Source organism: Rhodococcus sp. ARP2 (assembly GCF_001029585.1).
GTDB classification, from domain to species: domain Bacteria; phylum Actinomycetota; class Actinomycetes; order Mycobacteriales; family Mycobacteriaceae; genus Rhodococcus_F; species Rhodococcus_F erythropolis.
In genome coordinates this window covers 54,258-109,073 of record NZ_LEKE01000032.1, presented here as the reverse complement: position 1 = coordinate 109,073, position 54,816 = coordinate 54,258, and the positions used below count along the sequence as shown (strand labels likewise).

The 54,816-nt window shown below is 62.4% G+C and carries 65 protein-coding genes, 1 tRNA gene and 1 pseudogene (2 of these 67 running past the window's edge); 42 read left to right on the top strand and 25 right to left on the bottom strand.

What is annotated here, in order from left to right; genetic code table 11:
• Positions 1-49 carry the final stretch of an anti-sigma factor domain-containing protein gene (locus tag ABX74_RS08045; RefSeq protein ID WP_019747584.1) on the top strand. 689 nt of this gene lie to the left of the window's left edge, so the window shows 49 of its 738 coding nt (coding positions 690-738); its start codon lies off the left edge, out of view; the stop codon is at positions 47-49.
• Positions 50-125: 76 nt separating this feature from the next.
• On the opposite strand, the gene groL is transcribed toward ABX74_RS08045, so the two are convergent.
• Positions 126-1,736 (bottom strand): chaperonin GroEL, encoded by a 1,611-nt coding sequence (gene groL / locus ABX74_RS08040; protein ID WP_019747583.1) that lies wholly within the window; start codon positions 1,734-1,736, stop codon positions 126-128.
• A gap of 86 nt (positions 1,737-1,822) precedes the next feature.
• Positions 1,823-2,122 carry a co-chaperone GroES gene (gene groES, locus ABX74_RS08035; RefSeq protein ID WP_003940763.1) on the bottom strand — a complete coding sequence of 100 codons (300 nt, stop codon included), beginning with the start codon at positions 2,120-2,122 and terminating at the stop codon, positions 1,823-1,825.
• Between the two features lie 233 nt (positions 2,123-2,355).
• On the opposite strand from groES, the gene ABX74_RS08030 reads away from it, so the two are divergent.
• Positions 2,356-4,071, top strand: coding sequence for a TIGR03767 family metallophosphoesterase (locus ABX74_RS08030; RefSeq protein WP_047888580.1), 1,716 nt, complete (start codon positions 2,356-2,358; stop codon positions 4,069-4,071).
• Between the two features lie 19 nt (positions 4,072-4,090).
• Here the strand turns inward: ABX74_RS08030 and ABX74_RS08025 are convergent, their stop codons facing one another.
• A complete protein-coding gene (locus ABX74_RS08025; RefSeq protein ID WP_020906930.1) occupies positions 4,091-4,651 on the bottom strand; it encodes a potassium channel family protein in 561 nt (186 codons plus the stop codon).
• A 161-nt stretch (positions 4,652-4,812) separates the two neighbouring features.
• On the opposite strand from ABX74_RS08025, the gene ABX74_RS08020 reads away from it, so the two are divergent.
• The gene (locus tag ABX74_RS08020) at positions 4,813-6,399 is read left to right on the top strand and encodes an Hsp70 family protein (RefSeq protein ID WP_047888579.1); all 1,587 of its coding nucleotides are present in this window, start codon (positions 4,813-4,815) and stop codon (positions 6,397-6,399) included.
• An 18-nt stretch (positions 6,400-6,417) separates the two neighbouring features.
• On the opposite strand, the gene tsaD is transcribed toward ABX74_RS08020, so the two are convergent.
• The 7 genes from tsaD to ABX74_RS07985 form a co-directional block, all read right to left on the bottom strand.
• On the bottom strand, positions 6,418-7,455 hold the full coding sequence (gene tsaD, locus ABX74_RS08015; protein ID WP_047888578.1) for a tRNA (adenosine(37)-N6)-threonylcarbamoyltransferase complex transferase subunit TsaD: 1,038 nt from the start codon (positions 7,453-7,455) through the stop codon (positions 6,418-6,420).
• Positions 7,452-7,946 (bottom strand): ribosomal protein S18-alanine N-acetyltransferase, encoded by a 495-nt coding sequence (gene rimI, locus ABX74_RS08010; protein ID WP_047888624.1) that lies wholly within the window; start codon positions 7,944-7,946, stop codon positions 7,452-7,454. The genes tsaD and rimI overlap by 4 nt, the downstream gene beginning before the upstream one ends.
• Positions 7,947-7,956: 10 nt before the next feature.
• Positions 7,957-8,640 (bottom strand): tRNA (adenosine(37)-N6)-threonylcarbamoyltransferase complex dimerization subunit type 1 TsaB, encoded by a 684-nt coding sequence (tsaB, locus tag ABX74_RS08005; RefSeq protein WP_047888577.1) that lies wholly within the window; start codon positions 8,638-8,640, stop codon positions 7,957-7,959.
• A gap of 136 nt (positions 8,641-8,776) precedes the next feature.
• Positions 8,777-9,268 (bottom strand): tRNA (adenosine(37)-N6)-threonylcarbamoyltransferase complex ATPase subunit type 1 TsaE, encoded by a 492-nt coding sequence (gene tsaE, locus ABX74_RS08000; RefSeq protein ID WP_019747576.1) that lies wholly within the window; start codon positions 9,266-9,268, stop codon positions 8,777-8,779.
• Positions 9,258-10,310 (bottom strand): alpha/beta fold hydrolase, encoded by a 1,053-nt coding sequence (locus tag ABX74_RS07995; protein ID WP_047888576.1) that lies wholly within the window; start codon positions 10,308-10,310, stop codon positions 9,258-9,260. Before ABX74_RS07995 ends, tsaE begins: the two co-directional genes overlap by 11 nt.
• Entirely contained in the window at positions 10,307-11,509 is a 1,203-nt protein-coding gene (alr, locus tag ABX74_RS07990; protein WP_019747575.1) for an alanine racemase, read from the bottom strand. The genes ABX74_RS07995 and alr overlap by 4 nt, the downstream gene beginning before the upstream one ends.
• A 55-nt stretch (positions 11,510-11,564) precedes the next feature.
• Positions 11,565-12,998 carry an NAD(P)H-hydrate dehydratase gene (locus tag ABX74_RS07985; RefSeq protein WP_047888575.1) on the bottom strand — a complete coding sequence of 478 codons (1,434 nt, stop codon included), beginning with the start codon at positions 12,996-12,998 and terminating at the stop codon, positions 11,565-11,567.
• 38 nt (positions 12,999-13,036) lie between these two features.
• Here ABX74_RS07985 and ABX74_RS07980 point away from each other — a divergent pair, with 38 nt between their 5' ends.
• Positions 13,037-13,408 carry a cupredoxin family copper-binding protein gene (locus ABX74_RS07980; RefSeq protein WP_019747573.1) on the top strand — a complete coding sequence of 124 codons (372 nt, stop codon included), beginning with the start codon at positions 13,037-13,039 and terminating at the stop codon, positions 13,406-13,408.
• Between the two features lie 54 nt (positions 13,409-13,462).
• Here ABX74_RS07980 and glmS read toward each other — a convergent pair whose 3' ends face one another.
• Entirely contained in the window at positions 13,463-15,325 is a 1,863-nt protein-coding gene (glmS, locus tag ABX74_RS07975; protein ID WP_029254924.1) for a glutamine--fructose-6-phosphate transaminase (isomerizing), read from the bottom strand.
• 122 nt (positions 15,326-15,447) lie between these two features.
• On the opposite strand from glmS, the gene ABX74_RS07970 reads away from it, so the two are divergent.
• Complete coding sequence (locus ABX74_RS07970; protein WP_020969056.1) at positions 15,448-16,287, top strand: chlorophyllase/cutinase-like alpha/beta fold protein; 840 nt, start codon at positions 15,448-15,450, stop codon at positions 16,285-16,287.
• A 6-nt stretch (positions 16,288-16,293) separates the two neighbouring features.
• Positions 16,294-16,482, top strand: a complete 189-nt coding sequence (locus ABX74_RS30350) for a hypothetical protein (protein ID WP_047888574.1) — start codon at positions 16,294-16,296, stop codon at positions 16,480-16,482.
• 46 nt (positions 16,483-16,528) lie between these two features.
• Here ABX74_RS30350 and ABX74_RS07960 read toward each other — a convergent pair whose 3' ends face one another.
• The 9 genes from ABX74_RS07960 to eccCa form a co-directional block, all read right to left on the bottom strand.
• Positions 16,529-17,692: a hypothetical protein gene (locus ABX74_RS07960; protein ID WP_047888573.1), complete on the bottom strand. Its 1,164-nt coding sequence runs from the start codon at positions 17,690-17,692 to the stop codon at positions 16,529-16,531.
• Entirely contained in the window at positions 17,689-17,994 is a 306-nt protein-coding gene (locus ABX74_RS07955; protein ID WP_020906919.1) for a hypothetical protein, read from the bottom strand. Before ABX74_RS07955 ends, ABX74_RS07960 begins: the two co-directional genes overlap by 4 nt.
• Positions 17,995-18,104: 110 nt before the next feature.
• Positions 18,105-19,442 carry a phosphoglucosamine mutase gene (gene glmM, locus ABX74_RS07950; RefSeq protein ID WP_047888572.1) on the bottom strand — a complete coding sequence of 446 codons (1,338 nt, stop codon included), beginning with the start codon at positions 19,440-19,442 and terminating at the stop codon, positions 18,105-18,107.
• Between the two features lie 154 nt (positions 19,443-19,596).
• Complete coding sequence (gene rpsI / locus ABX74_RS07945; RefSeq protein ID WP_019747567.1) at positions 19,597-20,109, bottom strand: 30S ribosomal protein S9; 513 nt, start codon at positions 20,107-20,109, stop codon at positions 19,597-19,599.
• Complete coding sequence (gene rplM, locus ABX74_RS07940) at positions 20,106-20,549, bottom strand: 50S ribosomal protein L13 (RefSeq protein ID WP_019747566.1); 444 nt, start codon at positions 20,547-20,549, stop codon at positions 20,106-20,108. Before rplM ends, rpsI begins: the two co-directional genes overlap by 4 nt.
• 289 nt (positions 20,550-20,838) lie before the next feature.
• Positions 20,839-21,132 (bottom strand): WXG100 family type VII secretion target, encoded by a 294-nt coding sequence (locus tag ABX74_RS07935; protein ID WP_003940975.1) that lies wholly within the window; start codon positions 21,130-21,132, stop codon positions 20,839-20,841.
• Positions 21,133-21,219: 87 nt separating this feature from the next.
• Positions 21,220-21,633: a WXG100 family type VII secretion target gene (locus ABX74_RS07930; protein ID WP_223257856.1), complete on the bottom strand. Its 414-nt coding sequence runs from the start codon at positions 21,631-21,633 to the stop codon at positions 21,220-21,222.
• 70 nt (positions 21,634-21,703) lie between these two features.
• A complete protein-coding gene (locus ABX74_RS07925) occupies positions 21,704-23,215 on the bottom strand; it encodes a type VII secretion-associated protein (protein WP_047888622.1) in 1,512 nt (503 codons plus the stop codon).
• On the bottom strand, positions 23,212-27,231 hold the full coding sequence (eccCa, locus tag ABX74_RS07920) for a type VII secretion protein EccCa (protein WP_223257860.1): 4,020 nt from the start codon (positions 27,229-27,231) through the stop codon (positions 23,212-23,214). Before eccCa ends, ABX74_RS07925 begins: the two co-directional genes overlap by 4 nt.
• Positions 27,232-27,455: 224 nt before the next feature.
• Between eccCa and eccD the strand changes: the two genes are divergently transcribed.
• Together eccD and mycP are read left to right on the top strand one after the other, a co-directional pair.
• Positions 27,456-28,922 carry a type VII secretion integral membrane protein EccD gene (gene eccD, locus ABX74_RS07915; RefSeq protein WP_047888571.1) on the top strand — a complete coding sequence of 489 codons (1,467 nt, stop codon included), beginning with the start codon at positions 27,456-27,458 and terminating at the stop codon, positions 28,920-28,922.
• Between the two features lie 14 nt (positions 28,923-28,936).
• Positions 28,937-30,349 (top strand): type VII secretion-associated serine protease mycosin, encoded by a 1,413-nt coding sequence (mycP, locus tag ABX74_RS07910; RefSeq protein ID WP_189637319.1) that lies wholly within the window; start codon positions 28,937-28,939, stop codon positions 30,347-30,349.
• A 14-nt stretch (positions 30,350-30,363) separates the two neighbouring features.
• Here mycP and eccB read toward each other — a convergent pair whose 3' ends face one another.
• Entirely contained in the window at positions 30,364-31,830 is a 1,467-nt protein-coding gene (gene eccB / locus ABX74_RS07905; protein WP_082148469.1) for a type VII secretion protein EccB, read from the bottom strand.
• Between the two features lie 97 nt (positions 31,831-31,927).
• On the opposite strand from eccB, the gene eccE reads away from it, so the two are divergent.
• Positions 31,928-33,568 (top strand): type VII secretion protein EccE, encoded by a 1,641-nt coding sequence (eccE, locus tag ABX74_RS07900; RefSeq protein WP_047888570.1) that lies wholly within the window; start codon positions 31,928-31,930, stop codon positions 33,566-33,568.
• 16 nt (positions 33,569-33,584) lie between these two features.
• Here eccE and ABX74_RS07895 read toward each other — a convergent pair whose 3' ends face one another.
• Together ABX74_RS07895 and ABX74_RS07890 are read right to left on the bottom strand one after the other, a co-directional pair.
• Positions 33,585-34,142: an NADPH-dependent FMN reductase gene (locus ABX74_RS07895; RefSeq protein WP_020906901.1), complete on the bottom strand. Its 558-nt coding sequence runs from the start codon at positions 34,140-34,142 to the stop codon at positions 33,585-33,587.
• 22 nt (positions 34,143-34,164) lie between these two features.
• Positions 34,165-34,743 (bottom strand): TetR/AcrR family transcriptional regulator, encoded by a 579-nt coding sequence (locus tag ABX74_RS07890; RefSeq protein ID WP_020969046.1) that lies wholly within the window; start codon positions 34,741-34,743, stop codon positions 34,165-34,167.
• Positions 34,744-34,800: 57 nt separating this feature from the next.
• On the opposite strand from ABX74_RS07890, the gene ABX74_RS07885 reads away from it, so the two are divergent.
• Positions 34,801-35,943, top strand: coding sequence for an acyl-CoA dehydrogenase family protein (locus ABX74_RS07885; RefSeq protein WP_020906899.1), 1,143 nt, complete (start codon positions 34,801-34,803; stop codon positions 35,941-35,943).
• Positions 35,944-35,984: 41 nt separating this feature from the next.
• On the opposite strand, the gene ABX74_RS07880 is transcribed toward ABX74_RS07885, so the two are convergent.
• Together ABX74_RS07880 and ABX74_RS07875 are read right to left on the bottom strand one after the other, a co-directional pair.
• Positions 35,985-37,172 carry a tyrosine-type recombinase/integrase gene (locus tag ABX74_RS07880; protein WP_047888569.1) on the bottom strand — a complete coding sequence of 396 codons (1,188 nt, stop codon included), beginning with the start codon at positions 37,170-37,172 and terminating at the stop codon, positions 35,985-35,987.
• On the bottom strand, positions 37,169-37,543 hold the full coding sequence (locus tag ABX74_RS07875) for a transcriptional regulator (protein ID WP_047888568.1): 375 nt from the start codon (positions 37,541-37,543) through the stop codon (positions 37,169-37,171). Before ABX74_RS07875 ends, ABX74_RS07880 begins: the two co-directional genes overlap by 4 nt.
• A gap of 455 nt (positions 37,544-37,998) precedes the next feature.
• Here ABX74_RS07875 and ABX74_RS07865 point away from each other — a divergent pair, with 455 nt between their 5' ends.
• From ABX74_RS07865 to ABX74_RS07735, 32 genes and pseudogenes are all read left to right on the top strand, one after another.
• Entirely contained in the window at positions 37,999-38,184 is a 186-nt protein-coding gene (locus tag ABX74_RS07865) for a helix-turn-helix domain-containing protein (RefSeq protein WP_047888566.1), read from the top strand.
• Between the two features lie 59 nt (positions 38,185-38,243).
• Positions 38,244-39,032, top strand: a complete 789-nt coding sequence (locus ABX74_RS07860; protein ID WP_047888618.1) for a phage antirepressor N-terminal domain-containing protein — start codon at positions 38,244-38,246, stop codon at positions 39,030-39,032.
• 9 nt (positions 39,033-39,041) lie between these two features.
• On the top strand, positions 39,042-39,212 hold the full coding sequence (locus ABX74_RS30345) for a hypothetical protein (RefSeq protein ID WP_189637318.1): 171 nt from the start codon (positions 39,042-39,044) through the stop codon (positions 39,210-39,212).
• Complete coding sequence (locus tag ABX74_RS07855; RefSeq protein ID WP_047888565.1) at positions 39,209-39,433, top strand: hypothetical protein; 225 nt, start codon at positions 39,209-39,211, stop codon at positions 39,431-39,433. The genes ABX74_RS30345 and ABX74_RS07855 overlap by 4 nt, the downstream gene beginning before the upstream one ends.
• Before the next feature lie 119 nt (positions 39,434-39,552).
• Positions 39,553-39,894 carry a hypothetical protein gene (locus tag ABX74_RS07850; RefSeq protein WP_144419565.1) on the top strand — a complete coding sequence of 114 codons (342 nt, stop codon included), beginning with the start codon at positions 39,553-39,555 and terminating at the stop codon, positions 39,892-39,894.
• Positions 39,895-39,972: 78 nt separating this feature from the next.
• The gene (locus tag ABX74_RS07845) at positions 39,973-40,161 is read left to right on the top strand and encodes a hypothetical protein (protein WP_047888563.1); all 189 of its coding nucleotides are present in this window, start codon (positions 39,973-39,975) and stop codon (positions 40,159-40,161) included.
• Positions 40,158-40,439: a hypothetical protein gene (locus ABX74_RS07840; RefSeq protein ID WP_047888562.1), complete on the top strand. Its 282-nt coding sequence runs from the start codon at positions 40,158-40,160 to the stop codon at positions 40,437-40,439. Before ABX74_RS07845 ends, ABX74_RS07840 begins: the two co-directional genes overlap by 4 nt.
• A gap of 1 nt (position 40,440) precedes the next feature.
• Complete coding sequence (locus ABX74_RS07835; protein WP_144419564.1) at positions 40,441-40,749, top strand: hypothetical protein; 309 nt, start codon at positions 40,441-40,443, stop codon at positions 40,747-40,749.
• A complete protein-coding gene (locus tag ABX74_RS07830; protein WP_047888560.1) occupies positions 40,749-42,272 on the top strand; it encodes a DNA cytosine methyltransferase in 1,524 nt (507 codons plus the stop codon). The genes ABX74_RS07835 and ABX74_RS07830 overlap by 1 nt, the downstream gene beginning before the upstream one ends.
• Positions 42,272-42,460, top strand: a complete 189-nt coding sequence (locus ABX74_RS07825; RefSeq protein WP_047888559.1) for a hypothetical protein — start codon at positions 42,272-42,274, stop codon at positions 42,458-42,460. Before ABX74_RS07830 ends, ABX74_RS07825 begins: the two co-directional genes overlap by 1 nt.
• Positions 42,457-42,729 (top strand): hypothetical protein, encoded by a 273-nt coding sequence (locus ABX74_RS07820; RefSeq protein WP_047888558.1) that lies wholly within the window; start codon positions 42,457-42,459, stop codon positions 42,727-42,729. The genes ABX74_RS07825 and ABX74_RS07820 overlap by 4 nt, the downstream gene beginning before the upstream one ends.
• A 103-nt stretch (positions 42,730-42,832) precedes the next feature.
• Positions 42,833-43,006, top strand: a complete 174-nt coding sequence (locus ABX74_RS30340; RefSeq protein ID WP_189637317.1) for a hypothetical protein — start codon at positions 42,833-42,835, stop codon at positions 43,004-43,006.
• Complete coding sequence (locus ABX74_RS07815) at positions 43,003-44,268, top strand: AAA family ATPase (RefSeq protein WP_047888557.1); 1,266 nt, start codon at positions 43,003-43,005, stop codon at positions 44,266-44,268. The genes ABX74_RS30340 and ABX74_RS07815 overlap by 4 nt, the downstream gene beginning before the upstream one ends.
• Positions 44,265-45,116 carry a PD-(D/E)XK nuclease-like domain-containing protein gene (locus ABX74_RS07810; RefSeq protein WP_047888556.1) on the top strand — a complete coding sequence of 284 codons (852 nt, stop codon included), beginning with the start codon at positions 44,265-44,267 and terminating at the stop codon, positions 45,114-45,116. The genes ABX74_RS07815 and ABX74_RS07810 overlap by 4 nt, the downstream gene beginning before the upstream one ends.
• Positions 45,113-45,721 carry a hypothetical protein gene (locus ABX74_RS07805; protein WP_053061997.1) on the top strand — a complete coding sequence of 203 codons (609 nt, stop codon included), beginning with the start codon at positions 45,113-45,115 and terminating at the stop codon, positions 45,719-45,721. Before ABX74_RS07810 ends, ABX74_RS07805 begins: the two co-directional genes overlap by 4 nt.
• Positions 45,718-46,017, top strand: coding sequence for a DUF3850 domain-containing protein (locus ABX74_RS07800; protein WP_047888555.1), 300 nt, complete (start codon positions 45,718-45,720; stop codon positions 46,015-46,017). Before ABX74_RS07805 ends, ABX74_RS07800 begins: the two co-directional genes overlap by 4 nt.
• Positions 46,014-46,361: a hypothetical protein gene (locus tag ABX74_RS07795; protein WP_047888554.1), complete on the top strand. Its 348-nt coding sequence runs from the start codon at positions 46,014-46,016 to the stop codon at positions 46,359-46,361. The genes ABX74_RS07800 and ABX74_RS07795 overlap by 4 nt, the downstream gene beginning before the upstream one ends.
• A 72-nt stretch (positions 46,362-46,433) precedes the next feature.
• Positions 46,434-47,105: a hypothetical protein gene (locus ABX74_RS07790; protein WP_047888553.1), complete on the top strand. Its 672-nt coding sequence runs from the start codon at positions 46,434-46,436 to the stop codon at positions 47,103-47,105.
• Positions 47,106-47,107: 2 nt separating this feature from the next.
• Entirely contained in the window at positions 47,108-47,284 is a 177-nt protein-coding gene (locus ABX74_RS30335) for a hypothetical protein (RefSeq protein ID WP_189637316.1), read from the top strand.
• Positions 47,281-48,264 (top strand): DUF5131 family protein, encoded by a 984-nt coding sequence (locus ABX74_RS07785; protein WP_047888552.1) that lies wholly within the window; start codon positions 47,281-47,283, stop codon positions 48,262-48,264. The genes ABX74_RS30335 and ABX74_RS07785 overlap by 4 nt, the downstream gene beginning before the upstream one ends.
• 168 nt (positions 48,265-48,432) lie before the next feature.
• A complete protein-coding gene (locus tag ABX74_RS29680; RefSeq protein WP_053061996.1) occupies positions 48,433-49,482 on the top strand; it encodes a hypothetical protein in 1,050 nt (349 codons plus the stop codon).
• A complete protein-coding gene (locus ABX74_RS07775) occupies positions 49,469-49,771 on the top strand; it encodes a hypothetical protein (RefSeq protein ID WP_047888551.1) in 303 nt (100 codons plus the stop codon). Before ABX74_RS29680 ends, ABX74_RS07775 begins: the two co-directional genes overlap by 14 nt.
• Positions 49,768-49,938, top strand: a complete 171-nt coding sequence (locus ABX74_RS30330) for a hypothetical protein (RefSeq protein ID WP_189637315.1) — start codon at positions 49,768-49,770, stop codon at positions 49,936-49,938. Before ABX74_RS07775 ends, ABX74_RS30330 begins: the two co-directional genes overlap by 4 nt.
• On the top strand, positions 49,935-50,498 hold the full coding sequence (locus tag ABX74_RS29675; RefSeq protein WP_053061995.1) for a crossover junction endodeoxyribonuclease RuvC: 564 nt from the start codon (positions 49,935-49,937) through the stop codon (positions 50,496-50,498). Before ABX74_RS30330 ends, ABX74_RS29675 begins: the two co-directional genes overlap by 4 nt.
• A 2-nt stretch (positions 50,499-50,500) precedes the next feature.
• Positions 50,501-50,638: pseudogene (locus ABX74_RS30715) on the top strand (DUF4326 domain-containing protein); the annotation flags it as partial.
• 113 nt (positions 50,639-50,751) lie between these two features.
• A complete protein-coding gene (locus ABX74_RS29670; RefSeq protein ID WP_144419562.1) occupies positions 50,752-51,633 on the top strand; it encodes a hypothetical protein in 882 nt (293 codons plus the stop codon).
• Positions 51,620-52,282, top strand: coding sequence for a hypothetical protein (locus ABX74_RS07760; RefSeq protein ID WP_047888550.1), 663 nt, complete (start codon positions 51,620-51,622; stop codon positions 52,280-52,282). The genes ABX74_RS29670 and ABX74_RS07760 overlap by 14 nt, the downstream gene beginning before the upstream one ends.
• Positions 52,283-52,560: 278 nt before the next feature.
• Positions 52,561-52,635: transfer RNA gene (locus ABX74_RS07755), tRNA-OTHER, on the top strand.
• 297 nt (positions 52,636-52,932) lie between these two features.
• Positions 52,933-53,070, top strand: coding sequence for a hypothetical protein (locus ABX74_RS30325; RefSeq protein WP_189637314.1), 138 nt, complete (start codon positions 52,933-52,935; stop codon positions 53,068-53,070).
• Positions 53,070-53,411, top strand: a complete 342-nt coding sequence (locus ABX74_RS07745) for an HNH endonuclease (protein WP_047888548.1) — start codon at positions 53,070-53,072, stop codon at positions 53,409-53,411. Before ABX74_RS30325 ends, ABX74_RS07745 begins: the two co-directional genes overlap by 1 nt.
• 115 nt (positions 53,412-53,526) lie before the next feature.
• Positions 53,527-53,961, top strand: coding sequence for a hypothetical protein (locus ABX74_RS07740; protein ID WP_053061993.1), 435 nt, complete (start codon positions 53,527-53,529; stop codon positions 53,959-53,961).
• On the top strand, positions 53,906-54,816 hold the 5' portion of the coding sequence (locus tag ABX74_RS07735) for a hypothetical protein (protein WP_189637313.1). Its footprint extends 634 nt past the window's final position; the window shows 911 of its 1,545 coding nt (coding positions 1-911); the start codon lies at positions 53,906-53,908; its stop codon lies off the right edge, out of view. The genes ABX74_RS07740 and ABX74_RS07735 overlap by 56 nt, the downstream gene beginning before the upstream one ends.

The window sequence follows — 54,816 nt, the reverse complement described above, 5'->3', positions numbered from 1 at the left end:
ATCGCAGCAGCCCACCAGCGAGCCGTTCGCAACGATACCGCTCATCTGATCCCCAGACGAAAGAAGAGATCCCCCACCGGAATCCGGTGGGGGATCTCTTCTTTGTCGAAACTACGAGCAGCGAGCTAGTGGCTGTGACCGTGTCCGGTGTCGGCAACTGCCTCGGTCGGCTTCTCGACGACAGCGCTCTCGGTCGTGAGGATCATGCGCGCGACGGAAGCGGCGTTGACCACTGCCGAGCGAGTGACCTTGACCGGGTCGACGACGCCGTCGGCAAGCAGGTTGCCGTAGGTGAGGGTGGCAGCGTTGAAGCCTTCGCCCTTGGTCATCTCGGCGACCTTGCTGACAACGACGGATCCGTCGATGCCTGCGTTGCTGGAGATCCAGAACAACGGAGCGTTGAGGGCTTCACGGACCACGGCAACGCCGGTGGCCTCGTCACCCGACAGGCCGAGGTTCCCGATCAGAGCCGTACCGGCCTGAACGAGAGCCGATCCGCCACCGGGGACGATGCCCTCGGCAACTGCTGCCTTGGCTGCGTTGACCGCATCCTCGACGCGGAACTTGCGTTCCTTGAGATCGGTTTCGGTGGCTGCGCCGACCTTGATGACGGCCACGCCGCCGGACAGCTTCGCCAGACGCTCTTCGAGCTTCTCGCGGTCCCAATCCGAATCGGTGTTCTCGATCTCGCGACGCAACTGCGCGACGCGGGTCGCGATGTCGTCAGCGGTGCCGGCACCGTCGACGATGACCGTCTCGTCCTTGGTGACGACAACGCGGCGAGCGCTGCCGAGCAGGTCGAGGCCGGCTTCCTTCAGGGAGAGGCCGACGTCGGTGTTGATGACGGTGCCTGCCGTGACGACTGCGAGGTCGTCGAGGAATGCCTTGCGACGATCACCGAAGAACGGCGCCTTGACGGCGACGGCCTTGATGGTCTTGCGGATGGAGTTGACCACCAGGGTGGAGAGAACTTCACCCTCGACGTCCTCGGCGATGATCAAGAGCGGCTTGCCGGATTCGGCAACCTTCTCGAGCAGCGGCAGGAAGTCGGGAAGTGAGCTGATCTTCTCGCGGAAGAGCAGGATCAACGCGTCTTCGTAGACGGCCTTCTGCGCATCGATGTCGGTGACGAAGTAGGGCGAGAGGTAGCCCTTGTCGAACTGAACGCCTTCGGTGACAACGAGTTCGGTTGCAACGGTGGAGGATTCCTCGACCGTCACGACGCCGTCGGTTCCGACACGGGTGAGTGCCTCGCCGACGAGCTTTCCGATCTCTTCGTCACGCGAGGAGACGGTGGCGACCTGGGCGATCGACTTCTCGCCCTCGACCGGGGTGGCCGCGGCGAGCAGTTCCTCGACGACCTTGTCGGCTGCGGCGTTGATGCCGACGCCGAGCGCCATCGGGTTCGCGCCCGCTGCGATGTTCTTGAGTCCGCCGCGGACGATGGCCTGGGCCAGAACGGTCGCGGTCGTGGTGCCGTCGCCGGCAACATCGTTGGTCTTGGTGGCGACGCTCTTGACGAGCTGCGCGCCGAGGTTCTCGAAGGGATCTTCGAGCTCGATCTCACGGGCGATGCTCACACCGTCGTTGGTGACGGTGGGGCCGCCGAATGCCTTGGCGAGCACGACGTGGCGTCCACGCGGGCCCAAGGTCACCTTGACGGCGTCGGCAAGCTTGTCGACTCCGGCTTCGAGAGCGCGGCGTGCGGTCTCGTTGAACGCAATTTGCTTGGACATCTGTTCTGTCAGCTCCTGAATCTTCGGGGCGTGAACGCATTCCGCCCCGGGATCCTGTGTGGACTCCGGGGCGGATCACGTGTGTCTTACTTGGAGACGACAGCCAGCACGTCGCGTGCCGACAGGATCAGGTATTCCTGGCCGGCGTACTTGATCTCGGTTCCGCCGTACTTGGAGTAGATGACCGTGTCACCCTCCTTGACGTCGACCGGGATGCGGTTGCCCTGCTCGTTGACGCGGCCTTCGCCGACTGCAACGACGGTGCCCTCCTGGGGCTTTTCCTTGGCTGTGTCAGGAATGACCAGGCCGGAAGCCGTCGTCGTTTCAGCCTCGTTGGCCTGGACGAGGATCTTGTCCTCGAGCGGCTTGATGTTGACGCTCGCCACGATGAGCCCTCCACTTTGGGGTATGTGCGTCCGAGGCGATCCTCGGACAGCTGTTTGGGTATGCCGTTTACGGCGCGTCACTGCAGTCCCGTCGTCGCGGGTGCCGGAACTCGATCAGCGCCAATTGGCACTCTATACGTGAGAGTGCCAACCCTCAAGGACTGGGCGCATTTTTCTCTTCGTCCAGAGCGAAACAGGACAGCCGTCCACCACGTTCACCTATTGTTCACTTCGTGACGAACATCAATCGCCGTAGTTTTCTGACCTTCGCCGGACTCGGCGCCGTCGGCGCGGTCAGCCTTGGCAAGCCGTGGGGCCTGCAATACGCAGGCGCGTCGACCATTCCGACGTCAGGTCCCGGCACCACTCTCGAGTCCGTGTCCACGCCCGTCAGCAGCAGCGGCTACACCAGGCTCACTGCCGGTCCCGGTTGGGCGAACATCGTGCGCAGCGAGTTGGCCGAGCCGAAGTCAGGACGCGAGGACCGACGCACCGCGCTCGCCTCACTCGTGCAGTTGACCGACGTCCACATCGTCGACGCCCAGTCCCCCATGCGCTTCGAATACGTCCATCAGATCACCGGCTCGGCGTTCCGCCCCCAGGAGACCTTGACGGCGCACGGGTTGATTTCGCTTGTCCGACGCGTCAATTCGATCGGGAGCGGCCCGCACACCTCGCGCCCCTTCGATGCCGTGGTCACCACCGGCGACAACACGGACAACAAGGAATTCGCCGAACTCGACTGGTTCCTCACCTCACTCAACGGCGGAACCGTCGTCGCCAACACCGGCGCCAAGGGCCGCTACGAGGGTGTGCAGAACTCGGGTGCCGATCTGTACTGGAACCCTGAATCGCCGATGCTCGACATGTACAAGAAGGCCGGCTTCCCGGAGATTCCGGACTTCTTCGGGGCCGCGTTCACTCCCGTGTCGAGCCCCGGCCTGAACACCCCTTGGTACTGCGTGTTCGGCAACCACGACGATTCGGTGTCCGGCACGGTGCCAAGCGGCATCCCACCGCTCGAAGCGATGTACACGGGATCTCTCAAATTCGAGGTGCCCGGTTCACCGGAGCAGGCCAAGCAGATCGACATCGCCACCAAGTTCGATCCCAGTGCGATTCCCGGAATCCTGTCCGCCTTCACGACGCCGCCGCGCCAGGTCACCCCCGACCCGTCGCGCGCACCGTTCACACCCCGGCAGTTCATCGCCGCACACCTTGATCCCGCGCACACCGGCCCCGGCCCTGTCGGGCACGGTTTCGCCCCCGACGCCGGCGAAACCGGTATCGGCTACTACTCGTTCCAGATCGCACCGGGCGTCGTCGGCATCAGCATGGACTCCACCAACCGCGCAGGCCTTGTCGACGGTTCGCTGGGCGCCGCTCAGTTCCAGTGGATCGAGAACACCCTGCGCGCCGGCAGCAGCACCTACTACGACGCCGCGGGCTCTCGCGTCACCGAGTCGCGCAGTGACACCTATTTCGTGCTGTTCAGTCACCACACGAGCGACACGATGGACAATCTCATTCCCGACCCCGAGAACGTCCTCGAGCCGCGCCTGCGCGGTTCACAGCTTCTGGACTTGCTGCATCGTTTCCCGAACGTACTTGCCTGGGTGAACGGACACACCCACGAGAACAAGATCACCCCGTGGCCCGGCGCGACCCCCGAGCAGGGCTTCTGGGAGATCAACACCGCCTCTCACATCGACTACCCACAGCTCGGGCGCATCATCGAGATCGCGGACAATCACGACGGAACGGTGTCGTTGCTTGCGACGCTCTTCGAAGCGGAAAGTCCCAATTCAGTCGAGTACAGCGACAAGTCGGCGGCCGGGCTCGCCTCGCTGTACCGCGAACTGTCGTTCAACGACATCCACCGCGACCCGAAGTTGACGGGTACCGGCGTCGACCAGAACGTCGAATTGTTGGTCCACACCGGACGATGACTCCGATTGCCGCAGTGTCCTAGGTGATTTCAGGTCCGCTCGAAGGCGAGCGGTGCGCTTTCGCCCACGACACTGCGGCAACCACAAATCGAACGCCGAATCCGATCAACACCAGATTGCAGACGATCTGAAGGCTCACGAGTCCCCTGGCAAGGTCCGTCTGTGCAGCGATGTCGCCGAAGCCGACGGTCGAGAACACCGACAGCGAAAAGTACAGGGCCGCCATACGCGACAGCGGTTCGGTGAAACTGCCGGCACTCGCATGCTCGACCGAAAAATAAGTGATGGACACCAACAGCAAGTAGGTCGGCATCACGACCGCCACTGCTTCGACCGCCTGCAGAGAAGGCACATCGGAACGCAGAATTCGACGCACCTGCCAGGTCGTCACGGCAAGCACCGCTGCCCCTCCACCGATCAAGAGGAAAATCGCACCCACTGTGTGGACATCGATCCACGGCAGGAAGAAGTACGCACATCCGAAGGCGATCATCGTCAGCGTGGGTCGAAGCACCGCACCCCGGATCAGCGCGCGTCGTCGATCCCGGTCGATGTGGGGAGAATCGCCTTTTTTCCGCATGAATCAATGATCGACAATTTCGCAGGTAAAACCACCCTTTCGGTCCGAAAAGGGTGTCATGGAGACAAAAAGCACTGAGCAATCCTCACGAACCTTCTGTAACGTTCATATAACGGCGGTCGATTGAACATTGACCGGTATTGACTGTGAGGAGGTGCGCGATGAGTTGTTCACTGGGAATTTCCACTGGATCTTCCGGTGTCTATTCAGCACTCGTCGACACCGATACCAGCACAAACGCGCCAGGAGCGGTACCTGCCGAGACTCGCTTCGTCTCGGCGGATCAGGCCAATTCAAACGTCGGTGACCTCGTCCGGGCGTCCATCAAGCTGATGACGACGCAGGTAACGGACGGATCTGAAGCGCCGCGCTCGATCGGTGTCAGCTATCGCACGGACGACCAGCTCGCGAGCATCAGGTCATCTCTCTCGCGCTCGCCGAAGCAGGTCCGTGCCATCCCCGAACCTGCCGCAGTACACGCGTATCTCGCCGAGACCGGGAAAACCGAGCGGTACGACACGACAGCTCAGGTGGACGTCGGCGATCAGGGTCTGACGGTGTCCGTCGTCGACCACACCGGTGAGGTTCTGCATTCCGACCGTATCGACGCCCTCGCAGGGGCCGGAATCGACCGGGCATTGGTCGACTTCGTGACGGAGAAGGCGCCAGGGCACCTGCGCCGGTACACCGACGCGGAGCTTCTTGCTGCCCGGTGCCACGTCGCGAAAGAGCAACTGTCCACCGCCGCCAAGGTGACCATCGACCTTCCCGTCGACGCAATGGCGATCACGCGCGACGAGTTCGAAGCCATCATCGCCCCGGATATCGAGCGCGCCGTCACCTTCATCCGTGAAGTCGTGAACGGCTCACCGCGGCCGGTCGGTGCCGTTGTGCTCATCGGCGGTGGCGCACACATTCCGGCCGTGCGGTCCGCCGTCGCCGCTGCCGTCGACCTCCCCTTGGTCGAGATCGTCGAGCCCGAGACTGCGGCAACCAAAGGTGCTGCACTCCTGGCAGATTCGATCACCGCAATTCGTTTCCCCTTGCTGGGCTCCGGAAGTGACCAGCGCTCGGGATCCACCGCCAAGGTCTCGGGAGCTTTGATCGGTGCGCTCGTGGTCGGCGGACTGGTACTCGGCTACGGCGCAAAGGAATTGGTGCCGACCGACGACACCGCGGTCTCTCCTGTCGGAACCGGTTCGACCACGACGACGGTGAGCCCCGAAGCGACGCCGAGCACCGGATCGACGATCATCCCCTCGCATGATCCTCTGCCTTCGGTAGTGGGCAGCACTTTCCCGCAGTACGGCTATCCCACAACGCCTTTCGACTCACAGCCGTTCGACACTCACTCGTACACAACGCATCAGTACACGCTTCCGCCGGCGCCGATACCGGACACGTCGACGACAACCACACCGCCGACGACGACAACGACCACCCCGAATTGGCCGACCATCCCCGGAATCACGCTGCCCGATCCACCGGCGTGGTGGCCGACGCTTCCGGACACCGAGGCGACGCCCCCGGTCGATCCGACCGAGGCAAACCCCGGCGGCGGTCTCGGCCCGGGTGAGAGCGGCGGCGAAAACCCGACGACGCCGGAGAATCCTGGATCCGGTTCCACCGAAACCGAACTCACCACGCCCGGTGGTGATCCGACAACAAAACCCGGTGAACCGAATACCTCGACGCCCGAACCCGGCCCCGCGGCCACACCGGATCGGGAACCGGTCCCAGTCGGTTGATTCTCAGTCGGTTGATTCTCAGCGCATCAACTGGCTGACCGAGACCGACAGCCCCGGGTCCGTGGCAACACTCAATTCCGAAGGGCCTGCACCATTTCCGATCAGGTGGGCAGCCAACGAAGCGATCATCACGCCGTTGTCCGTGCACAGTCGAGGTTTCGGAATGCGCAACGTGATGCCGGCTTCGGCGCAGCGCTGCTCGGCGAGTGAACGGATACGTGAATTGGCCGTGGCGCCGCCGCCGAGAACCAACGTGTCGACCCCGACGTCCTTGGCGGCACGCACTGCCTTCATCGTCAGGACGTCGGCAACCGCTTCCTGGAACGAGGCAGCGATTTCCGGGATCGAAAAGGCCTCGCCTGCGCGCTCTTTCGATTCGACATAGCGGGCGACGGACGTCTTGAGTCCCGAGAACGAGAAGTCGTGCCGCGAATCGCGCGGGCCGGTCATGCCGCGGGGGAAGGCGATCGCGTTCCGATCTCCCTCTTGCGCAGCAGCATCGAGTGCCGGTCCGCCGGGAAAGCCGAGCCCGAGCAGTCTGGCCACCTTGTCGAAGGCCTCACCGGCGGCATCGTCGACAGTCGTGCCCAGTTCGACAATGGGCTTGCCCAGATCTTCGACGTGAAGCAGGTGCGTGTGACCACCGGAGACCAGCAATGCGACGCACGAGGGCAGCGGACCGTGCTCGAGAGTGTCAACCGAGACGTGACCACCGAGATGATTGACCGCATAGAACGGGATGTTCCAGGCTGCGGCATAGGCTTTCGCGGCGGCGACACCGACCAGTAGCGCGCCGGCCAGGCCGGGTCCGATGGTGACGGCAAGTGCGTCGGGCTTCTCGATACCGGCGGCAGCAAGGGCACGGCGCATCGTCGGCACTATCGCCTCGAGGTGAGCCCGCGAGGCTACTTCGGGAACAACTCCCCCGTACCTGGCGTGCTGATCCACGCTCGATGCCACCTCGTCGGCCAACAGGTCGCAGGTTCCGTCACCGTTCCAGCGAACGATACCGACACCTGTTTCGTCGCAAGAGCTTTCGACACCCATGACGATCATGCTTGCTGCTCCTCAATTTCGCGGACACCGAGCACGGCGGGCCGTCTCATCGTGTACGCATCTGCCCCACTGGGCTGGTAGTACTTCTTTCGTGTTCCGACGATCTCGAATCCTTCGCGCCGGTACAGCGCGATGGCAGGGTCGTTGTCGGTGCGCACTTCCAGGAACACCGGACACTGCCGTGAATCCGCCAGGGTCAGAAGCGCATCGAGCAACGCGCCGCCGATTCCCAGTCGCTGAGCCGAGGGATCGGTACCGATGGTGTGAACCTCGGCCTCCATGTTCGGCGACGCGCCCAACAACGCGACTCCGGCGTAGCCGAGGACGTGACCGTCGGGTTCCCTGGCAACGAAGTAATGATTATGCGCGCCCGCAAGTTCCGAGACGAACGCTTGCGCGCTCCAGGGTCCGTCGCCCGCGAACAACACGCGCTCCAACTCCCCGCACCGTTCGGCGTCATCGACGTTCATCGGCTCGATGCTGTACTTCATCTGCTCGGTCTCACTTGCCACGTTCTGCGAGGGTCTTCGCGTCCGGGCGTCGGAGGTACAGCGGCTCGAGCGGGGCCGGAACCGATCCGGCCAGAATCTCGCGAGCAGCGACTGTGACCAACCCGGCCGGAGAGGGTGTCTCCGCCGGGTCCACTGGCAGATCGAAGAAGTCCACGTGCGAAGCAGATCCGGCAATCAGCGTCGAAGGCGAAGGATCAACGTCGCCGGCGGAATTCACAGCCGGTCCTTCGACACGCACTCCGCCGGCATAGCGCGCCCAGTAGATCTCGCGACGCCTCGCGTCAGTCACGACGAGCAGGCTCTGTGTGGTCGGTACCGCGGCCGCGATGGCGTCGAGGCTGCACACGCCGTACACGGGAACACCGAGTGCATCACCGAAGGCAGCGCCTGTCGCCATGCCGACACGCAGTCCGGTGTACGGCCCCGGCCCGACACCCACGACGACGGCGTTCAACTCTGCCGGCGTGAGCCCGGCCTCGGCGAGGCATTCGAGGACGTGAGGGGTCAAGACCTCGGCGTGCGCACGAGGATTGACCGTGACACGCACGGCAAGCGTCTCCACTGTGCCCGGTGACTCGGTGCCCGGTGACTCTGTGTCCGGTGACGGAGCAGACAGGGAGACGACTCCGGCAGTGACTGCCGGAGTGGAGGTGTCAATTGCGAGAACAAGCACGATTTCTCAGGGTACCCGCACGTGAAGAACTACTTCCGGCCCGGGAGGGTCACTACGTCCATAACACCAAACGCCGTTTCACGACGTCTGCGACACAAAACGCCGTTTCACGACGTCTGCGACACCAAACGCCGTTTCACGACGTCCAGGACCAACTCGCAGTCCGCACATCCGATTCAGGTTCCCGATGAAGCTGCACGCGCAAGTGTCGTTCGACGAGCCTTTCCACGACGTCACCACCCCATTCGACCACCACCACTGCATCGGTGAGATCGGTGTCGAGGTCGAGGGCATCGAGTTCGTCGAGCGCATGCGGTCCGCTGTCTCCCAGCCGGTATGCGTCGACGTGGATCATGCCGACGGGAACTCCGCCGCCGGGGCGGGTGCCCGGACGATGCTCACGAGCGATGACAAACGTCGGGGACGTCACCCGGCCCTGCACTCCGAGCCCGGCGCCGATTCCGCGCGTCAACGCGGTCTTGCCCGCCCCGAGTGGCCCGTCCAGCACCACCAGGTCGCCGGCAACAAGTCCCGCCGCCAACCGTCGGCCGAAAGCCTCGGTATCCTCGGCCGTTTCCAACGTGATCTGTCCGGATTCGGGAAGTCCCGTGGCGTTCTCAGCCGACATCGGACCGCTCTTCTACCTGTGCACGCTGCACCAGCTTGTCGATTGCGTCCGTCACGATCGCCGGGAACTCGAGCTGCACCAGATGGCCGGCCCCGTGAACTCTCACGAGTTCAGACTCGGGGAGATCGGCAGCGAGACGCTTGGAGCTGATGAACGGAATCATCATGTCTTGATCGCCGCAGATCACGACTGCCGGTGTGTGCGCGAGCACCTCGAGGGACGCGGACTCGTCGTGCAGTTCCAACGTCCGCAAGAAATTGACGATGGTCACGACCGAGGTCCGGTCGAGCATGCCGTCCGACAGCTCATGCAGTCGTGGGCTGACATCGGTGCCGTACGACGCTGCACGCAGGATCGGCGTGATCAGTACTCGCGCAGCGCCCCGGGCGTGCTGAACCACTCCTGGCGAGGTGCGCACTGCCAACCGGAACCCGTCGATGATCGGATTCTGCAGATTGCGGGTCAGACCGGTCTCGGCCAGCCCTGCCGCCGTCGTCGCGACCAGCCCGACGCCGATGACTCGGCCATCGAACCATTCGGGTCGCTGACCGGCAAGCGCGAGCACCGTCATGCCGCCCATCGAGTGGCCGACGAGAACTATCGGTCCCTTGGGCACTTTGGCCTCGACGACAGTCGCGAGGTCGCGGCCCAGCTGCGAGACCGTGCAACTCTTCGAACGCGGCATACCTGAATCTCCGTGTCCGCGCTGGTCGTAGAACACCATGCGAACCTTGTTGCCCCATCGCTCTTCGAGCTGGCGGCGCTGAAAATGCCAGGACAGCGCACTCAGGCAGTACCCGTGCACGAAAACGACTGTCAGCGGAGCGTCATCCGGTCCCACTTCGCGAACTGCCAGCTCGACGCCGTCCTCGGTGCGCACCGTGCTCTTGCGGTCGCGCGTCATGAGGTCGAAGTCCTCGTCCGCGTAGATTTCCCGGCCCGGACGCGTCGCGGTCTTGAATGCATTCACGCCGGCCATCGAGCCGAGCGCCACAGCGCTGAGCAGGCCACCGAGAATGCTCATCTTTCCTGCAGTCTTCATGACGTCTCTCCCCCGATGTACGTACGCACAGTGCGTCCACGTATTCCGGTCACGACCTCGTAGTGAATGGTGTCGAGTACGTCGGCCCAGGCCTGCGCGTTGGGTTCGCCGTGATCGCCGTTGCCGAAGAAGATCGCGGTGTCGCCTTCGCGAACTCCGTCGCCGTCCGGCCCCAGGTCCACCAACACCTGGTCCATGCAGATCCGCCCGACGGCCTGGCGACGCTTGCCGCCCAACTGCACTTCGAACTTGCCGCTCAGTGAACGAGTCAGACCGTCGGCGTAGCCGACGGGAAGCAGCGCAAGAGTGGTGTCGTGCGGTGCGACCCACTGATGCCCGTAGGAGACGCCCTCTCCGGCGGCCACCTTCTTCACCAGAATCACCTTCGCTCGCAGCGTCATCGCCGGTCGTAAACCGAAATCTCCGAGTTCGGGCACCGGAGACAATCCATATATCGCGATTCCGGGTCGAACCATGTCAAATTGCAGGTCAGGACGGGTGACTGTAGCGGCGGAGTTGGAAAGATGAACAACTTCGGGTTCGAATCCGCGAGCGCGGACGTCGGCAACCGCTTCGATCAAACGCTGCTTCTGCATGTCGATGACGTCATGATGCGGTTCGTCCGAGTGCGCAAGATGGGAAAACACTCCGCGCAGCCTGATCGTGCCCTCGTCCCGGGCAGTAGCGAGGTCGTCGAGCATCTGCGGCCACTCGGTTCTCGAGACGCCGTTGCGATTGAGACCGGTGTCCACCTTGAGCGTCACGGTCGCCTGTTGTCCCAGAACCCGTGCCGCGTCGACGACAGCAGCCAGGTGTCGCGGGGAGGACACGCCGATCTCGACGTCGGATCGGATCGCCGAGGAGAAATCGGCGTCGAGGCCGTGCAGCCAGGCCAGGACGGGAGCGGTGATGCCTGCCTCGCGAAGGACCAGTGCCTCCGCGATGGTGGTGACGCCGAGTTCCCGGGCTCCGGCCGACAGTGCCGTCCGCGCAACCGCAACTGCGCCGTGGTTGTATCCGTCCGCCTTGATGACCGCCATCAACGCTGCATCACCGGCAAATTCACGCAGGACACGCACGTTGTGCGCGATCGCGTCCAGATCGACGACTGCCTCCGTCTGCGGCCCTACTGCGTCGTCGAGTCGGCTCGCCTTCCCCTCCGCAGGCTCCTTCGGTGCTCTTCCCTGGGCAAGCGTCATGGCGACAATCCTGCCACCCGCGCAGAATCGGACACGTGTTCGGGTTTGAACACCCTCAATCAAGGGCAAAAGAGCGAAGCACACGCACCGACTCGCGCAGACCTCCCAGCAGCGGCGAAGCCGAAATCGGTGCTCCGGCGACATCGCTCTGACCGCCGGCAGCGGCGATGTTCGCAGCCAACGCGTGAGCCCGCGCCCCGACGGCCCCGGCTTCGAGAGGGCTCAGACCCGCCGCCAGCAACGCGCCGATCACACCGGAGAGGATGTCACCCGAGCCTGCGGTCGACGCCCAGGAGCCGCCGGCGTCGTTGACCAGGACCTCACCGCCGGGATCCGAGATCACCGTCGTATGGCCTTTCAGCAGAATCGTGACTCCGAGGCGTTCGGCGAGAGCACGCGTGGCCGCGATTCTGTCGTCGCCGAGTGGTGTGAATCGTGCGAACTCGCCGGCGTGGGGCGTCAGAAGAGTCGGCGCGGTCCGGGCTGCGACAAGTTCGGGACGTTGAGCGAGGAGGGTAAGTCCGTCCGCATCGACGACAACGGGTACATCGGTAGCCAGTACCGACGCCAGAAGCCGCGCGGCGTCGTCGTCGGTACCCATACCGGGTCCGACCACCCAGGCCTGAACCCGCCCGGCGGCTTGGAACGTCTCACTCGCAATCACCTCCGGGAACCGGGCGAGCACCTCGGCGGCGCCGTGCCCGGCGTAGCGAACCAGTCCGGAGGTCGCGGTCACCGCGGCGCCGGTGCAGAGCACTCCCGCGCCGGGATACTGCTCACTTCCCGCAACGATGCCCACCACACCCTGCGAGTACTTGTCGTCCTCCGCGCCTGGCACCGGCCACAGCGCACCGACCTCGGCCGGATCGAGCGAACCGAACGCCGGTTCGCCGACGCTCAATCCGATATCCACGAGTTCGACACGACCACACAGCGGAGCCGCGAGTACGTGTACCGGCTTGAGCGCACCGAATGTGACCGTCACATCAGCGGTAACCGACGGGCCGTCCACTGCGCCGGTGTTCGCGTCGACGCCGCTCGGAAGATCGACCGCCACGATCGGTGCCTCCGCCTGGCCGACGAGCTCAGCTGCGTCAGGCCTCAGACCGCCGTGCCCGGAAATCCCGACGATGCCGTCGATCACCAGATCCGGCGACCCGACTTCGGCAGCGACTCGGCCACCAGCCTTCAGGAGAGCGTCGAGGCCCGACCGATGAGCGCGCGCCGGATCGAGCAACACGGCCCGAACACTCACACCTCGTTTGCGGAGCAACGCACCCGCCCACAGGGCATCACCGCCGTTGTCGCCGGTACCGACCAGAAGCGTCACCGACCGATGCGCGACCGATCCTGTACGGGAACGTAATTCGTCCGCGACGACTCGCGCGAGACCGTACGCCGCTCGACGCATCAGCACTCCGTCGGGCAGCTTGTCGAGCAGCGGCACCTCCGCTGCTCGCACCTGATCGGCTGTGTAGTACCCACGCATGTCGGAACCCTTCAGTTGCCGTCGCTACCCTCGAAACCATGAAATCACGTCTTCGCCCGGCAATCGCGGGACTCGTCCTCGCTCTCGGTCTGGTCGGGTGCAGTTCCGGCACTGACTCCACACCATCTGCGGCCGAAACGACGGCGAGCGGACCCGTGGTGACCATCTCCGGGATGGCGTACTCCCCCGCTTCCATCACCGTGAACGTCGGCGACACCGTCACGTGGGTATTCGACGACAACGGAATGGCCCACGACGTCAACGGCCTCGGAGACGCCAAGGGCAAACTCCGCAGCCCACTCAAGAAATCGGGAACTTACACCTACACGTTCACCGAACCCGGAACCTACGACTACACCTGTACACCGCATCCCGAGATGCGCGGAACCGTCGTCGTCGAGACGCCGTAACGCACTCGGGCCCCACAGTCTTTCGACTGCGGGGCCCGAATTTCCCTACGAAAACTATTCGACCGTAACCGATTTCGCCAGGTTACGCGGCTTGTCGACGTCGTATCCGCGCGCCGCGGCAACCTCGGCCGCAAAGATCTGCAACGGAACCGTGGACAGCAACGGCTGCAGCAGAGTCGGTGACGCCGGAATCTCGATCAGGTGATCCGCGTGCGCCGCGGCGACGGTGTCGCCTTCCTCCGCGATGACGATAGTCGTTGCCCCGCGCGCCTTGATCTCCTGAATGTTGGACACCAACTTCGAGTGCAGGACAGCGCGACCCTGCGGCGACGGCATGACGATGATGACCGGAAGGTCCTCCTCGATCAGCGCGATCGGGCCGTGCTTGAGCTCACCGGCGGCAAAGCCCTCGGCGTGCATGTACGCAAGCTCCTTGAGCTTGAGCGCACCCTCGAGCGCCACCGGGTAGCCGACGTGGCGCCCCAGGAACAGCACGGTCGACGCGTGCGCGAACTGGCGTGCCAACGCGCGCACCGGTTCTGCCGTCTCGAGCACCTTGCTGACCAATGCGGGCATAGCTTCGAGGTCGGCGTACTCGCGCGCAACCTCGTCCGGATACTTGGTGCCGCGAGCCTGCGCCAAAGCCAAACCGACGAGGTAGTTCGCGGTCACCTGCGCCAGGAAGGCCTTGGTCGACGCAACCGCGATTTCCGGTCCTGCCCGCGTGTAGAGAACGGCGTCGGCTTCGCGCGGGATCTGTGCACCGTTGGTGTTGCAGATCGCCAGGACGCGTGCCTTCTGGTCTTTGGCGTGCTTGACCGCTTCGAGTGTGTCCGCCGTCTCCCCCGACTGCGAGATCGCGACAACAAGCGTCGAGCGATCCAGAACCGGGTCGCGGTAACGGAATTCGCTGGCGAGTTCGACCTCGACAGGTAGACGCGTCCAATGCTCGATCGCGTACTTCGCCAACAGTCCGGAGTGGTAGGCACTACCGCAGGCGACGACAAACACCTTGTCGACGTCGCGCAGTTCCTGATCGGACAACCGCTGCTCGTCGAGGACGATCTTCCCGTTCTCGAAGTGGCCGAGGAGCGTGTCGGCGACAGCGGTCGGCTGCTCTTCGATCTCCTTGAGCATGAAGTAGTCGTGACCACCCTTTTCGGCGGCCGCGAGATCCCAGTCGATGCGGAACGGGCGCCCCTCTGCCTCGTTGCCCGCGAAGTCGGAGATCCGATAGCTGTCGGCAGTGATCACCACTGCCTGATCCTGTCCGAGTTCAACCGCATCGCGTGTGTGCTCGATGAACGCAGCGACGTCGGAGCCGAGGAACATCTCGCCCTCACCGACACCGACGACGAGCGGCGTCGAGCGGCGGGCGGCGACAATCGTGTCCGCGTGGTCGGCGTGCGTGAAGACGAGCGTGAACGCACCTTCCAACCGACGAACCACCGACAGCGCACTCTCGATGAAATCACCTGCTGTCGGCCCGTCGGAGTACGCCCGGGCTACCAGGTGAACTGCCACCTCGGAATCCGTGTCGCTCTGAAGCTCGACGCCTGCAGCCTCGAGCTCCGCACGCAGCGGGGCGAAATTCTCGATGATTCCGTTGTGAACGACAGCCAGCTTGCCCGACGCATCACGATGCGGATGCGCATTACGGTCGGTCGGTCGCCCATGCGTCGCCCACCGGGTATGACCCATACCCGACGTACCGACAAAGTGATCCGCGCCGTACTCGCCGAGCTCCGCCTCGAGGTTGGCCAACTTACCGGCCTTACGCTCGATCTCGACCCCACCGGTTCCGTCGAGAATCGCGATTCCCGACGAGTCGTACCCGCGATACTCCATTCGCCGTAAAGCCTCCACCACAACGCCCAGAGCTGGGCGGTGGCCGACGTATCCCACGATTCCGCACATGGTGACTCAGGGTACTTGGACATCGGCGGTGGGCGCATTTTGCGGTTCCACAGGCATCCCCCAGCCGGTTGCAGCGTCGGCTCCGCATACACGAGACGGCTCATCGGATAACGTCTTCAACCGTGGCACCGAAACTGAAGACACTGACCCGTGAGCTGTCCAAGCGCGGCCCGCACCGAGTTCTCCGCGGCAACCTCGCCCTGGCCGGACAGCCGGGTGTCGTGTACACGCCGGAAACCGGTTTCAATCTCCCCGCCGTTGCGTTCGCGCACGGGTGGATGGTCGGGTCCCACAAGTACGAGCAGACACTCCAGCACCTCGCTTCCTGGGGAATTGTCGCAGCGGCGCCCGACAGCGAACGCGGTCCGGTCCCGTCCCATCTCGGCTTGGCTGCAGATCTTCGGGCGACGCTCGACATCTGCGTCGGCGTGCGACTCGGCCCCGGCCAGATCAGCGTCCACCCCGATCGGGTCGCCTTTGCCGGTCACGGCATGGGCGCGGGCGCGGCGGTACTGGCCGCAGCGCAGCGCGGGGATGTCGGTGCGGTAGCCGCGCTGTTCCCGGCCCCGACAGCACCCAAGGCGGAGAACTACGCGTCGAAGATCACAGCGCCCGGATTGATCCTTGCCGGCCAAGACGACGTCGATTCCTTGACCAGCAATGCGCGCCCGCTGAGCGTGGAGTGGGGCGGTCCCGTCGTCGCACGCACCGTGAACGACGGCCAAGACGCCGGACTGATCGAAGGCCGCCGACTCCTCGGAGCCCTGGGCCTCGGTGGATCCGAGCGCAAGACACAGTCCGCCACACGGTGCCTGCTCACGGGCTTCCTGTTGTTCCATCTGACCGGCGACAAGAAGTACCAGGACTTTGCTGATCCTGATGTCGAGATTCCACACACGGCGCCGTTGCTCCCGGTTGAACCTCACTCCGACGCGCGGGCCAGCCAGCTGTTGCGTAAGTAGAGGTTCGTGCTCGCCTCCGCCGGCGGGCTCGGCTTCGTCGGCGTCGGCGTCGGCTCTGACGCGGATCGCAGATACGGGCCGGATCTGACCGACCCTTCCGTGTCGTTATCGGCAGATGTCGATTCGGGCGGCGGCTCCTGGCGCGATTCCTCGCTCGCCACTGCCGCTCTGCGCTCACGGAAGTCGTCGAGTTGAGAATCGAGAGTTCGACGGATCTCTTCGAAGGGCGCGTGAACGGACTTCACAGCGGACCCGCTCCGGCCAGCTCAGCGCCCGTCTCTCCGTCGGGGCCGGCGATCGACTCGTCCGGGACTGTGACAGGCGGTTCCGGGTCCGGCGCGGGCGAGACTTCGGCGGTGGTTTCAACCGGCACCTCGGGCTGGGGAATATCGGGCTGGGGAATTTCGGGTTGGGGAATTTCGGGTTGAAGTGTCGCGGGCTGGGACGCTTCTTGCGGGTATGTCTCCTGCATGACCGCCTCCTGATCGGCATCAAAAACTATTCTCGGCCAACCATTTTCGTCCAACTCCACGGTGACAGACACAGAGTTCCCGTCGGCGCCGGCGACATCGAGACTCACCCCACGACCGTCGGGCGCAATCGAGAAGCCCCACGTGTTGCCGCCGATCGAGAAAGAGATCGGCGCAGCCGCGGCACCGGATTCGATCGTCTCGGCGACCGGCAAGGTCGACGGGAAGGCGTCTGTCACCCACTGAGTCGCGGCATCAAAAGCATCGCCTACCGCGCTCGCACACTGCGCGCACGCCCTGTCGAATTCGTCGCGGGCATCCAGATACGCCGAACGAAAAACGGTGTCCAACCATGGCGCCGCGCCACGACCGCTGGAAGCGACGTGAGCCAGCTGATCGATCTCCCCCGCACCCAGACCGCCGATGGTCGCCCGGTCGAGGCTGGCCACCTTGAAAGCCTTGTCTGCCAAAGCCGTTCGAACAGTCCGCGCAAGTTCGTCGGCTAGCGTGATCAACAGTGGCGCCGAATCCGCATCGGACCGAGCTTCGCGCCGCGCGGCGAAGACCTGATCGACGACCGCATCCACGCCGGAAACATTCCACACTGCAGGAAGATTCTCGGCCAGGACCGTCAGCATCGCGATCTCCGCGACCGAACTATCCACCGCCGCAGCCATGTCCGACATGTCTCGCTTCAGTGCCCCGATATCGATGCCCGCCTCTGCGCGATATGCATCCTCGTAGGAGGTAAGCGTCCGTTCTTCGAAACCCAACCGAGTGGCCAGGTCGTGAAATCGGCCGAAGAACTGCAGTCCGCTAGCGCCCGCTTCCAGAATTTCGTCGGGATGAGCATGTGAATCACGCAGTGCAAGAATATCTTCGAAAGAACACGGGCCGTTCGGTACTGCCTGGGCTGTAACGCTGTTCGGTATCACGAGGCCGACCCGCCGGAGTCCCGCACCCGCCGCGCGCCCTCACGATCCACCTCAGTGATTGCCTCAGCCGAAGAGGAAAGCCGGCGCGCCAACGTATCGAGAAGATCCGCACGGCCAGTCAAGCGAGAATTCAGGACCGCCAATGCCGACGCCAACGCGGCTCCGTGCTCGGCGTAGTCACGGCCCGAAGCGGCGCCGCCCCATCGCAAATGCTTGATCGGCTCGGCAGAATCGCGCAGACCCTGGGCCACCGACACCGCATGGCGTGCCAATTCATCTGTTCCAGCGCGGTCGACATCCACGAGCGCCCCCAAGTTTCAACGGAACCACTCGCACGTCGAGCGGCCTTTGACTCCTTGGACGCAGCAGAGCGCAATTACGTTCCCTCAAAACGCGAAGGCGTAATGAGGGGCTACACCGAACCGACGATCTCGGCCAACTCGTCAGCCAGCTTATGCGCGAGCGGAAGTTCGGTGGCCTCGACCATGACGCGGACCAGTTGCTCTGTCCCGGACGGGCGCAGGAGCACTCGACCACCGTCACCGAGAACGCGCTCGGCGTCCGCGACTGCTGCAAGTACCGACGGCGACGCTGCGACTGCCGCCTTGTCCCCGACCTTCACGTTGATCAGCACTTGCGGGAGGGTGGTCATCGTTGCAGCCAGTACCGATGCCGACTTACGCGTACGAGCCATGCGTCCGAGCAGCCTGAGACCGGTGAGAATTCCGTCGCCCGTGGTGCCGAACGCCGGCAACACAACATGGCCTGACTGCTCGCCACCGAGGCTGTATCCGCCCGCGCGCAGTTCCTCCAAGACGTAGCGGTCGCCTACGGCAGCAGTCACGATGTTGATGCCTGCCTCGCGCATCGCGATGTGCAAACCGAGATTGCTCATGACAGTCGCGACGAGAGTGTTCTCGACCAACTCCCCGGCCTCGTTCATCGCGATCGCCAGAACAGCCATGATCGCGTCACCGTCGACCACCGCGCCGGTCTCGTCGACGGCCAAGCAACGGTCGGCGTCGCCGTCGTGCGCGAGGCCTAGGTCCGCCCCGTGATCGACTACGGCTTTCTGAAGATTCTCCAGGTGCGTCGATCCGCAGCCGTCGTTGATGTTGAGGCCGTCGGGATCTGCGCTGATCGCGATGACGCGAGCGCCCGCTGCTGCGTAGGCAACCGGTGCGAGCGCGGAAGCAGCGCCGTTGGCGCAGTCGACGACAACGGTAAGTCCAGCGAGCGGCTCGCTCGCCGCGCTCGCCAGATGTGCAAGGTACAGCTGAGCGGCATCGTCGACCGCACGGACTCGGCCTATCCCGGCACCTGTCGGAAGGACCGGCGGTGCAGTGCCGTCGAGTGCGTCCTCGATCGCCACCTCGACAGCGTCATCCAGCTTGTGCCCACCGGCCGCGAAAATCTTGATTCCGTTGTCCGGCATGGGATTATGCGATGCAGAAATCATGACACCGAGACTGGCGTCGAGCTTTGCCGTCAAGTATGCAACTGCCGGAGTCGGGAGGATACCCACGTCCAGCACGTCGACGCCTGCGGAACTCAACCCGGCCGTCACCGCGGCTTGAAGCATCTCACCGCTGGCGCGAGGATCGCGGCCGATCACGGCGGTCGGACGGGCATCCGAGGTGCCGGCTGTCAGTACGCTCGCCGCGGCAACTGCCAATCTCAATGCAAGATCTGCAGTCAGATCCGAATTGGCAAGCCCACGAACACCGTCAGTACCGAACAACCGACCCATAGAACGACTCCTGAATCCTGTGAACCTCGAGAATGAAACTCGAGAATGGAATTTCTCCGAGAAACACAAGAGCGAGCGTCCGGTAACGATGGACGCCCGCTCTTGTGGTGAACAGGTGCCGAAGCAGACCCGTCGGGTCAACCTCGGCAAAGCATCAGCGCTTGGAGTACTGCGATGCCTTACGGGCCTTCTTCAGGCCGTACTTCTTACGCTCGACCGCGCGGGCGTCACGCGTCAGGAAGCCTGCACGCTTGAGGGCCGGACGATCATCAGGGGTTACCTCGATGAGTGCGCGCGCGATAGCCAGACGCAGTGCGCCTGCCTGACCGGACGGGCCGCCACCGTGCAGCAGTGCAATGATGTCGAAAGACTCGGGACGCTCGACGAGCACCAGCGGAGCCTTGATCAGCTGCTGGTGAACCTTGTTGGGGAAGTAATCCTCCAACGTACGGCCGTTGAGCTTGAACTGACCGGTACCGGGAGTCATCCGGACGCGAACGACAGCCTCCTTGCGGCGACCGACGGTCTGGACCGGGCGATCGAGGACGATCGGTGCGAGCGTAGCTGCAGCAACCTCTTCGACGACCTCGACTGCGTCAGCGGCGACAAGCTCTTCCACTGCTTCGATGTTCTCTTCGGACACGTTCTGCTCTTCCGGCGATGTCACTGTGCGACCTGCTTGATCTCGAACGGCACCGGCTGCTGCGCGGTGTGGGGGTGATTCGGGCCCGCGTAGACCTTGAGCTTGCTGCTCATTGCGCGGCCGAGCTTCGTCTTGGGGAGCATGCCGACAATGGCCTTCTCGACGAGACGATCGGGGGTCCTGTCGAGGACCTCACCGACAGTGCGGGACTTCAGGCCACCCGGGAATCCGGAGTGGTGGTAAACGTTCTTGCCCTGCAGCTTGTTGCCGCTGATGGCAACCTTCTCAGCGTTGATGATGACAACGAAGTCACCACCGTCGATGTGCGGCGCGTAGGTGGGCTTGTGCTTGCCACGCAGCAAGTTCGCTGCCTGAACGGCAAGACGGCCGAGCACCACGTCAGTGGCGTCGATGACGTGCCACGAGTGGGTCACATCTCCGGCCTTCGGGGTGTACGTAGACACAGATCTTCCTCGTCTTAATTCATTCCACTGCTGACCATGTGCGTATCGCGTAAACGATCCTCGGCGGCCAGTTGAGACCCGAGAACCGCCGGTCTCCACGCATTTCTGCCGGAGCCCTACGGCACGCCACCGATAGACGATACCGGTCTACCCGCTGCCAGGTCAAAGCGCAGCCATCTCCGCCGACAATGCCCTCGTCGGGAACCAGCAGGTAAGCGATCGACATGCGACTGCCCCGGCAACCTGACGGTACCGGGGCAGTCGGGGTGTCGTCACGACATGAATGTTGTCAGCGACCGAACCCGTTTGCGGCGATCCGGTCAGCTTCCTGCATCTTCTCCGAGCCGCTCGCCGTCGCTCCGGCGATCTGCGCGAGAACCATGTTCAGTTCTTCGGACGCCTGGGCCCAGCGGCGCTGTGCGTCGTTCCAGGCTTCGGAACCTGCCCCTTCCCAGCCTGCTTGCAGCTTGTCTACGACAACCTTGATGTCGCCCTGCTTGTCGTTGATCGCTTTGGCCTGCTGTTTCATCTGATCGGACAGCATTGCGAGGCCGCCGAAGTCGTACTTGATCCTGTCGGACATAACTGCTCCCGGTTCGGTGTGACTGGAGAGAACTTTGTGAGAACTACTGGCTGAGGACTGCTTGATCGAACGGTGAAGAGCTGACGGTCAGGACATGTTCACCGTCGCGCCGCGAAGCGAGCTGACGTTGTCGTCTTCGGTCGAGTCGAAGGTTCCCGCAGCCTGTTTGATCTGCTCGCAGATGTCGGTCAGAGCAGTGTCCAGCTTCAGGGCCGCGCTGTTGTATCGCTCCATGATTCCTGCGTATTCGACCTGCGCCGCACCGTTCCACGAATTGTGCGAAGCGTCGGCCTCCGACCGAACAGCGTTGACCAGTCCCCTGATGTCACCGAGATGTCCGTCGATGGTCCCCGCCGAATCGATCAATTCAGCGGTAGTTGCGGTAAAGCCCATGTCGTCCCCCTGGATTCGGTGAGTACCGTTCGGTATCGGCGACCACGACGGCTTGTCCGTCGGATGTGCACCGGGGTCGAGCGGAACTCCCTGATGTGCGCTACACATACTTTGACGCGACCTCCGTGCCAACGGTTCCGGCCCGATCGAAGAATGTTTTCAGAACCGACCGATCCGGTCAGGGCGTGAATTCGAGTGACTGCCACATCCGCAGGCAGTCCGCTTCGAGACTGTTCCACTCACCGACCAGATACTGGCAGCCGATACTCACTTGCCGACCGTTGTCGACGTACACGCGCCAACGCACCTCGGAGAAATCGTCCGGAAACTCGACGTACACCACTGCCTGTTTTCCTGCGGCATCGTCGATCACAGAAAACTCTCCGAACCGCAATGGGTCCTCGAACGCCGAAAACTGCTGACGCAAAGCGGCTTCGACGGAATCGAATCCAGCACCTTCCGCAAGACGTTTCTCGATGACCACGATCTTGCGATCAGCGCCGGAACTGGGTATCAAATCGGTGCGCCCGCTCGAGGTCCCTCGTGACAGAAGCTTCCAATCGGAAGGCAGCTCTGCTGCAACGCTCCCCACCTCCACACGCGTGAGTTCCGGCGTGACACCGGACTCGATCGACGGAATCGAAGTCTTCGGCGCAGGCTTTTCCTGCTCTTTCGACGCCTCCACGATCTCGACTTTGTCTTCCGCCGTAGCTGCAACCGAGTCCGCCAACCGAGAATCGCCTCGGTCGCGAGTGGACACCACGACCGTTGCCGCGACCGCAGCGACGACGGCGACCACCGCAAGCGCCGCAAGCGCCGCCGCGAACCGTCGACGGCCTCCGTGCCACCCGCCGACTCGACGGGGCGAGGAGGCAGTCGAGTCCACGGAAGGAATCGACATCGCGCCATCCGGATCGCCTACCCACCCGGCGCCAAAAGCTGAATTGTCGACGATTCGACCGGAACTGTCCCGCGCAGTTGTCTGGCGAACGAGCGTCCGAGGATCCACCAGAGACGACGCCACCCGACTCTCGTCCAGAATTCGAATGCTCGCATGGCCGTGGACATTCGTCGACCCACGTTCGAGCGAAGCCGCAACGGCATGGGAGCGCGGCCCGACCAACACCACAGCGTCCCGAACCGACAAGTCCCCGATTCCGGAAAACAACCCCGCAACGTCTGCGATCGCCGAGCTTTGTGCCCCGTCGATTCGGAGTTCACCGTCGACCTCAACGACAACAGAAGCGACCACCATTCCGCCACGCAGTTCGAGGACGACACACCGTGATCGCCAGGCTGTACGGGCCGACCTCGCCGCCGCGACCGACGTCGGAACGAGGACGACGTCGTGCGCCACTCGCCGTGCGGCATCGAGCAATCGCCGCCTACGTGGGGCACCCCAGTCCGAGGGATGACTGAGATAGAGGATGTCTGCATCGACGATTCCACACCCTTCCATCGCACTGGAGATCAGCCTGGCCAGCTCCAAGACGGTGGGGACAATCCGACCATCTACGTCGACATAATCGTCGTCGACGTAATCGATCGCATTTTCACCGGTCGTACCGGGACCCGACGCCGGTTCGCGTCTGATGTCTGCACTGCAACAGAATTCGCGTTGACCCGAGACGACCCAGATATTGGATGCACCCCAATGTAGCGAGACCGACACCAAGGACGGAACGGTCACAGCGGTGGCATCCACGGAACTTGGACAAGTTGGGTTTGCGACCGAGAAACGTAGACCCCACGACCTTCCGGCAATGCCGACGCGCGGACGGTGCCGACGAGATTTCCCTCGTCGCGACTTCCGCTCATGATCAATCCGGCCGGTGCCATGTCGCGAATTCTCGCAATGACCGGCTCGTAGAGTGCTCTGGCCGCGCCACCGGAACGGCGGGCAATCACGAGGTGTAAACCGATGTCCTTGGAATGCGGAATGTACTCGAGCAACGGCGCCACCGGATTACCACTCGGTGTGGCCACAAGGTCGTAGTCGTCGATCAGTACATAAATCTCCGGCCCACTCCACCACGACCTTTCCCGCAATTGCTGCTGTGTTGTTTCGGCGTTCGGCATTCTGGCGGCGACGATCCGAGCCAAGTCGACCATCAACTCACTGAAGGTCGTCGACGACGCCGAGTAACCGCCGAGGTGATTCCCTTCGACCACTCCGAGTAGGGAATGCCGATAGTCACCGATAATCAGCTTGGCCTGCGCCGGTGTGTTCGACGCGATGATCCCTTCCGCTATTCCGCGCAGAAGAGATGTCTTGCCACACGCGGTGTCGCCGAATATCAAGAGGTGCGGGTGTTCCCGGAAGTCCATGTACACCGGGGCGAGGTCGGTCTCACCGAGCCCGATCGGCACGGTGAGGCACCGACCGTCGGCCGCACTCGGTGAGGGCCACCGGGTTCCGACAGCTTCGAGAAGTTCTGACCGCGAGTACGAATCCGGAAGCATCCGCACGGTGGGCGCCGGGCGCGAATTCGACATGGCTGCAATATGTTCGACCGTCGACGCCACAGACCCACCGGAATTCTCACTACCTGGCGAACCGTCGATTCGAGGTAGTCCGGTGAGAAGATGAAGTCCGTCGCGGGTGATGCCACGACCCGGTCGACCTTCCGGCACCAGGCTGGCTTTCTGGCGACCCGCATCCGAATCTCCCGGATCACCCAATCGAAGTTCGACGCGAGTACCCAGTTGATCCTTGAGTGCCGGCCGGATCTCGGCCCACCTCGACGTCGTGACGATCACGTGCACACCGAAGGACAAGCCTTGACCGGCGAGCATGCTGATCTGAGGCTCGAGTGATTCGAAATCCGAACGAACGCTGGGCCAACCATCGACGACGAGGAAGACGTCACCGTACGGGTCATCTCGGAGTCCCGCCGCCACGCCTTCCCCGGCGGGATCAGCTGTTCGCAATCTTCGGAAATCGGCCATGGAGTCGATGCCGAGGTCACGAAACAGCCGCTCCCGTTTCGCGACCACACCGAGTACCTCGGCGACCGTGCGGCGGACGCGGTCGGAATCCAAGCGGTTTGCCACCGATCCGACGTGCGGCAGATCTTTCAATCCGAGGAGCGTTCCACCGCCGAAGTCGAGGCAGTAGAACTGAATCTGTTCCGGCGTGTGCGTCATGCTCAGAGACAAGATCAACGTGCGCAAGGCCGTCGACTTTCCCGACTGCGGGCCGCCGACGATCGCGAGGTTGCCCGTTGATCCGTTCAGATCGGCGACGAGAAGATCGCGGCGCTGATCGAACGGCCTGTCGACTACGCCGAAGGGTGCGCTCAGATTTCCGCGAGGTTGATCACCGGCCGCCCACCGCGGCAACAACTGGTCAAGCGTCGGGGATGCCTCGAGCGGCGGTAGCCACACCTCGTGCGCGCGTGGGCCGTGAGAGCGCATTCGGTCGACGAGGACTCCCATGAGAGTACGTGCATCGTCACCGATTTCACCCATGTCGATGACATCGGGCTCGACGGGAACGACAACAGCCTCTGGCCCGACCACGGGCGTCGCGGTAAACGGCAGCGGCGCGAGTTCGACGGGGGAATCTACCGAGAATCGAGTGGGCACTATCCGCTCACCCTCGTACGGGCCTGACACGTATGCACCTTGGAAGCGAACGATCTCAGCAGAATCGGACTTCAGGTATCCCGCACCGGGTGTGCCCGGCAGGTGATAAGCATCGGGAACGCCGAGAACGGAACGAGACTCGTTCGCCGAGAACGTTTTCAAACCGACACGATACGAAAGATGGCTGTCGAGACCCCGAAGCTTTCCTTCGTCGAGCCGCTGACTGGCCAGCAGCAGGTGAATATGAAGTGACCTGCCCAATCGCCCGATGGCCACGAACAATTCGGCAAATTCCGGCTGTTGACTGAGCAGTTCGGAAAACTCGTCGACAACCACGAAGAGTGCAGGCAACGGATCGAGTGCAGCGCCGGCCAGCCTCGCCTTCTCGTAGTCAGACACGTTTGCGAAGTTTCCTGCCGCACGCAGCAGTTCCTGTCGACGATTCATTTCGCCGGCGAGCGCGTCCTTCATACGATCGACCATCGCCAATTCCTCGGCAAGGTTGGTGATGATCGCAGCTACGTGCGGCGCCTCCTCCAGGCCGAGAAAGGTTGCACCACCTTTGAAGTCGATCAGGACGAGATTCAGTGCGCTGGGTGAGTGCGTCGCGATCAGGCCGAGTACCAAGGTTCGCAGGAACTCCGACTTACCAGAACCGGTGGCTCCGATACACAGCCCATGCGGACCCATACCGTTCTCGGCGGACTCCTTCAGATCCAGTTCGACAGGGTTTCCATCTTGTCCGACACCGATCGGCACGCGGAGTCGGTCGCGCCCCTGACGTGGCAGCCAGCCATGCTCAGGATTGAACCTCGCAACATTTCCTATCCCCAACATCTGGCTCCAGGTCCGAAGGGATCGGTCGTCGTCAGTTGCGTCCACGGCGTTCTGCGATGCCGCACGGAACGGTGCGATGCGACGTCCGAACGACTGCGCCAGGCTCGTCGTCGCGGCGTCAGGCGTCGCAAAGTTCTCGACTCCTGCGCTGCTCACCGCGCCGATCTGATCGCTACCGACGACCAGTCGCAAACCGCGTGCCGCCGCCAGCCGCGGGCAGAACCCGCACAGGTCGAGGACGGTCACCGAGTCGAGCCCGGATTCGGACAACAGGCCGGTGTCACCTTCGAGCAAGCCACCGTCCACGACCAACACGAGATGCGGAACGCCCGCACTCGCTGGAGTGTTGCGAGCAAATCGAGCACGCATCGAAAGCGTTTCCCCGAGGGAACTTTCGAACTCGAGATACGAACCGAACACCATGCGTGAAGTGCCGGCGCCGTCCTGAGACTCCGGGTGTTGTACTTGTGGGAGCCACTTGACCCACTCCCACTCGGCTTCGGTATCGGGACCGCACACCACTGCAACTTGGACGGTGTCCGGACCGTGAAAAGTGCACAGCTGCATCAACATCGAGCGGACGAGCGCTCGAGCGGAATCCCTCTGCCCCTCAATGGACATCGCAGCAAATCCGCGAAGCGAGACGGCGGTCGGCAGGTCTTTTACAACCGAATGCGCACGGACGAATCGCCGAAGTGAGACAGCAGCGACGGGTTCGAGATCCTCGACCGGCCCCGTCTCCGGAGATACAAGCCTGGTGGCCAATCGCTGTGTACCCAGACCGACCCGAACGTGGCAGTAGTCCGAGTCGGTGATCTGACGTTCCCACATCCGCACAGTCCCGGCCAGTGTCCAAAGCTGCGACGGCTCGGGATTGCTCCACTCGAGAGCAGCACGCTGCGCACCAGACGTCGCAGCAACATCGCTGCGCATCTGATCCAGGTACCGCAGGTAGTCCTTGCGGTCCTCGTTCGCTTCGGACGCTCGTGCCCCACCGCTACGACCGCCCCCGGCGAGCATCCCGAGCATCGACACCATCATCATGACCGGAAACAGCAGAGACATCGGATTGCGCGCCATGCCGGAAGAGAACATCAGCGCCACCATGCCGATCATGGCAACCACCATGATCACCGGAAGTAGTTTGGTCAGTAGGTTTCCCGGCGTGACGCGAGGAATCTCCGGTGGGGCCTGAAGCGTCACCTCGCCGCCCGGTGTACGCGGCGATTCACGGCGCGCTCGACGCGCAAATCTGACAGTGCTCAATTCACCCACCCCCATCGGTGCTGCAGCTGTTGCCGCCACGCGCCTCGTCCGACTACCGCCGGCCCGCCCCCCAAGGCGTAGTCACGCAATTGCAAGAGAGTAGATCACAACACCGACACTCGGGTCGGTGCCACCTGTTGTCTGCGCTGTCGCCGACACAGGCGCACAGTTCATGTCGTATTGTTCGGGTGAACTGGGGTGACGTGACAGGGGAATCGCGTCATGGGAGGGGACAGATCTTGACCAGCACCACTGAAACCAGCGCTGCGCACACCGCAAACGGACGACGCGCGACCCATTCTGCCGAACTGTGCAGGTTGACGGTACTTTCAGCCCATTCACAGGTGGATCTTGCGGTGCCGCTTCGTGTTCCACTCGCGGTGGTCATTCCGGGCATTGTGGACACAATTGTCAACCACAGCAATTTCAACGAGTTCGACCACAGCGCCGAACAATTCGAGCCCGTCGACTGGACTCTGTCGAAAGTCGGCAGGGCACCGCTGGCACCGACGCTGTCGCTGCACGAGCATGGAATCCGCGATGGGGAATTGCTCGTACTCGCGGCCGCGGACACCGCTGCCCCGCCCCCACTCTTCGACGACATCATGTACACCGTCGCGGCGACGGATGCAGACATCTACCGACGCTGGACTCCGATCACCGCGCGCATTGTCGGCTCGTCCGCTGCCCTCGTCGCTGCGCTCGTCGCGGCCCTCGCCCTGGTCCTCGGCGATACAGGTCTGATCGGCGCTGTCTGCGGTGGAGTGACGTCTTTGGTGCTCACCGTCGCCGCCGTCGTGGCAGCGCGGGTGTACGGAGACACTGCAAGCTCCATCACGCTCGGATGCACAGCGGTGCCACTGGCGTTCGTCTCCGGCGCCCTCTGCGTACCCGGCACTGTTCTTTCTGCTCATCTCCTTCTCGGTTCGGCATTCGCAGCCGCGGTGACTCTGATCTGCCTCCGCTTGTGCGGTGCCGGATTAGCCGTCTTCACCGCACTTCTCGTCGTCCTCCTTGCTGCGGTGGGCACCTTCGCCGTCGCGACGACGCTTCCCGAGGCGCGCACCGCAACCGTCAGCAGCGCGGTGATTGCCGCAGCATTGATCGTTCTCACGTTCACCGCTCGACTGTCGATGCTGTTCGCGCGATTACCGCTTCCCCCGGTTCCGACGCCGAGTAATCCCCTCGACGACGATCGCGACGGACTGCCCGAGCCCGAACTGCCCGGGCTGACCGAGTTGACTGAAAGGGCAGGGCGGGCTCGTAGCTACCTGACCGGACTGATCGTGGCCACGTCAGTGGTCGCGCTCACTGCCGCAGTCGCGCTCGCGTGGTCCTGGCCCGGTCAGGGAATCGTCTGGCCGAACCTTGCTCTCGCATTCGCGACGGCCGTCGTGCTGATGTTTCGCGGGCGCACCTACGCGGGCGCACATCAGGCGGTCCCACTCATCTCGGCAGGCATCTCGGTGGTTCTCGCTCTCCTGGGCGGCATGGCATGGACCCATCGCGACCATGCATTGGTCGTCTTCGCCATCACGATGACTGTTCTCCTCCTGTCACTGATTCTGGGAATCCTCGCCCCCCAGAACACATTCAGCCCCGTGATGCGACGCGCGGCCGAACTGTTGGACCTCGCTGCGATTGCAGCAATCGGTCCGCTGATCTGCTGGGTCAGTGGGCTCTTCGCGCTCATGCGCGGTCTCTGAGCGATCGGATCTCGATGGTGATTCGACGCGCGACGAACATCTGTGCCGCACTCGTGATCGTTGTCTTCACAGTCCTCGCCGGGGCGGGTGGCGCATCGAGTGCGGTTCCTTCCCCCATCGATCCTGCAATGCTGCCGGAGGACGGTCCACCCGCGCCTCCCCAACCCACCGAACAACGAACCCTGTGCGTCCCCGCCGTAGCGGGTGGTGACGGCGCGGATATTCCACGTTCTCAACAGGATCTCGGATTCGATTCGGTGTGGTCGATCACCCGAGGGGCGGGGCAGCGAATTGCTGTCATCGACACCGGCGTCAGCAGACATCCCCGGCTACCGGCCCTCGAAGGCGGCGGTGACTATGTCGGGACCTCCGACGGCACCGACGATTGTGATTCACACGGAACAGTCGTCGCCGGTCTCATCGCCGCCGAGCGGGTCGACGGTTCCGGATTTTCCGGAGCTGCGCCGGACGCACAGATCATCTCGATCAGGCAGTCCAGTGCCGCTTTCTCGGTGGCCGGCCAACGCGAAGACCCTGCCGTAGCCGAGAATTCGTCTGGCTACGGAAACGTCGACACCATGGCACTGGCCGTACGTCACGCTGCTGACTTGGGTGCAAGCGTTATCAACATCTCCGAGGTCGCTTGCAAGCCTGCCGGGGACGGGATCAACGACCAACGACTGGGCGCTGCAATCGAATACGCCACGATCGCGAAGAACGCCGTAGTCGTCGCTGCTGCAGGGAACGTCGGATCCGGAGGTTGCAAGAACCAGAATCCACCGCCGGATCCCCTCGATCCACAAGCCGATCCATGGAACTCGGTTACGACGATTGCCAGTCCTGCCTGGTACGACGACTATGTCCTCACCGTCGGGTCGGTCGACCCCAATGGCACCGCCAGCTCCTTCAGCCTCGGCGGTCCATGGGTCGACGTTGCGGCGCCCGGCACCGGAATCATCTCACTTCACCCGACGTCGCCTGGTCTGACCAACGGAGTCTACGGCTCCGACGGCGCCGTACAGTCGTTCAACGGGACCAGTTTCGCTGCGCCCTATGTCGCGGCAACCGCCGCGCTGGTCCGGTCGGTTCACCCGGAACTGACTGCACTTCAGGTCATTCAACGTATCGAAGCCACCGCCCACGCCCCGGCGCAGGGTTGGAATCCCTACGTCGGTCACGGCGTCATCGATCCACTCGCCGCAGTAACGGGCGAATTGGCACCGGGGGAACGCGTCAAGGTCAATCATCAGTCGGTAACGATCGATCCCCTACCCACGCCGCCGGCCCCCGACAACCGATCTCGCGACGCGGCACTCGTCGGAGCCGGAACGGTCGGCACCCTAGCCCTACTGACGCTGTTGGCGTCGATGCCCATTCGTCGAGTAATTCGTCGGAGACTTCCCGAACGACGGGACGTCGATCTCTGAACCGTCAACAGTGTTCAGTTCACTGGAGCGGCCGGCGTTGAATCGGGGGCGACTCCGTCGTGAGCTATCAGTGCATTGCTCTTCTCGAGCGCCGGACCTGATGCAAGTAGATCGAGTATCTGCCAAGGCGCGCGATCAGGGGTTCGCGTCAATCCGAGCGCGCGAGCGGAGGTTTCGTCCGGTACTCCGTATTTCACACCGGTATCCGCTACGTAGAATACTCCGTCGTGCCTGGTGCTGTTCGTCTCGATTCCGGTCGCTTGAACAAACCCACCGAAGCCCTGTTCGACGTGGACGCTGTCGAGATTGTCGCCCGATCCGTCCGCCTGCGCCAAGGACACCAACTTGCCACCCTCCGGGATCGGAACCTGCAATCCAGCGACGAGTTTCAATGTTGCAGAACTACTTTCGCCGCCGTCGACTGCAGGTGAGGGAGCCCATTCCAGACATCCGACAGGTGCGCCATGATCATCGACGATCTCCGGAACCACCTGCGGCAACGAGTCGACGGCCAGCTCCCTCACCGAGGGAATACGACTGATGGCATCAGGGGTGACGCTCGCGATCCCGGTGGCGCCCTGCGAATCCGAGAAGTAGATCAGTTGGGCGAGCGCCGCACCGACCTTCTGGATACCGTTCTCGAGCACCACGTAGTACTGCAGGTCCGCGCCCACCGAAACCTGAACGACGGAGCCGACAGTCTTGTTCTGCAGCGGGAACCGGGGCGCTGATCCCAGTTCGCGGATTCGAGGAGCCTCGATGCGCGGAACTTCGGGGATCGAATTGAGAAATCCGGCACTGATCGGTCGCGCCTGTGCTCCTTCCAGCCCCAAAGCCCGCATGATCGCCGGATTGTCCACATCGATTTCCGCTCGCTTCCCGTCGTATACGAGAAAGTGATCGGAACCCGACTTCACCAGGAATGCACGGTCCCTCGTCAGATATGTCGTGTTTTCACCGACATTGGACGAGCCGACCAGGACCGAAGTCGTCAACGATTTTCTCCCGTCGGATCCGACGGAATCGCATACCGTCCACAAGGCGTTGCTCGGGTCGGCTGATTCCGGCAGCGCGGACGGTGCGCCGGGAATGCCGACGAGCGCGCCCCTCGGTTTCGCCTCGACCTCAGACGCCTTGACAATTGCCGGTTTTCCTGGCGAACCCAGAATCAGTCGGGCGGAGGCCAAGTTCAGCACCGGGCGAAAAGTACCCTCCATGGCGACGAACATTGCGCCAGATTCCTTTGCAACAACGATTTCTGCATCGCCGATCTTGTCCTGTGGCCGAAACAGAGCAAGTACCGCGCAACCCGCCAATCCCAGTGCAGCGAGGACTATTCCGACGGTGAAGGCGCGGGACTGTGACCGCATCGGATCGTGAAGCATCCGCACGTCTCGTCTGACCAGCGCATGTTCCATCCGCCTGACCAAGAATCGGTACCCATTGACCTGCCAGCGCGTGGTAGGTGTTGCAGCCATCATTCCCCCCGTGCCTTACATCCCCTTGCGAAGACACAGTACAGTTTGGCTGGGGCGGAAATTTTCGGGTAGTTCGCAGGTCAGGTATCGGGGAGGAACCGTGGACCGATCGCGGTTGAAGCATTGGCCGTCGTCACACAGGATTTCGACGCACGAATTCGTGTCGGCACAGATTCTCGGAATCAGTGCAGGCGGAATCGCGATGGCCAGTGGGCTGGATTGGCTCTGGGCGCTGGCAATCGGTTGTGTGGTTGCCGGATCAATGCTCCTCCATGTGGGCGGTTGGTCGGTAATGTCCTGGATTGTCAAGTACTTTCGCTATTTGCGCCGCAAGGACGTCGACGGCAGCACGATCGTCAGTTTTCACACTCCCTCCGAACAGTCGATCGGGCTCCGAGTGGACGGATCTTCACTCGTCGCTGTCGTCGAGATCGCTCCCCCACGCGACTACCTGACCAGGATCGGGCGCCATTCATTCGACGCTTCCCACCTTCTGCCCACAGCAGCCCTGGTCAATTGTCTGCATCAGCACGACATCTCACTCACCGGCATCGACATTGTCAGTCATGGATACCGCGCCGCATCAGGAACGCCGGCCACCGAAGTCTACGAACGTCTCATCGGGCCACTACCAGCCACCGCCACCAGAAGTGTTTGGCTTGCACTACGTTTCGACGCTTTGGAGGGTCGTGCAGCAGTCGAACGCCGAGGCGGGGGCGAACAGGGCGCGGGCCGCGCGATCGCTGTTGCCGCCAATCGGGTCATCCGGGTGCTCGATTCAGCGGGATGCAAGGCGCGGATCCTGACCGCACCGGAGATCGCGTCGTCCACTGCCCAGGTCGCAAGAGGAGTCGCCAGCCACGAGGTCACCGAAACGTGGCGAAGTACCCCCTTGCCTGGTGTGTCCAACGTCGGATACGGAATCGAACCCCGTTTCATCACCACCTCGACCCTGACCCGAGTATGGGCAGTGGCAACGGTCGGGACGTCCGTGACAATTCGGTTGCGCCCCACGGGCGAACGCGGAGAAGCGAAGGTCAGTGCGACATGTCGCTTCACCACGCGCAATCCACCTGAGAACGCACCGCTGGCCGGTTTGGTCTCGCTTCGTGGGCGCCAGCGCGACGGATTGCTGACCAACCTGCCAACCGCATTGGCCGCGCTGGACCGCATCACGCCGCACATTCGCATGGACGGGGGCACACTCGACTCACTCGCTCTACCTCTTGCCGGGTGCGGCCAGCTCATCGGCTCGGACCGAAACGGGCACGGTGTCGCGGCCAGAATTTCGGGGCCGGGCGTCAACACCGTTTTTGTCGCCGGCGAACTCTATCTGGCTCAGCAATTGATCTTTCGAGCCATCGCGACCGGCGCACTGGTACTCATCCACACCGATCGACCGGAAGCATGGACCACGCTCACCGACTCCATGGGAGTGCCTGACCGACTCCGCGTGTCCGGGCAGGGTGGTGGGCTCGAGGGCGCTTTCAACACTGTCGTGTTCGACGGAGTCGAGGGGTTACCGCCGCGTGCCGGCGTGACCGCGATCTACGTGTACGGACATCCACGCCAATGGCCTCGGATCGACCCTGAAATCTCGATAGTCCAGCCATTCGCACTCGGTGACAAGATCACAGTCGAAACCGGCCGCACGCGCGTCGAACTGACTCTGGTAACCATTGCTTCCGAGACCTCGTTCATCGGCCGTCCTCGAGCCGGCGACGCTCACCAGATGGCGTGATCGCGTATGTCCAAGATCAGCCAGGATAGGGATCACTCGCACGCTGCATCCGCAATCCGCTCCCCCACCAATGCAATTCACGAATCATCTTCTCGCTCGCATCGATCGCGATCGAATCGACGCCGTACGGCTCGTGTCCGAATTGCTTGCGTACCCGGTGAATGGTCACGCTTTGACGCACCGAGACCATGTGCAGCTCCGCCACTACCTGCCTCAGTTGTTCGACGGCCCGAACACCACCTGAAATCCCGCCGTAGGACACGAATCCGATCGGCTTGGCACGCCACTCGTGTTTCACGGAATCGAATGCGGTCTTGAGGGCAGCCGGGTACCCGTGGTTGTATTCGGAGGTCACAGCAACAACAGCGTCGGCTCGTCCGATTCGCTGGCGGAAAACCTCCGTGGCAGGTGAATCCGAGAAATCCTGGGGCAACGACAGCTCTCTGAGGTCGATCACCGATACGTTCCACGACGGGTTCGCGGTTGCGCGCTCGACAAACCAATCCGCCACTGCTCGTCCTATTCGCCCCTCGCGGACCGAACCTACGATGACTTCGACCTTCAAAGGTGCCATGAACGTCGATGCTAGCGACTCGTCACGCAGTGATCCCGTCCGTGATGAGTGCGGCCAGTTCCCGATACGCGCTGGCATCGTCCAAACCAGTTGCCCGATAGACCGCGCGTTGCTGGATCCGAACCATTGTCGCTGCGGCCGCATCAGCGACAAATGACGCGTGTACCCGCCGGAATGCGCCCGAATCCACTCCCTCGACGATGAGCGCTCGCACACGATCCGCGGCGATCGACGTGTTCTTCTCGTAAACCTGACTCGCCGACACCGATTCAGCCAGGTCTTCCATGAATTGACGGGACGCCGCGGTCAGTTGATCACCGACTGCTTCGAGATACACCGCGACTCGACGAGTGGGTGTCGACTCGGCAGCGACGGCACTCTCCACCGCATCGGTCGCCGCACGGAAGAAGTGCACCGTCACAGCCCGCACCAGATCCTCTTTGCCGGCCGCCACGGTGTACAAGGTGCTCTTGGAGCAGTGCAGACGAGCTGAGATCTCGTCGAGCGTGAGGTGGGCGAAACCCTCGCTCAAGAACAGTTCGACCAATTGATCGAACAACTCTGCCCTGCGCGCAGTCGTCTTGTGAACCAGCCTTGCCATACGCAAGACAGTACTGCAGTATCGTTCTCAGTACTACTACCTAGCTAGGAGCCGACCGTGCCCGTCGAACGCCTGATGCCCAGCCAAGAAGCTCGCGATCTCATCGAACTGACGCGTGATGTCGCGGACAAGGTACTCGCGCCCAAGGTCAACGAATACGAGAAGGCCGAGAAGTATCCCGAAGGCGTGTTCCCCGCACTCGGACAGGCAGGCCTGCTGAGCCTTCCGTATCCCGAGGAATTCGGTGGCGGCGATCAGCCGTACGAGGTGTACCTCCAAGTCCTCGAAGAGATCGCCTCGCGCTGGGCAGCGGTTGCAGTGGCGGTGAGCGTGCACAGCCTCTCGTGCTTCCCACTGTTCACCTTCGGCACCGACGAACAGAAGGCTCGCTGGCTGCCGGACATGCTGGGCGGCAACACCATCGGCGCATACAGCCTTTCCGAAGCGCAGGCCGGATCCGACGCCGCCGCATTGTCGTGCAAGGCGACGGCCACCGACGGTGGCTACCGCATCAACGGCTCGAAGGCCTGGATCACCAACGGCGGCAAGGCAGACTTCTACAACCTCTTCGCCCGCACCAGTGACGACGGCTCTCGCGGCATCTCCTGCCTCCTGGTGGACAAGGACACCGAAGGCCTCAGCTTCGGCAAGCCCGAGGAGAAGATGGGACTGCGCGCGGTCCCCACTGCATCCGCGAATTACGACGACGCCTTCGTCCCTGACGAGCGGTTGATCGGTCAGCGCGGCCAGGGATTGCCGATCGCCTTCAGCGCGCTCGACTCCGGCCGACTCGGAATCGCTGCTGTTGCCGTCGGAATCGCTCAGGGCGCACTCGACGACGCGGTCGCCTACGCGAAGGAGCGCAAGGCATTCGGCAAGCGGATCATCGATCACCAGGGACTCGGATTCGTGCTCGCGGACATGGCGGCCGCAGTTGACTCCGCTCGTGCCACTTACCTCGATGCAGCCCGCCGCCGCGACGCCGGAGTTCCGTACTCGCGCAACGCCAGCGTCGCCAAGCTCGTTGCCACCGACGCAGCAATGAAGGTCACCACCGACGCCGTTCAAGTATTCGGTGGGTATGGCTACACCCAGGACTTCCCCGTCGAGCGCTACATGCGCGAGGCCAAGATCACGCAGATCTTCGAGGGCACCAATCAGATTCAGCGTCTGGTCATCGCGCGTCAACTGGCGGGATAGTCCTTAACCTGCACTAATACCGAGAAACCGGTCGTCGTTCACTAGCCTGAGCGGTGACCGGTTTCGTCGTCGCGATCCCCAGTCCCGGCTCGGTCCCGGTCCAGCGCCGCGTCAATTGCCGAGCGGGTCCGCTCATCCTCTCCCGGCCACAGGTGCGCATAGATCTCAAGAGTGGTTTGAGCGCTGGAGTGACCTAACCGTTCCTGGACAGTCTTCACTGAGGCGCCTGAATAGATCAAAGAACTCGCATAGAAGTGACGCAGGCCGTGCCACGTCACAGCGTCATCTAAGCCGCACCTTTTCCGCAGCGCCTTGAATGAACTTCCAAGAGTTGACGATGACCACATATTGCCGTTCCGGGTGCGGAACACCGGCATAGATCGGTCATCGCTAGGATTCTCGGCCAGCTCCTCTGCGAGTGCATCAATTGCAAATTGCGGCAAAGGAATCACTCGGCGTGAACCCTTTGTTTTCAGTGGTGCCCACTCAAATTCAGAAGTGGCAGTTTTTGACTGCTCACTAATCGTCATCTCCTTTCGAAGGAAATCTACTGACCGAATTCGAACTCCAGCGATTTCGCCGGCACGTAACCCTGTGGCCGCGCCCACGATGATCATTCGAGCAAGGCTTGGTTGCTTGAGCACCCAGCCTTTTCCTTGTTTACCTTCTCTCGCAGCGGCCTCCAGCCTCCAGATCTCATCGACAGTCAGGACTTCAACAGGTGCCACGGCGTGAACGATCTGTTCGCGCTTCTTCACGCCCTTGCATGGCGACTTCAGAATGAGTCCATCTGTGACCGCCTGATTCATGCAACCGGCAAGCTGGCCATAGAAGGAATCGACTGTGTTTTGAGCCAGACCATCACATCCCTTCACCCAAGGCCTGCCGGTCTGGAGCGCATGTGTCCACGCCCTGATGTCAGGTGGAGTGACCTTGCCGATCGGAGTCCGCTCTAGGCGTCCAAGATTTCTGCCCACGAGCTCACGAACTTTGCGAGTTCCATCCGTACGGGCCGATGACTCCCATATGGCCCAGAGTTGACCGATCGTCGTTTCCTGGTCCTTCGGGTCAATCCACTCCCCTCGCCTGACCTCGCGCTCCCGCTCAACACTCCACGCCTTGGCATGCTTTTCGAGCTCGAAGGTTTTGCTGCGTTCTTGACCGTCCGTGCCGACGTACCTACCAACCCAACGAACCTTCCCGCCGCGAATACGCTTCTGTGGCTTCATTTTCCATCGCTACTGTCGGACGCATGTTGCTCGGGCGCATCATCCGACTTGCGGGTATTTCGAACCCGCTTCACAACTTCCTGCATAAGTAATTCGGAGTCAACAACCGCAAGCATCTCGCGATGGCTTTGAGTGGGAATTTCACGCAGATCCGCCTCTTGTTCAGTAATGAACCCGGCCTCGACGAGCGCCTCAAGGACGTTGGAATGGTAGCCCCGCGCCAGCTTGACGACGAAGGCGACATCCGGCTGAGCACCCTTTCTCCATCGCGTAAACGCGCTTTGATCAAAGCCTGCTCGCTGTGCCGCCTCCTTGTATGTGTCGTCCCCGATAAGCCTCTGAACGTACTCCCACCAGCGGTTCTCACTCATGAGAAATGAGAGTAAGCGTGAACCCGAATACCGTCAAGTTTTGGGCCAAGCCAAACGGCTCTTGCGCACAAGATCACACGGGTGTACTTTCAGTTTTGCGCCCAGCCAAACACCATTTGGGCCAAACGATACGGAGCCATCATGAGGGAGATACAGACCCTGCGACTGCGACCGGAATTCGCAGAAGAGTTGCTTGAGCGCTCAGGAGGGCAGCGCGGAGTCGCACGGAGACTTGGGCTTTCGCTTGCCACTGTCAATCGGCAGCTCAATCACAACATGGAACCATCGGCTCGATTTGTCGCGAAGGTGTTGACGGTTTGCGCCGTTCGATTTGAAGACGCCTTCATGGTCAGCGACGAGCCCGTCGAAACTCTCCATCGCGGACATCAAATGAAACCGAGTGCTGGCATGAACCGCAGCGGCGAACTCGCCCAGGTCGCGACAAAGGTCCGATCATGAGCGCTGCCCACATGACAGTAAAGAAGCTGGCCGAACGGTGGGACTGCAACGTCTCGGTGATCTACCACCAGATCAATCAAGGAAACATCGCAGCGCTGCAGATCGGCACGGCAGTGCGCATCCCGATCACTGCAGTTGAAGCCTTCGAAGCGAGCAACACCAAAAACCTGGAATCAGCGTGAAAAAGCCGCCAGGTGCAGACACACCTGACGGCCGACCGAATCCCAAGCAAAGGAATCTGATGCCAAATACTACGGCAACCCTCGTCACCATCCCAGTCCCCACTACAGACTCTCCACTGACTGCAGCTCAGATCGACGGCGAAGCGAAGGTGTCACTACGCCACGCATGCGACACGGTCGGCATCGACTACTCACGTCAGTTACAGAAGCTGAAGAACAAGTCGTGGGCACGTGTGGGCATCATGCCCACGCACGACACCACAGGCCGAATTCAGCAGATGGCCATGATCGACCGCCGAACCTTCACGATGTGGCTCGCAACCATCGACGCCAATCGAGTCTCCGAGCACGCCCGTCCGATCGTCGAGGCGTACCAGGCCGAAGCCGCCGACGCCCTCGATGCCTACTTCAACAAGGGCGCGGCGATCAATCCTCGCGCCGACGAACATCAGATCAACGCGCAGATCTTTCAGTCCCGAGCACGTATGGAACTCCTTCAAGCCGCCAAGGGTCTCATTCACCCGGACCACCTCGAAGCGAAGGCACGTGTCCTTATCGCCTATGGACTCGGCGAGGGTGCCGAACTCGATCAGACCCGCGCGCCGCTGTACTGCAAGGACTTCCTTGCGTCGAAGAATGCTTCCCGTGCTCGCATCTCGTCCATTGCCAGCCAGTTCGGCAAGAAGGTCAAGAAGGCGTACATCGAGGCGACTGGCAACGAGCCAAAAAAGTACCCGCTCACTCTGCCGAATGGACAGACCCGCGAAGTTCTTGCCTACACCGAAGCGGATCGTCCACTGCTTGAACAGGTTTGGACCGAACACTTTTCCCCACTGACGCTGGTTTAGGAGACTCCGATGACCAACACACTTACTTACGACGGAATCCCGATCGAATCCGTGGAGCGTGTCAAGCCCGCACTCGGTACCGATCATCACTACGGCGGCTACTTCCGCTTCGAGTACGTCGGCGGCGGAACTGACACCGCATACGGCGACGAACTCCACATCGTCGGAGATAGGCAATGACCCTCGACGAGGCCCTCGCCGAACTCACCAAGATCTCTGAAACCGACAAGGCGCTGACTGCCGAGGTCAACCGTCTCGACAGCAAGTATCGCGAGACCGATGCTGCCGAAGACTGGGTAGCCCGTTCCCGCGCTCGTATCGAACGCGACTCGCACCGACGTCGAAACTTCAGCCGATTGCTCGACACCGCGATCTGGGCCGTAGCCGCAAGCTCTGCCTGATCCTCAAGCCCCGGTGGCGTCACCCAAGTAAGACCGTTACCCGGCCCAGATGACCGGACGTCGGCGCCACCGGCTCAAACCCTCTCCCCGTTCATTCCCCCAAGACAGGACTATCCGCGATGACGCATGTCCAAATGCCGATGATCACCACCTCTCCACTGCCTCCGATCGCTGCCGAGGTATGGCGCAACGTGGTCGCCACCGAGATCCAGAACCACCCGCAGCGCGCTCTGATCGGCGATCCTTCCGAACCCGAAGCCCAAGCGGTCGTTGTGGCCGATCTCGCTCGGCGTGACTTCGACGGCGACGAGACCCCTCGACCCTCCGTTAAGTCGGACGCGACTGATCCGGATCACCTCGCGCAGCTCATGAAGATCTGCAAGTTCCTCGCCGTCGTCCTCGCTGTCGCCGCACTCATCGTTGCCGGCGTCGCGTACATCACCTACCCCGAATTGCGGTGACGGCATGTTCTGGCTCGCACTGGTGATCGTCGCAGGTATCGCAGCCGTGTTCACCCTCATCGGCTTGGTGGTGGAGCCGTGAACGCGCAGCCCACCCTTCGCGATATGGCATTCAAACTCGACACTCTCGCAGTCGAACTCGCAGAGAAGGGCAAGCATCGCGAGGCTCGGACTGCGATCAGTCTGGCTATCGCGCTCGAGAATCGTCAGCAGCAGATCAACGCTTCCGACTTCATTCCCCGTCGCGGCGTGGTGGACGACCGATGAGCAACCTGGACGCCGAGGGTGTCATCTTCGCGACAGTCGAAAACCTCGCCGCCGTAGAGGGTTACGGGCACTGGCAGCAAACGGACATGGACACCTTCGCCAATGCGAAGCGCCTCGGATTCTCTACGGCGTACATCGAGATCACCACCCCCGATGATGACGACGACATGATCCACCTCATCGCCGAGAAGCTTCCCGCTCAGCGCCAACTCGCTCCCGAATTCGGCGCAGCAATTGATCACGCCTACGACATGACCGACCACAAGAACGGGATCTGAGATGTCCTCCCCTGCAGCAATGCCCGGAGCCTCGGCGGCTAAGCGCAGACGTCGAGTGCTCGTCGAATACGAACGCATCACAGGCGAGCGCCCTTGTGCAGTCATCGGCCGCCCGCTAGTCGACTCCGACACCTCGAGCGTGTACACGCGGCACGGGTTCCTCGAACTTCGCGGCGAGTGGCCGCGAACAGATGACATCGCTATCGCGCATCGCCGAGTCATCACCGTCACGTTCATCGACGTGAACGCCGAAATCCTTGCGCTGCTCCGAGATCACGGGCTCGCACCAAGTGAGGAGCCTCCGTACTGATGATCACCATGACAGATCTCTTCTGTGGCGCAGGCGGTTCGAGTACCGGCGCAGTCCAGGTCCCCGGCGTCTCGGTTCGCATGGCCGCCAATCACTGGGACCTCGCGATCGAGACCCACAACACGAATCATCCGACCACCGATCACGCGTGCGCCGATCTCTCACAGGTCGACCCGAGACTGTTCCCTCGCACGGACCTCCTGTGGGCGTCCCCCGAGTGCACGAATCACTCACAGGCTAAGGGAAAGAAACGGAACCTCGACTCGACACCGGATCTCTTCGGCGACGTACTTCCTGACGCCGCAGCCGATCGCTCGAGGGCAACCATGTGGGATGTTCCCCGGTTCGCCGAACATCACCAGTACAAGGCGATCATCACCGAGAACGTCGTCGACGCCGCGAAGTGGATCATGTTCCCGGCGTGGCTCCAGGCGATGGCCCTACTCGGCTACGACCACCACATCGTCTACATGAACAGCATGCACGCGCAGGCCGGCGGCGACCCAGCTCCGCAGTCCCGCGATCGCATGTACGTCGTCTTCTGGCTCAAAGGCAATCGGACGCCGAACCTCGACAAGTGGACGCGCCCTAAGGCCTACTGCCCGTCGTGCGACGAGATAGTGACCGCGCTGCAGGGCTGGAAGAAACCGACGCGGTGGGGCCGGTACCGAGCGCAGTACGTTTGGCGCTGCCCGAAAGTCACTTGCCGTAACGGCGTCGTCGAACCGGGCTGGCTGCCCGCTGCATCGGCGATCGACTGGACGCTCAGGGGTGAACGCATCGGCGACCGTTCGAAGCCGCTCGCACCGAAGACAATCGCTCGCATCGAGGCAGGCCTCGAGAAGTTCTACGGGCCGCATCCGTTCGTGACGACGATGTACGGCAAGTCGAAGAACCATCCGATCACCAGCCCGATTGGAACGCTATCGACAAACGTCCATCACGGCATGCTCGTCCCCGCCGGCGGAACGTGGAACGACAGTGCGACATCGGTCGACGATGTCATGCGCACTCGCACCACTCGCGACATCGAGGGCCTGCTGATCCCGGTCGAAGGTCGCGACGGGAAGGAAGCGCGCCCGGCGGCTGACCCATTGCGCACGATGACTACCCGCAACGAGACCGCGTTCATAGTCCCGATGCGGAACAACAACACCCCGAAGGCAATGTCGGAACCTCTCGACACATTCGCCGCCAACGGTCTGCATCACGCGATGATCACGCGGCACAACAGCTCTCGCAAGGGTGACGGTTCCGAGATGTCGACGGCAATCAACGACACGTTGCGGACACTGACCGCTGTGCCCACAGCATCGCTGACGACGTGGGAGCAGCCGAAGGTCGACGACTGCATGTTCCGCATGCTCGAGCCGCACGAGATCGCAGCAGGTATGGCGTTCACGCCTGGCTACACCATCCTCGGCAACAAGCGCGAGCAGGTTCGTCAGGCAGGTAACGCCGTGTGCCCTCCCAATGCGAGGGATCTCGTCTCTGCCGTCGTCGAGTCTCTGTCGGTGGCGTGATGAAACTACTTGCCGCCAAGGCGAATACCGGCAAGCGAGTCATCTATACCAACCCCTCGACTCACGAGAAAGAATCCGGCGTCATCTCTCACTGCGACGAGAAGTACGCCTACGTCTACTACGGCGACCCGCCGATCATTCACCCGACTCACCCCGACAATCTTGAATTCGACAGGAGCAGACGATGATTCACACCGAACCGCATCCACTTGCAGGCCAGACCGTCGAGATCAAGATCGAGGGCGAGACGCTGGAATTCCGGCTCGAAGACTGGTGGGACCGCGTGCACGGATCTTCCTGGATGTTCTCGGACGGCAACCCTGCAGCGTTGAAATACGCGATGCGGGCCGCACTCAAGGAACCCACCTCCCTCCCGCTCGACGACGAGGTTGTCTACGGCAAGGTCGACATCTTCGGCCACTTGATCCACGCCTCCGAGATCGTCACGCAGCCATGACTACCGACCCGGAATGGGGCGACTTCGAGGACTTCACGCCCGATGAGCCCGACCCATTCCATGAGTTCGATCCTCGCGACGACTATCCGGATTGGCGGCGGCGATGAATGAGCACATCGACGGACACAACCGAGTGGTCGTCACACCCGAGCCTGACGACAGGCTCCGTATCGACTGCTATCGCCGCGACGCCTGGTCCGGCAAATGGCTCCACGAGTACGGCGGAATCCACTCCGCCGCAATCTTTTCCACGCCAATCGACAAGGAAGCAAAATGACCGAGCCCACCACCGTCGGCTACCACGTCATCAATCTCGTCGCCGAGAACTACAAGCGAATCAAGGCCGTAGACATCACGCCCGACCCGAACTCGTCGACGGTCACGATCGCCGGCCGCAACGCACAGGGCAAGTCGTCCGTCATCGATGCAATCTGGGCAGCACTCGCCGGGACGGCAGCGACCAAAGGCACCGCGACAACCCGACCTATCCGCGACGGCGAGAACACTGCCCGCGTGACTGTCGACCTGGGTAACATCATCGTCACTCGCACCTGGGAAGGCGACAAGACTGCACTCAAGGTCGAGTCTCGCGAAGGTGCACGCTTCGGCTCTCCGCAGAAGATGCTCGACGAGCTGATCGGTCGACTGTCCTTCGACCCACTGGCGTTCGCATCACTCGCACCGAAGGCGCAGCAGGCCGAGCTACTCCAGTTGGTCGAGTTGCCATTCGATCCCGCGACGCTGGCGAGCCAGCGAAAGGCGGCATTCGACGACCGAACCGACGTCGGGCGCGTGGTTAAGCAACTGCAGGGCCAACTCGCCGGATTCCCTGAGATCGGCGATGACGTACCGGACGAGCCTGTTTCGGTGGCCGCCCTGATTGAAGAACTGGACATCGCGACATCACTGCAAGTCGACGCAGAGAACGCGGCCATCAACGCGAATCATGCCGCGCGAGCGGTTGCCGATGCGGAGCAGGGTGTCACTCGAGCCGAGGAACATCTCGCTGCCATGCGCGCTGATTTGGCTAAAGCTGAGGCGCACCGGAATCGCCTGACGGAACCTCCCGAAGTTGAACCGATCCGCACCCGTATCAACAATGTCGAAGAGGTCAATGCTGCCGTCCGCCAGAAGCATCAGCGGCAGGAAGTCGTCGACCTACTCGATGCCGAGAAGTCGAAGCGGGACGCACTCACCGACAAGATTGCCGAACTCGACAAGACGAAGATCGACGGACTCGCAGCCGCGACGTTCCCGATCGACGGCCTCGGATTCGACGACGAGGGTGTCACCTACCGCGGAGTGCCGTTCGCGCAATCGTCGGCCGCTGAACGCCTTCGAGTGTCCGTTGCAATGGCGATGGCGATGAATCCCAAGATTCGCGTCATCCGGATCACGGACGGCTCGCTGCTCGACTCCGAGAACCTAGCGCTCATCGAGGAGATGGCGGCTGCCGAGGGATTCCAAGTCTGGATCGAACGCGTCGACGAAACCGGCAAGGTCGGCGTCATCATCGAAGACGGCGAGGTCAAGGCATGAGCGCGCCCACCGAGCCCGGCATCTACGACGGCATCCCCGACTCCGTCTACCACGGTGACAGGAACTCGCTCTCGTCATCCGGGGCACGGAAGCTCCTCCCGCCAAGCACGCCGGCGCTCTTCAAGTACGAACAGGATCACCCGGTCTTCAAAGACACTTTCGACTTCGGACATGCCGCCCACGCCGAGGTTCTCGGCACCGGCATGGACATCGTCGAGGTAATCGCCGACGACTGGCGGACGAAGGCGGCGCAACAAACCCGCGACTCGATCCGTGCCGAGGGCAAAACCCCGCTACTGACGAAGGATCTCGCGAAGGTTCACGAGATGGCCGATGCGCTCCGTAGTCACGAGACCGCGGCGACCCTGCTCAGCAACGGCAAGGCTGAACAGTCGCTCTACTGGCGAGATCAGGCAACCGGCATCATGCGCCGAGCGCGCCCAGACTGGCTACCGAACGTGACAGGCTCGCGCCTGGTCGTCCCGGACTACAAGACCGCGGTATCCGCCGACGAGACCGACTTTGCCAAGGCTGCAGGAGATTACGGCTACCACTGCCAGGCGCCGTGGTATCTCGACGGCATCATCGAGCTCGGTATCCACCCCGACCCCGAGTTTGTGTTCGTCGTTCAGGAGAAGGAACCGCCCTACCTGGTCAACGTCGTTCAGCTCGCACCCGATGCGCTCGAACTCGGTCGTCAGCTGAACCGCATCGCGATCGAGACCTACGTGACGTGCAGGCAAACCGGCATCTGGCCTGGCTACGGCGAGGACATCAAACTCGTCGACCTCCCGCCGTGGCTCTACAGCCAGCACGGAGAACCAATCTCGGAAATGGAGTTCGAATGACGGACGTCGACCTAGTTGCAGCAGCGGCGCCCCGGTCCGATCAGATCAACGCCGACGACCTCATCGGCGGACCACGGGTGGTCACGATCACCGAGGTACGCAAGGGCAACAGCGAGCAGCCTGTCGAGATCGTCACTGCCGAGTTCGGACCGGGTAGGCCGTATCGACCAGGCAAGAGCATGATTCGCGTGCTCATTGAAGTCTGGGGAAAGAAGTCCGGGACCTACGTCGGCCGCAAGCTCGTGATCTATCGCGATCCGACCATCACATTCGGGCCCAACAAGGTTGGCGGCATTCGAATCAGCCACATGTCGCACCTCGACAAGCCGGAGTCCATTCCACTCACCAAGACGCGAGGCAAGAAGGAGTTGTTCAGGGTAGAGCCACTACCCGAAGCGTCACCTGCCAACGGTTCTCGCGCAACCGAAGCTGAGATCAAGGCACTCGTCGACGGGCTCGCTGAAGGTGGAATCACTGACCCGAAGGAAGCGATTCCATTCCTCCGCACTCGTACCGGCCGGCCTGAGATCAATAAGTCGACAGACCTCACCAGCGCTGAGATCGCAGCGGTCCTGGACTTCATGACGAACGGAGAGCCCGAATGACCATCCACACGCTCAAACTCGATCCCCAATGGTTCGACCGCGTCGCGAATGGCACCAAACGAGTCGAGATCCGCAGGGCTGACCGTGACTACCAAATCGGCGACCAGCTCGTCATGCGTGAGATCGAGTCGACCATGCTCTGCGATCGCTATACCGAGCGCGAGGTCACCGTCGATGTGACGCACGTGCTGTACATCGTCCCCGGCCTGTCCGAAGGCTATGTCGCACTGTCGATCTCAAACCCCCGAGTTCAAGAACCCGGCGAATCCGCCACAACAGAAGGAGATTCACAGTGAACGCTCAACCCTTGATCGACTCGGCCCGTCTTCAGTTCTCCGGCCTGTCCGCCGAGGATTTCGAGGACGTCCCCGAGATCGGCGAACAGCGTACGTACACCATCCTCGCGACCTGCCAGTCGCACACCGAGCGCGCGATGGCAAACGAGGGAACGCGTAAGTCGGTGAACATGAAGGTGGTTCGAGTCCTCTCGGGCGTCGACAAGTCGATCGAGAAGGAAATCGAGGACCAGCCGAATCTGTTCGACTCTGCCCCCGACGCCGGTGGCGAAAGTGGTGGCGAGATCGAAACCCCGTCAAATGTCTCCGATTTCACCGGCCCCAAGTTCTCGTCCGACGAGTAACTCAACCCCGCAGCAATCCTCGGGCCGCCGTCGTATTGGCGGCGGCCCGCTTATGCACAGGAGCTATCCACAATGGGCACAACAGCAGACATCGCAAGAGCAATCCACGAGAAGCACTCCAACGGCGGCAAGGTCCCGACATACTTCGAGGAGTTCGTCAGTGACGTGCTCTCCGAACTCCGGGCTAGTGGCCGTCTCGTCCCTGCTGGCGGCATGGCTCTCGCAGCTGAGGAATGGGCGGATTTCCTGAATGTGATCCACGAGGGCCGCGGGGATTACAGCTCGCGTGATCGGCTTCGCGAGAAGTTCCCGACAATCGCACCCGTCGAGGCAGCAACGCAATCCGCTGGCGGCGATTGCTTCGATGTCTGCGGAGGCCACCCCGCCCCTGCCGAACCCGCCGAGAAGGAGACGAAAGCGCAGCGTTGCCCGTCCGAGATCGAAGGCTGGGGATGCTCGCTGACGAGCGGTCACGACGGCGATCACACCGCATACGACCAGGACGGATCGGCTTACGTTTGGCCCGCCTCCTCGCCGGTTGTCCCTGCCCCCACCGAAACCGAGTGGCAGACATGGCAGGAAGTTCCGGAGGGTGTGCAGTACTACGGCATCAACGGATGGGGACCCACTTACTACGTGAACCGCGGTGGTGTGCGGTACAGGGTTTTCGACGACACACCGTCCAAGACGGCAGATTACGTCGTGCAGAACTTCGCCCCGTTCGTTGCGGCCGAGGAGGGGTGAGCATGAGCGACCTCCCGATTGGCATTGGTTGGAAGCGTGAAGGCGACAAGGTCGTTGCCCACGTCATCGAGGCGCACCCCGGCGGACGACGCAGCGAAATCGTCAAGGTCACTTACACACTCGAACAGGCCGCCGAGAACGCCAAGCAACTCCTCGCAGCGATGGGCGGCAAGTCATGAGCGACAAGACGGGCATCGAATGGACCGATGCCACATGGAATCCCGTCACGGGATGCACGAAAGTCTCACCCGGATGCGACAACTGCTACGCCGAGACGTTCTCGGAGCGCTTTCGTGGCACGCCCGGCCACTACTTCGAGAGCGGTTTCGACCTCCAGCTCCGACCGGACAAACTTCGGCAGCCGCTCGCGTGGCGTAAACCTCGTCGAATCTTCGTGAACTCAATGAGCGATCTGTTTCACGCAGACGTACCTGACAACTTTATCGGCAGCGTCTTCGACACCATGGCCGCCGCGAAGCAGCACACGTTTCAGATCCTCACCAAGCGGCCTGGTCGAATGCGGTCGCTACTCAGGCGGTGGGCTGAGCAGGCCGCCGACAGTCCACATGCAGGCGCATCGTTCCGCCGAAACGACATGATGTGGAGCGAACCCCGCATCTGGCCATTGCCGAACGTCTGGCTCGGAGTCTCGGCCGAGAATCAGAAGTGGGCGGACGTCAGGATCCCGATCCTGCTGGACACCCCGGCCGCCGTCCGGTTCATCAGCGCTGAGCCACTGCTGGGGCCAATCAACCTGTGGAACGTGAACGGAATCAACGCGATCGAACCCGATTGGATCGGTGGACCCACCGCGGGCACGGGCTGCCCCCATCCACTGCTGGACTGGGTGATCGTCGGCGGCGAGTCCGGCCGCAACGCCAGGCCGATGCATCCTGAGTGGGCGACGTCGTTGCGCGACCAGTGCAGCGAAGCGCAGGTGCCGTTCCTGTTCAAGCAATGGGGCGAGTGGTCTCCAGGGATCCTGGACTTCGGTAGTCGCACAGGCACAGTCGGCATTGGCTTTCGCTCCGAACCATACGTCGACGGACGATACGGCGGAGAGCTTGCGTCGATGACGCGTGTCGGCAAGAAAGCCGCGGGGCGCGAACTCGACGGCCGGACTTGGGACGAGTTCCCCGAGGAAGGGCGCCGGATATGACCGACAGACGATGCCCGGTCTGCTGGCGCCCTATTCCGATCGCCCCGAACTTCCGATTCGGGCACCACCGCGACAAGGCCGGCAACTCCTGCCCAATGTCCGGGCGCTACCTCCAAGGCCCCGAACGCAAACCCATCGAACCACTTTCAAGAACGGAGGCCGCGAATCATGGCTCGTGAATATGCTCGCGTCCGGCTTAACATGGCGGAAGATCCCGAGTATCTCGATCTCACCGTCGACGCGCAGCACCTCTACGCAAACATCCTTCTGATCGACCCGTCGCTCTCGTACTGCGGCATCGCTGACTGGCGCCCCGTACGTCTCACTCAGCGCGCCAAAGACCTCACCCTCGATCGCATCATGGCCGCTGCCGCAGTGCTCGAAGAAGCCCGATTCGCGCTCTTCGATCCCGATACCGAGGAGGTTCTCGTCCGCACTCTCGTCCGCAACGACGAGCTACTCCGCAACCCGAAAATGGCTTTGTCCGTCGTAAAGGCCTACCAGGGCGCAGCGTCTCGAACCTTGCGCGCGGCGGTCGTCACCGAGCTCCACAAGGCCCGTGAAACGCAGTCGGATTTCTCGTCATGGACGAGCCCGATGTCGAAGGACGCGCTCGCTCGATTGCTCGATCTTCCGGCGCTCGATCCGGCCGATTACACCAATCGGATTGCCAACCCGATTACCAATCGGAATACCAATCACATTGGTAATCGTATTGGTAATGCCGATGCGGTCCCGAATACCAATCACATTGGCAATACGGACCCGGGTGCGGATTACCAATCAGATTCGGTCGGTTTCCTACCAGTAACCAGCAACCAGCAGACATACAACCAGCAACCAGAGAGTGGTTACGTAAGTACGGAAGGTTACGACGCGAGCGCAACCAATCCCCCACCCCGCCACTGCCCCCAGCACATCGACGAACCGACGACCGCGCCCTGCCGGGCTTGCGGCGACGCCCGTCGAGTTCGCGAAGTTTGGGACCGCAACGAAGCCCACGCGGTCAAACTCGCTCAGTCATCCGAAGCCAAGCGCCGGGCCAAGTTCGTCCAGGACGCGATCGACGAGTGCGAGCTCTGCGACGAACGCGGCTACCTCGGCACCACCGTCTGCGAGCACAACCCCGAACGGCTCGAGATCAACCGCCGAGGCGCGGCACGTGTCCGTGAAGCCCTCGAAGCTGCGAAACGAAAGGCTGACGATGAACAACTTTGAGGATCTGATGAATCACGAGAAAGCGCTCACGGTTTCGTGCCAGGAGTGCGGCGCCAAGGTCGACGAAGCGTGCACTCGGGTCGACATCAAGGGCGATCGCTGGCCGTTGAAGAACTTCCCGGCGCACCTGTCCCGACTCAAGCGCGTCGATCGCCTGGAGCGTTTGCATCAGCTCGACACTGAGCGCTCGAAGACCTTCCAGGCCGACCGAACCCCTTCGGGGACCGTTTCAATCGCTCCTGAGGGCGATCAGCCGGTCGGAATCGACACCGAGGGGCGTGGACGATGAGCGGCGAAGTGATCTCGATTAACCGAAAGGCGCCCGAACCGCCCACGCTCATCTGCGCCTGTGGAAGCGGATGGTTCACCGCGCTCGTGTGCTTCGACGGGCAATCGGTGACCGGGTACAGCCTGCCGGTCAAGTGCATCGACTGCGGCCAGGAGGTCACACCGTGACGAGCGTGATCGGCTTGGACCCCTCGCTCACGGCGGCGGGAATCGCAATCCTGGATGATCCAAAATCGGCCGAGACGCCCAACGTGCCGAGGTTGCTCACGGTCGGCGAGAGCGGACGCAAGGGCGCAACGCTCACCGAGCGAGCTACCCGAGTCGGGCGCCAGTACGAGTTGATCCTGCGATCCATGCCGCCAGCCGTGCGCCTGGTCGTCATCGAAGCGGTCCCGGTTCACAACCCGTCGCCGAACATGGCGAGTCTCTATCAGGAGCGATCTGCGCTGGTTCTGCGCCTCGTGGAGTTCCTCGCCAAACGCGGAATCCCGGCAGTCGACGTAAACCTCTCCACGCTCAAGCTGTTCGCAACCGGCAACGGACGAGCCGACAAGACCGAGGTGATTGCCTCGATGAAATCGCTGTGGCCACACGCAATTATCAAGAACGACAACGAAGGTGATGCGCTCTCGCTCGCAAGCATGGGCGCTCAGTTCCTCGGCTGGCACGAGCCGGAACTCCCCCACCACTACGCCCCGAAAGTCGACTGGACAGGAGTGAAGCGATGAGCGAGTGGCTGGTAAGTCCCCCGCTAGTCGCCATGGCGCCCAAGGAACTTGCAGGGAAGGATCTGGCCTGCTGGTGCCCGCTCGATTCTCCGTGTCACGCAGACGTACTGCTCGAAATCGCGAACGGAGAAGCGTCATGATCCCTGAGTGCCAGAACTGTGGCCGGACGGTTTCCGAACTCGTCGAGATCTGCGCTGACTGCCTCGATGCGCTGCGCCGCGAGATCCGCACCATCCCAGGCCTTGTCACCGACATGACAATCACCCGCGCTCGGCTCGATCGGATGAGTAGCGGCTCAGTGGCCGGCAAGAGTGCAGAGACCGCCCTACCGATCCGGCTCGACAAGTTCGATCGACGCCCGACTGCGAAGCCACTCGACAACCTGACCAACGAGGTCGTCACGTGGGCGAGAGTTGTTGCCGAGCAGTGCGGTCAAGAGAAGGACCTCTACGGCGCGCTGTCTGGCATCGGCCTGCGCCAGCTCGTCCACAACAACCGCCAGCGGCGCCGCGATCCCGCATCACTCTCAGTCGAGGGTGCTCTAGACGTCGAACTCGCCGCGCTCTGGCTGGCTGACTGCGCAGGCTATCTCGCATGGCTACCTGCCATCGCTGAGATGCACGATGCGATCACCGACGTGATCGCCCACTGCAGGAGGGTGATCGATCGGCAGCCCCAGCTCACATACAAGGGACCGTGCCCGCAAGTCTGCTACGACGAGGAGCGCCAGCCGTTCACCTGCTCAGCTGACCTGTACGTCGAACGCGGGGAGGATTACGTGAGCTGCCCTCGCTGCTGGACACACCACAGGGTGAGGGAACTCGAGCTGACCATGATGCGGGCTGTAAATGATCAGTTGTTCACTATTGCTGAGATCGAGCGCCTGTTGCGCGAGTTGGGTGAACCGATTCCACTCGGCACTCTCTATTCATGGCACAGCAGGAAAGCCCTCGAGCCGCGGGCTTGGCGGCAAGCCGACGGAACTAACACAAAGTTTTGGATGCGCAGATCCGACCCGCCACTATTTCGTCTGGGCGATGCTCGTGTTCTGCATGCGAATCCCGCCAGTGCAAATAGGGTGAACCCGCGCGACGGCCGCGACTGTGATGAAAGTGGGAACTATGACGGTACTTGAGTTTATTGACGGGCTTGTAAGGTCGCTCGTCTGGCCGATCTGCATCGCAGTCGTAGTCATCGTGTTTCGAGTTCAGTTGAGATCGATTGTGGCGAGGGCCGAAGACCGCGTCCCATTCCTGCGGTCGCTCAAGGTTGGAAGTGCCGAGATGTCGTTTAGTGATCAGATGCACGAGGTGCTGCAAGAATCGGCCACGACCGCGATGACACTTTCCGGGAGTGGCCGAGCCGACGCGATAGTAGAAGTCGAGATGGCCCTCGGCCGGGCCGAAATGATAGCCCCGACAGTGACGGGCAACGACAGGGACGATCTAGACCTCATTCGTTCGTTCGCGCGTTTCAATCCGAACGCTGCGTTAATCGCGATGGGCGCGTACATGGAGTCTTTGCTGAGAGTTGGTTTCCAGCGTGAGTTTCCAGCTCGCCGCGAAGACACTTGGGTGATCGGTATAGATGATGTGGCTACCGCCCTTCGTGAGGCTGGACGTGACGCCGACACGATAGAAACTGCAATTGGGCTGATAAACCTTGGAAACAGGACTCAGACCGATAATCCCGTCAATGTGAATACCCCCGCAGACGCCCTTTCGCTCATTGACGTCTTCGCACCCATAGCGCGCTACTTCGACTCCCTTGGGGCGCCGCAGTGATTTCCGCACGCGAACAACCGCCCCGTGACTTGAAACGCTCTGACCAGCATGCAAGGATGTCGAACAGGTAGAACACCTGTATCTACCTTCGAATTTCTCACATCACCCCAATCGCGCCCGGCCCCGTTGACGCACCGCTGCAATCACCAGCGAGTGATCCGGGGCCGGACGTTTGCCTATCGCCATGCACGAGGCGAACTCACCCGTCCCCGCTCTCAGTGGGGTACACGGCGATCCATGGCCTGATGTGCCGCGGTAGCCGAACAACTGAATAGGGATTCCCTGTAGCTCAAAGGTAGAGCGCCATCCAGGTACCGGACAGGTAGACGCTGGTTCGATCCCAGCCAGGGGAACAGAGGTTGCCATGCTGCTCGACCTGATCGAAGCAATCCGAATCGTGTGGGCACTCATCGAGTTCTGGGTGATCTGATGGAGCCGCGAGTCGAGATCCATCAGGACATCAATCAGGCCTGGTTCTATCACCGTTGCACCGACTGGAGCTTTGAGAACTTCGGGACAGCCGAGGCCCGACTCCCGCTCGGCGACGGTGGATGGACGCTCGTCAACCACAACACGATCAGCCCATCCATCCTGTGTCACAACTGTGGCACTCACGGCTTCTGGACCGACGGGGCCTGGAGGGGTTGCTGATGCCCACCCTCTACGACCGGCTGTACGACTGCGAGGTACTCATCGCTCGGGCCAAGCGTATGGAGAACTGGGACGGCGTGACTCGACTGACCGAGTATGCCGAATTACTGAGTGCTCAAATCGAAGCGCTCGGCTGATGCCAACGAAGACCACGACACAGCGCGGACTCGGGTGGCCCCATCAACAGCAACGCGCTCGACTACTGCGAGAGCATCGTGATGGTGAGCTGTGCTTCTGGTGCGGCCTGCCGATGTTCAAGTCGCAGAAGCTCGAAGCAGATCATTCGAAGTCTCGCTCTCAAGGTGGCACCAAGGCCGACCGACTCCTACATGGCTACAACCAGGTCGGACGTCGATGCAACCAGGAACGCGGCGACGGATCGAAGGATCACCTGCGACCTGCTCTCACTGGGGCAACCGAACATGCGCCAGAGGAACCGAACGAGGCTCTGGGCGTGCGCGCAATGCCCTGGCCATGACCTACCCACCCCCTTGGATTGTCAAGGGGGTGGGGGTCCCTGACTCCTCGGCAGGTAAGTCAACATTTCTCCCCCCGGCTGGCCCGGAAAAATCGACAGATAGGGGCATCGAGGAATGGCGAAGCGACTGCCCGCGGCTATGCGACCTGCAGGACTCGGCCCTCGCGGCAAGCTCGTCTGGGCTCAGTACGCACCGACGGACGGGGTCAACATCGGCCGCGCTCTCCTCGCGACAGAGGCCGCTCGACTCACGGACCGTAGCGACCAGCTCCACGCCATCATCTCGGGCGACGTCGACGCGTGGGCGAAGGTTCGCCTGCCGAAATCCGAGACCGAGCTGACACTCCAGATCTCCAGCCCCGTCACAGAAGCGCGGCAGGTCGCGAACGTCCTCCGACAGATCATCGCCAAGCTCGACGCCGACGATGCAGCCGCTGCTGGGCCGGGCACAGGCACGGTGACGCAGACGCCGGCAGTAGCGGGGAGGTCGGTCGTTGAGTCCATCGTTGCCCGCCACGCTGATGGGGGTGCAGGAACCCGCGCTTCGTAGGGTTCCCAAAGCTGCACGCAAGGGCGCGTTCTCCTTTGGTCACCGTGCGGTCGAGCTGTCCGAGGCCGCCGGACGTCGCGTCATCCCGTGGCAGCAGGGTGCACTGATCGACATCCAGACCGTCGGCGACGACGGACTGTGGGCAGCCAGCGAAGCGGTCCTGCTCGCCTCCCGCCAGAACGGCAAGAACGGCGTCGTCGAATCCCTCGAACTCGACTGGATGAGTGCAGAGCCGGGCGTACGAATCGCCCACACCGCGCACGAATTCAAGACCGCAATGAAGTCGCTCAACAAACTCGAAGCCCTGATCCGAGGGCTCCCCGGCGCCGATGTCGAACCCGGTCCGAAGAACTCGATCCTCAAGAGCGTGCGTCGATCCCACGGCGAGGAAGGGATCTACTTCCACAACGGCAGCTACTGCGAGTTCTCAACTCGCACCAAGTCCGCCGGCCGAGGCACCTCATACGACCGACTGATCATCGACGAAGCGATGATCTACACGCCAGAGAGTCAGGCCGCACTCGAGCCGCTCGTCAACACTGCGCCCAACGGTCAGATCATCTACACCGGATCTGCACCCGATGCGGACTCGATGGAGTACTGCCAGGCCTGGGCTGACCTGTATTACCGCGCTCTCGAAGACGACGACGAGGATTCGCTCTGCTTCCTCGGCTGGCTCTGCCCTCCTGGTGCTGATCCTGATGACCGACGCGAGTGGGCACGGTCGAATCCTTCACTGGGCTACCTGATCACCGAGCGAACCCTCGCAGCTCGGCGCCGCTCCATGCGCTCGAACGTCCGAAAGTTCTGCATCGAATACATGTCGATCGGCACATGGCCCAAGCAGGAGGAGGG

Bases quoted from the DNA above. Each gene is read 5' to 3' on its own strand.
- groL (WP_019747583.1), bottom strand. From the start codon at position 1,736: ATGTCCAAGCAAATTGCGTTCAACGAGACCGCACGCCGCGCTCTCGAA.
- ABX74_RS08025 (WP_020906930.1), bottom strand. From the start codon at position 4,651: ATGCGGAAAAAAGGCGATTCTCCCCACATCGACCGGGATCGACGACGC.
- ABX74_RS08020 (WP_047888579.1), top strand. From the start codon at position 4,813: ATGAGTTGTTCACTGGGAATTTCCACTGGATCTTCCGGTGTCTATTCA.
- tsaD (WP_047888578.1), bottom strand. From the start codon at position 7,455: ATGATCGTCATGGGTGTCGAAAGCTCTTGCGACGAAACAGGTGTCGGT.
- rimI (WP_047888624.1), bottom strand. From the start codon at position 7,946: ATGAAGTACAGCATCGAGCCGATGAACGTCGATGACGCCGAACGGTGC.
- tsaE (WP_019747576.1), bottom strand. From the start codon at position 9,268: ATGTCGGCTGAGAACGCCACGGGACTTCCCGAATCCGGACAGATCACG.
- ABX74_RS07995 (WP_047888576.1), bottom strand. From the start codon at position 10,310: ATGAAGACTGCAGGAAAGATGAGCATTCTCGGTGGCCTGCTCAGCGCT.
- alr (WP_019747575.1), bottom strand. From the start codon at position 11,509: ATGACGCTTGCCCAGGGAAGAGCACCGAAGGAGCCTGCGGAGGGGAAG.
- ABX74_RS07985 (WP_047888575.1), bottom strand. From the start codon at position 12,998: ATGCGTGGGTACTACACAGCCGATCAGGTGCGAGCAGCGGAGGTGCCG.
- ABX74_RS07980 (WP_019747573.1), top strand. From the start codon at position 13,037: ATGAAATCACGTCTTCGCCCGGCAATCGCGGGACTCGTCCTCGCTCTC.
- glmS (WP_029254924.1), bottom strand. From the start codon at position 15,325: ATGTGCGGAATCGTGGGATACGTCGGCCACCGCCCAGCTCTGGGCGTT.
- glmM (WP_047888572.1), bottom strand. From the start codon at position 19,442: ATGGGTCGGTTGTTCGGTACTGACGGTGTTCGTGGGCTTGCCAATTCG.
- ABX74_RS07935 (WP_003940975.1), bottom strand. From the start codon at position 21,132: ATGTCCGACAGGATCAAGTACGACTTCGGCGGCCTCGCAATGCTGTCC.
- ABX74_RS07930 (WP_223257856.1), bottom strand. From the start codon at position 21,633: ATGTGTAGCGCACATCAGGGAGTTCCGCTCGACCCCGGTGCACATCCG.
- eccCa (WP_223257860.1), bottom strand. From the start codon at position 27,231: ATGGGGGTGGGTGAATTGAGCACTGTCAGATTTGCGCGTCGAGCGCGC.
- mycP (WP_189637319.1), top strand. From the start codon at position 28,937: ATGGTGATTCGACGCGCGACGAACATCTGTGCCGCACTCGTGATCGTT.
- eccB (WP_082148469.1), bottom strand. From the start codon at position 31,830: ATGATGGCTGCAACACCTACCACGCGCTGGCAGGTCAATGGGTACCGA.
- ABX74_RS07895 (WP_020906901.1), bottom strand. From the start codon at position 34,142: ATGGCACCTTTGAAGGTCGAAGTCATCGTAGGTTCGGTCCGCGAGGGG.
- ABX74_RS07890 (WP_020969046.1), bottom strand. From the start codon at position 34,743: ATGGCAAGGCTGGTTCACAAGACGACTGCGCGCAGGGCAGAGTTGTTC.
- ABX74_RS07880 (WP_047888569.1), bottom strand. From the start codon at position 37,172: ATGAAGCCACAGAAGCGTATTCGCGGCGGGAAGGTTCGTTGGGTTGGT.
- ABX74_RS07875 (WP_047888568.1), bottom strand. From the start codon at position 37,543: ATGAGTGAGAACCGCTGGTGGGAGTACGTTCAGAGGCTTATCGGGGAC.
- ABX74_RS07865 (WP_047888566.1), top strand. From the start codon at position 37,999: ATGAGCGCTGCCCACATGACAGTAAAGAAGCTGGCCGAACGGTGGGAC.
- ABX74_RS07860 (WP_047888618.1), top strand. From the start codon at position 38,244: ATGCCAAATACTACGGCAACCCTCGTCACCATCCCAGTCCCCACTACA.
- ABX74_RS30345 (WP_189637318.1), top strand. From the start codon at position 39,042: ATGACCAACACACTTACTTACGACGGAATCCCGATCGAATCCGTGGAG.
- ABX74_RS07855 (WP_047888565.1), top strand. From the start codon at position 39,209: ATGACCCTCGACGAGGCCCTCGCCGAACTCACCAAGATCTCTGAAACC.
- ABX74_RS07850 (WP_144419565.1), top strand. From the start codon at position 39,553: ATGACGCATGTCCAAATGCCGATGATCACCACCTCTCCACTGCCTCCG.
- ABX74_RS07840 (WP_047888562.1), top strand. From the start codon at position 40,158: ATGAGCAACCTGGACGCCGAGGGTGTCATCTTCGCGACAGTCGAAAAC.
- ABX74_RS07835 (WP_144419564.1), top strand. From the start codon at position 40,441: ATGTCCTCCCCTGCAGCAATGCCCGGAGCCTCGGCGGCTAAGCGCAGA.
- ABX74_RS07830 (WP_047888560.1), top strand. From the start codon at position 40,749: ATGATCACCATGACAGATCTCTTCTGTGGCGCAGGCGGTTCGAGTACC.
- ABX74_RS07825 (WP_047888559.1), top strand. From the start codon at position 42,272: ATGAAACTACTTGCCGCCAAGGCGAATACCGGCAAGCGAGTCATCTAT.
- ABX74_RS07820 (WP_047888558.1), top strand. From the start codon at position 42,457: ATGATTCACACCGAACCGCATCCACTTGCAGGCCAGACCGTCGAGATC.
- ABX74_RS30340 (WP_189637317.1), top strand. From the start codon at position 42,833: ATGAATGAGCACATCGACGGACACAACCGAGTGGTCGTCACACCCGAG.
- ABX74_RS07815 (WP_047888557.1), top strand. From the start codon at position 43,003: ATGACCGAGCCCACCACCGTCGGCTACCACGTCATCAATCTCGTCGCC.
- ABX74_RS07810 (WP_047888556.1), top strand. From the start codon at position 44,265: ATGAGCGCGCCCACCGAGCCCGGCATCTACGACGGCATCCCCGACTCC.
- ABX74_RS07805 (WP_053061997.1), top strand. From the start codon at position 45,113: ATGACGGACGTCGACCTAGTTGCAGCAGCGGCGCCCCGGTCCGATCAG.
- ABX74_RS07800 (WP_047888555.1), top strand. From the start codon at position 45,718: ATGACCATCCACACGCTCAAACTCGATCCCCAATGGTTCGACCGCGTC.
- ABX74_RS07790 (WP_047888553.1), top strand. From the start codon at position 46,434: ATGGGCACAACAGCAGACATCGCAAGAGCAATCCACGAGAAGCACTCC.
- ABX74_RS30335 (WP_189637316.1), top strand. From the start codon at position 47,108: ATGAGCGACCTCCCGATTGGCATTGGTTGGAAGCGTGAAGGCGACAAG.
- ABX74_RS07785 (WP_047888552.1), top strand. From the start codon at position 47,281: ATGAGCGACAAGACGGGCATCGAATGGACCGATGCCACATGGAATCCC.
- ABX74_RS29680 (WP_053061996.1), top strand. From the start codon at position 48,433: ATGGCTCGTGAATATGCTCGCGTCCGGCTTAACATGGCGGAAGATCCC.
- ABX74_RS07775 (WP_047888551.1), top strand. From the start codon at position 49,469: ATGAACAACTTTGAGGATCTGATGAATCACGAGAAAGCGCTCACGGTT.
- ABX74_RS30330 (WP_189637315.1), top strand. From the start codon at position 49,768: ATGAGCGGCGAAGTGATCTCGATTAACCGAAAGGCGCCCGAACCGCCC.
- ABX74_RS29670 (WP_144419562.1), top strand. From the start codon at position 50,752: ATGACAATCACCCGCGCTCGGCTCGATCGGATGAGTAGCGGCTCAGTG.
- ABX74_RS07760 (WP_047888550.1), top strand. From the start codon at position 51,620: ATGACGGTACTTGAGTTTATTGACGGGCTTGTAAGGTCGCTCGTCTGG.
- ABX74_RS30325 (WP_189637314.1), top strand. From the start codon at position 52,933: ATGCCCACCCTCTACGACCGGCTGTACGACTGCGAGGTACTCATCGCT.
- ABX74_RS07745 (WP_047888548.1), top strand. From the start codon at position 53,070: ATGCCAACGAAGACCACGACACAGCGCGGACTCGGGTGGCCCCATCAA.
- ABX74_RS07740 (WP_053061993.1), top strand. From the start codon at position 53,527: ATGGCGAAGCGACTGCCCGCGGCTATGCGACCTGCAGGACTCGGCCCT.